This is a genomic window from Brevibacillus sp. NPDC003359 (genome assembly GCF_042878995.1).
Taxonomy (GTDB): Bacteria; Bacillota; Bacilli; order Brevibacillales; family Brevibacillaceae; genus Brevibacillus.
In genome coordinates this window covers 1-50523 of record NZ_JBIAOR010000025.1, presented here as the reverse complement: position 1 = coordinate 50523, position 50523 = coordinate 1, and the positions used below count along the sequence as shown (strand labels likewise).

General features: G+C 45.3%; 78 protein-coding genes and 1 pseudogene. 12 read left to right on the top strand and 67 right to left on the bottom strand.

From position 1 onward, the window contains the following. Positions 1–100: 100 nt before the first annotated feature. Together ACFYU8_RS29980 and ACFYU8_RS29975 are read right to left on the bottom strand one after the other, a co-directional pair. Entirely contained in the window at positions 101–739 is a 639-nt protein-coding gene (locus ACFYU8_RS29980; protein WP_390306717.1) for a DUF5662 family protein, read from the bottom strand. Between the two features lie 30 nt (positions 740–769). After that, on the bottom strand, positions 770–952 hold the full coding sequence (locus ACFYU8_RS29975; RefSeq protein WP_390306714.1) for a hypothetical protein: 183 nt from the start codon (positions 950–952) through the stop codon (positions 770–772). Positions 953–1072: 120 nt separating this feature from the next. Between ACFYU8_RS29975 and ACFYU8_RS29970 the strand changes: the two genes are divergently transcribed. Beyond that, positions 1073–1276: a hypothetical protein gene (locus ACFYU8_RS29970; protein WP_390306712.1), complete on the top strand. Its 204-nt coding sequence runs from the start codon at positions 1073–1075 to the stop codon at positions 1274–1276. Between the two features lie 43 nt (positions 1277–1319). Here ACFYU8_RS29970 and ACFYU8_RS29965 read toward each other — a convergent pair whose 3' ends face one another. The 10 genes and pseudogenes from ACFYU8_RS29965 to ACFYU8_RS29920 form a co-directional block, all read right to left on the bottom strand. Continuing rightward, entirely contained in the window at positions 1320–1685 is a 366-nt protein-coding gene (locus ACFYU8_RS29965; protein WP_390306710.1) for a BC1872 family protein, read from the bottom strand. A gap of 5 nt (positions 1686–1690) precedes the next feature. Next, on the bottom strand, positions 1691–1936 hold the full coding sequence (locus ACFYU8_RS29960) for a hypothetical protein (RefSeq protein ID WP_390306707.1): 246 nt from the start codon (positions 1934–1936) through the stop codon (positions 1691–1693). Positions 1937–1948: 12 nt separating this feature from the next. Further along, entirely contained in the window at positions 1949–2167 is a 219-nt protein-coding gene (locus tag ACFYU8_RS29955; protein ID WP_390306705.1) for a hypothetical protein, read from the bottom strand. A 17-nt stretch (positions 2168–2184) separates the two neighbouring features. Further along, on the bottom strand, positions 2185–2916 hold the full coding sequence (locus ACFYU8_RS29950; protein ID WP_390306703.1) for a hypothetical protein: 732 nt from the start codon (positions 2914–2916) through the stop codon (positions 2185–2187). Positions 2917–3487: 571 nt separating this feature from the next. Then, complete coding sequence (locus ACFYU8_RS29945; protein ID WP_390306701.1) at positions 3488–3871, bottom strand: hypothetical protein; 384 nt, start codon at positions 3869–3871, stop codon at positions 3488–3490. A 127-nt stretch (positions 3872–3998) separates the two neighbouring features. Then, positions 3999–4511 (bottom strand): annotated as a pseudogene (locus ACFYU8_RS29940) (DNA cytosine methyltransferase); the annotation flags it as partial. Positions 4512–4552: 41 nt separating this feature from the next. Further along, complete coding sequence (locus ACFYU8_RS29935; protein ID WP_390306699.1) at positions 4553–5095, bottom strand: site-specific integrase; 543 nt, start codon at positions 5093–5095, stop codon at positions 4553–4555. An 81-nt stretch (positions 5096–5176) separates the two neighbouring features. Beyond that, positions 5177–5536, bottom strand: a complete 360-nt coding sequence (locus ACFYU8_RS29930; protein WP_390306697.1) for a hypothetical protein — start codon at positions 5534–5536, stop codon at positions 5177–5179. After that, the gene (locus ACFYU8_RS29925; RefSeq protein WP_390306695.1) at positions 5533–6009 is read right to left on the bottom strand and encodes a Holliday junction resolvase RecU; all 477 of its coding nucleotides are present in this window, start codon (positions 6007–6009) and stop codon (positions 5533–5535) included. Before ACFYU8_RS29925 ends, ACFYU8_RS29930 begins: the two co-directional genes overlap by 4 nt. Beyond that, complete coding sequence (locus ACFYU8_RS29920; protein ID WP_390306693.1) at positions 5984–6964, bottom strand: DnaD domain-containing protein; 981 nt, start codon at positions 6962–6964, stop codon at positions 5984–5986. The genes ACFYU8_RS29925 and ACFYU8_RS29920 overlap by 26 nt, the downstream gene beginning before the upstream one ends. 163 nt (positions 6965–7127) lie before the next feature. Between ACFYU8_RS29920 and ACFYU8_RS29915 the strand changes: the two genes are divergently transcribed. After that, positions 7128–7325 (top strand): hypothetical protein, encoded by a 198-nt coding sequence (locus ACFYU8_RS29915; protein ID WP_390306691.1) that lies wholly within the window; start codon positions 7128–7130, stop codon positions 7323–7325. A gap of 147 nt (positions 7326–7472) precedes the next feature. On the opposite strand, the gene ACFYU8_RS29910 is transcribed toward ACFYU8_RS29915, so the two are convergent. The 4 genes from ACFYU8_RS29910 to ACFYU8_RS29895 form a co-directional block, all read right to left on the bottom strand. After that, positions 7473–7718, bottom strand: a complete 246-nt coding sequence (locus ACFYU8_RS29910; protein ID WP_390306689.1) for a hypothetical protein — start codon at positions 7716–7718, stop codon at positions 7473–7475. Between the two features lie 93 nt (positions 7719–7811). Next, complete coding sequence (locus ACFYU8_RS29905) at positions 7812–8096, bottom strand: hypothetical protein (protein WP_390306687.1); 285 nt, start codon at positions 8094–8096, stop codon at positions 7812–7814. Positions 8097–8160: 64 nt separating this feature from the next. After that, positions 8161–8337, bottom strand: coding sequence for a hypothetical protein (locus ACFYU8_RS29900; RefSeq protein WP_390306685.1), 177 nt, complete (start codon positions 8335–8337; stop codon positions 8161–8163). A 157-nt stretch (positions 8338–8494) separates the two neighbouring features. Then, a complete protein-coding gene (locus ACFYU8_RS29895; protein WP_390306683.1) occupies positions 8495–8785 on the bottom strand; it encodes a helix-turn-helix transcriptional regulator in 291 nt (96 codons plus the stop codon). 161 nt (positions 8786–8946) lie between these two features. Here ACFYU8_RS29895 and ACFYU8_RS29890 point away from each other — a divergent pair, with 161 nt between their 5' ends. Continuing rightward, positions 8947–9348 (top strand): helix-turn-helix domain-containing protein, encoded by a 402-nt coding sequence (locus ACFYU8_RS29890; RefSeq protein WP_390306681.1) that lies wholly within the window; start codon positions 8947–8949, stop codon positions 9346–9348. 529 nt (positions 9349–9877) lie between these two features. On the opposite strand, the gene ACFYU8_RS29885 is transcribed toward ACFYU8_RS29890, so the two are convergent. Further along, entirely contained in the window at positions 9878–11122 is a 1245-nt protein-coding gene (locus ACFYU8_RS29885; RefSeq protein WP_390306679.1) for a hypothetical protein, read from the bottom strand. 92 nt (positions 11123–11214) lie between these two features. Between ACFYU8_RS29885 and ACFYU8_RS29880 the strand changes: the two genes are divergently transcribed. From ACFYU8_RS29880 to ACFYU8_RS29870, 3 genes are all read left to right on the top strand, one after another. Continuing rightward, positions 11215–11469: a helix-turn-helix transcriptional regulator gene (locus tag ACFYU8_RS29880; RefSeq protein WP_390306677.1), complete on the top strand. Its 255-nt coding sequence runs from the start codon at positions 11215–11217 to the stop codon at positions 11467–11469. 94 nt (positions 11470–11563) lie between these two features. Continuing rightward, positions 11564–11839, top strand: coding sequence for a helix-turn-helix domain-containing protein (locus ACFYU8_RS29875; RefSeq protein WP_390306675.1), 276 nt, complete (start codon positions 11564–11566; stop codon positions 11837–11839). A 588-nt stretch (positions 11840–12427) separates the two neighbouring features. Next, a complete protein-coding gene (locus ACFYU8_RS29870) occupies positions 12428–13510 on the top strand; it encodes a helix-turn-helix domain-containing protein (protein WP_390306673.1) in 1083 nt (360 codons plus the stop codon). 188 nt (positions 13511–13698) lie between these two features. On the opposite strand, the gene ACFYU8_RS29865 is transcribed toward ACFYU8_RS29870, so the two are convergent. From ACFYU8_RS29865 to ACFYU8_RS29850, 4 genes are all read right to left on the bottom strand, one after another. Next, positions 13699–14172 carry a hypothetical protein gene (locus ACFYU8_RS29865; protein WP_390306671.1) on the bottom strand — a complete coding sequence of 158 codons (474 nt, stop codon included), beginning with the start codon at positions 14170–14172 and terminating at the stop codon, positions 13699–13701. A gap of 394 nt (positions 14173–14566) precedes the next feature. Beyond that, a complete protein-coding gene (locus ACFYU8_RS29860) occupies positions 14567–14650 on the bottom strand; it encodes a putative holin-like toxin (protein WP_306420579.1) in 84 nt (27 codons plus the stop codon). Between the two features lie 277 nt (positions 14651–14927). Further along, complete coding sequence (locus ACFYU8_RS29855) at positions 14928–15218, bottom strand: hypothetical protein (protein WP_390306669.1); 291 nt, start codon at positions 15216–15218, stop codon at positions 14928–14930. Between the two features lie 143 nt (positions 15219–15361). Continuing rightward, entirely contained in the window at positions 15362–15667 is a 306-nt protein-coding gene (locus ACFYU8_RS29850) for a hypothetical protein (protein WP_390306667.1), read from the bottom strand. Between the two features lie 130 nt (positions 15668–15797). On the opposite strand from ACFYU8_RS29850, the gene ACFYU8_RS29845 reads away from it, so the two are divergent. The 5 genes from ACFYU8_RS29845 to ACFYU8_RS29825 all read left to right on the top strand — a co-directional run bounded on the left by ACFYU8_RS29845 (position 15798) and on the right by ACFYU8_RS29825 (position 18096). After that, positions 15798–16025, top strand: a complete 228-nt coding sequence (locus tag ACFYU8_RS29845; RefSeq protein WP_390306664.1) for a transcriptional regulator — start codon at positions 15798–15800, stop codon at positions 16023–16025. 165 nt (positions 16026–16190) lie between these two features. After that, positions 16191–17183 (top strand): ParM/StbA family protein, encoded by a 993-nt coding sequence (locus tag ACFYU8_RS29840; protein ID WP_390306662.1) that lies wholly within the window; start codon positions 16191–16193, stop codon positions 17181–17183. 12 nt (positions 17184–17195) lie between these two features. Further along, positions 17196–17456 carry a hypothetical protein gene (locus ACFYU8_RS29835; protein WP_390306660.1) on the top strand — a complete coding sequence of 87 codons (261 nt, stop codon included), beginning with the start codon at positions 17196–17198 and terminating at the stop codon, positions 17454–17456. 86 nt (positions 17457–17542) lie between these two features. Beyond that, positions 17543–17842 carry a hypothetical protein gene (locus tag ACFYU8_RS29830; protein WP_390306658.1) on the top strand — a complete coding sequence of 100 codons (300 nt, stop codon included), beginning with the start codon at positions 17543–17545 and terminating at the stop codon, positions 17840–17842. Between the two features lie 38 nt (positions 17843–17880). Then, positions 17881–18096 carry a hypothetical protein gene (locus tag ACFYU8_RS29825; RefSeq protein ID WP_390306656.1) on the top strand — a complete coding sequence of 72 codons (216 nt, stop codon included), beginning with the start codon at positions 17881–17883 and terminating at the stop codon, positions 18094–18096. Positions 18097–18181: 85 nt separating this feature from the next. Here ACFYU8_RS29825 and ACFYU8_RS31540 read toward each other — a convergent pair whose 3' ends face one another. Genes ACFYU8_RS31540 through ACFYU8_RS29815 form a run of 3 tightly spaced genes read right to left on the bottom strand, consistent with a single transcriptional unit; the run spans position 18182 to position 18977 of the window. Beyond that, entirely contained in the window at positions 18182–18526 is a 345-nt protein-coding gene (locus tag ACFYU8_RS31540; protein WP_483862298.1) for a YhjD family protein, read from the bottom strand. Beyond that, positions 18526–18795, bottom strand: a complete 270-nt coding sequence (locus tag ACFYU8_RS29820; protein ID WP_390306654.1) for a hypothetical protein — start codon at positions 18793–18795, stop codon at positions 18526–18528. Before ACFYU8_RS29820 ends, ACFYU8_RS31540 begins: the two co-directional genes overlap by 1 nt. Beyond that, on the bottom strand, positions 18792–18977 hold the full coding sequence (locus tag ACFYU8_RS29815) for a hypothetical protein (protein WP_390306652.1): 186 nt from the start codon (positions 18975–18977) through the stop codon (positions 18792–18794). The genes ACFYU8_RS29820 and ACFYU8_RS29815 overlap by 4 nt, the downstream gene beginning before the upstream one ends. A gap of 105 nt (positions 18978–19082) precedes the next feature. Here ACFYU8_RS29815 and ACFYU8_RS29810 point away from each other — a divergent pair, with 105 nt between their 5' ends. Continuing rightward, positions 19083–19286, top strand: coding sequence for a hypothetical protein (locus tag ACFYU8_RS29810; protein WP_142498893.1), 204 nt, complete (start codon positions 19083–19085; stop codon positions 19284–19286). A gap of 39 nt (positions 19287–19325) precedes the next feature. Here the strand turns inward: ACFYU8_RS29810 and ACFYU8_RS29805 are convergent, their stop codons facing one another. The 43 genes from ACFYU8_RS29805 to ACFYU8_RS29595 all read right to left on the bottom strand — a co-directional run bounded on the left by ACFYU8_RS29805 (position 19326) and on the right by ACFYU8_RS29595 (position 50385). Then, positions 19326–19661, bottom strand: a complete 336-nt coding sequence (locus tag ACFYU8_RS29805; RefSeq protein WP_390306649.1) for a hypothetical protein — start codon at positions 19659–19661, stop codon at positions 19326–19328. Continuing rightward, the gene (locus ACFYU8_RS29800) at positions 19658–20989 is read right to left on the bottom strand and encodes a glucosaminidase domain-containing protein (protein ID WP_390306646.1); all 1332 of its coding nucleotides are present in this window, start codon (positions 20987–20989) and stop codon (positions 19658–19660) included. The genes ACFYU8_RS29805 and ACFYU8_RS29800 overlap by 4 nt, the downstream gene beginning before the upstream one ends. After that, complete coding sequence (locus ACFYU8_RS29795) at positions 20986–21444, bottom strand: phage holin family protein (protein ID WP_390306643.1); 459 nt, start codon at positions 21442–21444, stop codon at positions 20986–20988. The genes ACFYU8_RS29800 and ACFYU8_RS29795 overlap by 4 nt, the downstream gene beginning before the upstream one ends. A gap of 68 nt (positions 21445–21512) precedes the next feature. Continuing rightward, positions 21513–21644 (bottom strand): hypothetical protein, encoded by a 132-nt coding sequence (locus tag ACFYU8_RS29790; RefSeq protein ID WP_390306641.1) that lies wholly within the window; start codon positions 21642–21644, stop codon positions 21513–21515. Positions 21645–21705: 61 nt separating this feature from the next. Further along, complete coding sequence (locus ACFYU8_RS29785; RefSeq protein ID WP_390306638.1) at positions 21706–21828, bottom strand: CD1375 family protein; 123 nt, start codon at positions 21826–21828, stop codon at positions 21706–21708. After that, positions 21828–22043, bottom strand: a complete 216-nt coding sequence (locus ACFYU8_RS29780) for a hypothetical protein (protein ID WP_390306636.1) — start codon at positions 22041–22043, stop codon at positions 21828–21830. The genes ACFYU8_RS29785 and ACFYU8_RS29780 overlap by 1 nt, the downstream gene beginning before the upstream one ends. Further along, on the bottom strand, positions 22043–25207 hold the full coding sequence (locus tag ACFYU8_RS29775; RefSeq protein WP_390306634.1) for a glycine-rich protein: 3165 nt from the start codon (positions 25205–25207) through the stop codon (positions 22043–22045). The genes ACFYU8_RS29780 and ACFYU8_RS29775 overlap by 1 nt, the downstream gene beginning before the upstream one ends. Before the next feature lie 256 nt (positions 25208–25463). Then, the gene (locus tag ACFYU8_RS29770; RefSeq protein ID WP_390306631.1) at positions 25464–25820 is read right to left on the bottom strand and encodes a hypothetical protein; all 357 of its coding nucleotides are present in this window, start codon (positions 25818–25820) and stop codon (positions 25464–25466) included. Beyond that, the gene (locus ACFYU8_RS29765; protein ID WP_390306629.1) at positions 25817–26128 is read right to left on the bottom strand and encodes a hypothetical protein; all 312 of its coding nucleotides are present in this window, start codon (positions 26126–26128) and stop codon (positions 25817–25819) included. Before ACFYU8_RS29765 ends, ACFYU8_RS29770 begins: the two co-directional genes overlap by 4 nt. Then, positions 26125–26721 (bottom strand): hypothetical protein, encoded by a 597-nt coding sequence (locus ACFYU8_RS29760; protein ID WP_390306626.1) that lies wholly within the window; start codon positions 26719–26721, stop codon positions 26125–26127. Before ACFYU8_RS29760 ends, ACFYU8_RS29765 begins: the two co-directional genes overlap by 4 nt. Position 26722: 1 nt before the next feature. Further along, positions 26723–27889: a baseplate J/gp47 family protein gene (locus ACFYU8_RS29755; protein WP_390306623.1), complete on the bottom strand. Its 1167-nt coding sequence runs from the start codon at positions 27887–27889 to the stop codon at positions 26723–26725. After that, complete coding sequence (locus tag ACFYU8_RS29750) at positions 27879–28241, bottom strand: DUF2634 domain-containing protein (RefSeq protein WP_390306620.1); 363 nt, start codon at positions 28239–28241, stop codon at positions 27879–27881. Before ACFYU8_RS29750 ends, ACFYU8_RS29755 begins: the two co-directional genes overlap by 11 nt. Then, complete coding sequence (locus ACFYU8_RS29745) at positions 28229–28618, bottom strand: hypothetical protein (protein WP_390306617.1); 390 nt, start codon at positions 28616–28618, stop codon at positions 28229–28231. The genes ACFYU8_RS29750 and ACFYU8_RS29745 overlap by 13 nt, the downstream gene beginning before the upstream one ends. Continuing rightward, positions 28615–29406: a phage protein gene (locus ACFYU8_RS29740; protein ID WP_390306615.1), complete on the bottom strand. Its 792-nt coding sequence runs from the start codon at positions 29404–29406 to the stop codon at positions 28615–28617. The genes ACFYU8_RS29745 and ACFYU8_RS29740 overlap by 4 nt, the downstream gene beginning before the upstream one ends. Then, entirely contained in the window at positions 29399–29722 is a 324-nt protein-coding gene (locus ACFYU8_RS29735; RefSeq protein WP_390306613.1) for a phage baseplate plug family protein, read from the bottom strand. Before ACFYU8_RS29735 ends, ACFYU8_RS29740 begins: the two co-directional genes overlap by 8 nt. An 8-nt stretch (positions 29723–29730) precedes the next feature. Then, positions 29731–30219, bottom strand: coding sequence for a phage baseplate protein (locus tag ACFYU8_RS29730; protein WP_390306610.1), 489 nt, complete (start codon positions 30217–30219; stop codon positions 29731–29733). Then, positions 30219–31613 carry a phage tail protein gene (locus ACFYU8_RS29725; protein ID WP_390306607.1) on the bottom strand — a complete coding sequence of 465 codons (1395 nt, stop codon included), beginning with the start codon at positions 31611–31613 and terminating at the stop codon, positions 30219–30221. The genes ACFYU8_RS29730 and ACFYU8_RS29725 overlap by 1 nt, the downstream gene beginning before the upstream one ends. A 262-nt stretch (positions 31614–31875) precedes the next feature. Further along, positions 31876–32553 (bottom strand): phage tail tape measure protein, encoded by a 678-nt coding sequence (locus tag ACFYU8_RS29720; protein ID WP_390306605.1) that lies wholly within the window; start codon positions 32551–32553, stop codon positions 31876–31878. 195 nt (positions 32554–32748) lie between these two features. Then, entirely contained in the window at positions 32749–33072 is a 324-nt protein-coding gene (locus tag ACFYU8_RS29715) for a hypothetical protein (RefSeq protein WP_390306603.1), read from the bottom strand. Between the two features lie 30 nt (positions 33073–33102). Beyond that, positions 33103–33501, bottom strand: coding sequence for a phage structural protein (locus ACFYU8_RS29710; protein WP_390306601.1), 399 nt, complete (start codon positions 33499–33501; stop codon positions 33103–33105). A gap of 16 nt (positions 33502–33517) precedes the next feature. Continuing rightward, complete coding sequence (locus tag ACFYU8_RS29705) at positions 33518–34528, bottom strand: DUF3383 family protein (RefSeq protein ID WP_390306599.1); 1011 nt, start codon at positions 34526–34528, stop codon at positions 33518–33520. After that, positions 34512–35006 (bottom strand): phage neck terminator protein, encoded by a 495-nt coding sequence (locus tag ACFYU8_RS29700; protein WP_390306597.1) that lies wholly within the window; start codon positions 35004–35006, stop codon positions 34512–34514. Before ACFYU8_RS29700 ends, ACFYU8_RS29705 begins: the two co-directional genes overlap by 17 nt. Then, a complete protein-coding gene (locus tag ACFYU8_RS29695) occupies positions 34993–35340 on the bottom strand; it encodes a hypothetical protein (protein WP_390306595.1) in 348 nt (115 codons plus the stop codon). Before ACFYU8_RS29695 ends, ACFYU8_RS29700 begins: the two co-directional genes overlap by 14 nt. Further along, on the bottom strand, positions 35337–35816 hold the full coding sequence (locus tag ACFYU8_RS29690) for a phage virion morphogenesis protein (protein ID WP_390306593.1): 480 nt from the start codon (positions 35814–35816) through the stop codon (positions 35337–35339). Before ACFYU8_RS29690 ends, ACFYU8_RS29695 begins: the two co-directional genes overlap by 4 nt. Positions 35817–35820: 4 nt before the next feature. Further along, a complete protein-coding gene (locus ACFYU8_RS29685) occupies positions 35821–36375 on the bottom strand; it encodes a phage head-tail connector protein (RefSeq protein ID WP_390306591.1) in 555 nt (184 codons plus the stop codon). Next, a complete protein-coding gene (locus tag ACFYU8_RS29680) occupies positions 36375–36683 on the bottom strand; it encodes a hypothetical protein (RefSeq protein ID WP_390306589.1) in 309 nt (102 codons plus the stop codon). The genes ACFYU8_RS29685 and ACFYU8_RS29680 overlap by 1 nt, the downstream gene beginning before the upstream one ends. A 46-nt stretch (positions 36684–36729) precedes the next feature. Continuing rightward, on the bottom strand, positions 36730–38175 hold the full coding sequence (locus ACFYU8_RS29675) for a phage major capsid protein (protein WP_390306587.1): 1446 nt from the start codon (positions 38173–38175) through the stop codon (positions 36730–36732). A gap of 4 nt (positions 38176–38179) precedes the next feature. Further along, complete coding sequence (locus ACFYU8_RS29670) at positions 38180–38923, bottom strand: head maturation protease, ClpP-related (protein WP_390306585.1); 744 nt, start codon at positions 38921–38923, stop codon at positions 38180–38182. Continuing rightward, positions 38920–40149 carry a phage portal protein gene (locus ACFYU8_RS29665; RefSeq protein WP_390306583.1) on the bottom strand — a complete coding sequence of 410 codons (1230 nt, stop codon included), beginning with the start codon at positions 40147–40149 and terminating at the stop codon, positions 38920–38922. Before ACFYU8_RS29665 ends, ACFYU8_RS29670 begins: the two co-directional genes overlap by 4 nt. A 163-nt stretch (positions 40150–40312) precedes the next feature. Further along, positions 40313–42106 (bottom strand): terminase large subunit, encoded by a 1794-nt coding sequence (locus ACFYU8_RS29660; protein ID WP_390306581.1) that lies wholly within the window; start codon positions 42104–42106, stop codon positions 40313–40315. Beyond that, complete coding sequence (locus ACFYU8_RS29655; protein ID WP_390306579.1) at positions 42087–42572, bottom strand: phage terminase small subunit P27 family; 486 nt, start codon at positions 42570–42572, stop codon at positions 42087–42089. The genes ACFYU8_RS29660 and ACFYU8_RS29655 overlap by 20 nt, the downstream gene beginning before the upstream one ends. 100 nt (positions 42573–42672) lie before the next feature. Beyond that, the gene (locus ACFYU8_RS29650; protein WP_390306577.1) at positions 42673–42903 is read right to left on the bottom strand and encodes a hypothetical protein; all 231 of its coding nucleotides are present in this window, start codon (positions 42901–42903) and stop codon (positions 42673–42675) included. Continuing rightward, positions 42896–43258 (bottom strand): HNH endonuclease, encoded by a 363-nt coding sequence (locus ACFYU8_RS29645; protein WP_390306575.1) that lies wholly within the window; start codon positions 43256–43258, stop codon positions 42896–42898. Before ACFYU8_RS29645 ends, ACFYU8_RS29650 begins: the two co-directional genes overlap by 8 nt. A gap of 153 nt (positions 43259–43411) precedes the next feature. Continuing rightward, on the bottom strand, positions 43412–43954 hold the full coding sequence (locus ACFYU8_RS29640) for a tyrosine-type recombinase/integrase (protein ID WP_390306573.1): 543 nt from the start codon (positions 43952–43954) through the stop codon (positions 43412–43414). A gap of 23 nt (positions 43955–43977) precedes the next feature. Beyond that, positions 43978–44217: a hypothetical protein gene (locus tag ACFYU8_RS29635; RefSeq protein ID WP_390306571.1), complete on the bottom strand. Its 240-nt coding sequence runs from the start codon at positions 44215–44217 to the stop codon at positions 43978–43980. 135 nt (positions 44218–44352) lie between these two features. Then, on the bottom strand, positions 44353–45564 hold the full coding sequence (locus ACFYU8_RS29630; RefSeq protein ID WP_390306569.1) for a site-specific DNA-methyltransferase: 1212 nt from the start codon (positions 45562–45564) through the stop codon (positions 44353–44355). Between the two features lie 356 nt (positions 45565–45920). After that, on the bottom strand, positions 45921–46094 hold the full coding sequence (locus tag ACFYU8_RS29625) for a hypothetical protein (RefSeq protein WP_390306567.1): 174 nt from the start codon (positions 46092–46094) through the stop codon (positions 45921–45923). 1172 nt (positions 46095–47266) lie between these two features. Further along, entirely contained in the window at positions 47267–47650 is a 384-nt protein-coding gene (locus ACFYU8_RS29620; RefSeq protein ID WP_390306565.1) for an ArpU family phage packaging/lysis transcriptional regulator, read from the bottom strand. A 74-nt stretch (positions 47651–47724) separates the two neighbouring features. Continuing rightward, positions 47725–48258, bottom strand: coding sequence for a dUTP diphosphatase (locus tag ACFYU8_RS29615; RefSeq protein WP_390306563.1), 534 nt, complete (start codon positions 48256–48258; stop codon positions 47725–47727). A 38-nt stretch (positions 48259–48296) separates the two neighbouring features. Then, positions 48297–48518 carry a hypothetical protein gene (locus ACFYU8_RS29610; RefSeq protein WP_390306561.1) on the bottom strand — a complete coding sequence of 74 codons (222 nt, stop codon included), beginning with the start codon at positions 48516–48518 and terminating at the stop codon, positions 48297–48299. Between the two features lie 364 nt (positions 48519–48882). Next, entirely contained in the window at positions 48883–49290 is a 408-nt protein-coding gene (locus ACFYU8_RS29605; protein ID WP_390306560.1) for a YopX family protein, read from the bottom strand. After that, positions 49290–49745, bottom strand: coding sequence for a YopX family protein (locus tag ACFYU8_RS29600; protein WP_390306558.1), 456 nt, complete (start codon positions 49743–49745; stop codon positions 49290–49292). Before ACFYU8_RS29600 ends, ACFYU8_RS29605 begins: the two co-directional genes overlap by 1 nt. A 13-nt stretch (positions 49746–49758) precedes the next feature. Next, positions 49759–50385 (bottom strand): dUTP diphosphatase, encoded by a 627-nt coding sequence (locus tag ACFYU8_RS29595; RefSeq protein WP_390306556.1) that lies wholly within the window; start codon positions 50383–50385, stop codon positions 49759–49761. Positions 50386–50523: the final 138 nt, after the last annotated feature.

Genomic DNA, 50523 nt, shown 5'->3' with positions numbered 1-50523 from the left:
GACGAAAGAGTCGGAATTCAGATTTAACCGTTACAATTAATCGATCTGCTGCCACCTCTTCCCCTCCCTGGGTACAAACGTAATGTTTTGTAAAGTTGCGCTAACTAGCGAATCGATCCACTGTATTTTTAAGGATTCGGAATAGTTGGTCGCTGATCTGGAACCGCGCTCGGTTTATTTCCAAGCTCTTCTGTATGTCCCCGTCAGCATGTCGCATGACGGCTGCTTTCCAGTCACAAATCATTTCAAGAAGGTCAAACAGATCCATTCCATCAATGCCATTAACATAGTGTTCTGGGTGGTGACTGTTCTTCGCGTAATGATGCTTCAAAGCATCATGCATTTTCATGAGAAAATCTCGGTACTCAATGGAGCCATATGTGCTGTTTTTCAGCTTCGGTGTAAACTCTGTGAAGATTTCTAATTCCGGAGACTCTAATTTGGATTGATCGTGAACAGTTGCCCTTTGCAAAAGTTCGCTAGCTGCTACCATCATAATTTCGCGAACTTGGTTAATATGTTCGATCGTGTCTTTTTTGCACTGCTCCTGGGTGTATCGTCGTGCGTCCTTCAGACAAAAATCGATGTTCTCCCGTAAATACTCCACTTCCGATCCCTTTAATTCCACGCACGTTCCTTCGCTTCCACATTGATGACAGAAGTTCGATTTTTCATCTGCCACAGCTCCTACTCCAAAGCACCGCATGCAGAACGGCAGTAACTCGCTACGGTCCACCATCCATTCCTCCTTTACAAATCGATTGGTTTGTCAAACCGCTTTGACTTCTTTAATTCCAAAATTAGGCCAACTAGACGAAATGTCATAACCATTGGATTTTGCCCAATCTATCAACTTATTCTTATCTGTAGATGCCGCAATAGGTTCGCCATAGATCGCATAAACTCCAACTTCTCCGCCATAGGAAACCTTGCATAGCGTGTAAATAGGCATCGCTACATCTCTCCATTTACAAATCGTGTGTTTTGTTTAACCTTAAATCGAGACCTTTTTGCTTTTAAATCGTCATACTATTATGTTGTATGCTGTACCTCAAAAAGTAATGGAGGACTTATGGAAAAGAAGATAAGCATTGTTCTAGGTTTTCTTATAGGTGTTTTTCTGGTTAGCTGGAATTTTGATATTAGATTCATGTATGATTTGGGAATCAACGCTTACTACATAATTTTTGCTATTAGATGGATTGGCTTTTTAGGAGCTATGCTCTGTGCATTAACATTACTTTTTGATGCGTGGAAGGCCATTCGCTCTAGTTAGCCATAAGGGTGCTGCTGCACTCTTTTTTATTTTCTAATCACGATTACCGATTTGTTAAATAACCCCGTTCAATCAATTTCATGGCCGAGTTGCAAATTGCTTCTTGGGGCGTCTCTCCCTCACCCCAAATTTCAAGTGTTCTGGCTGTCAGTTTAATGTCGGTTTTGAAGGAAGCTAAGCAGCGTCCGTCTATCGCCCTTTTCGTTAATCTTGTGGTGATTTTTTTCTCTCCTACCTTGTCCACCAACTGCCACGCATGCGTTAAGTTTTGGGTAGGGTCCCATGATACGCGCCATGCCACGAATTTCCCTTCGGCATCAGCCCAAAATTCATCGTCGATGGGAGAAGTAGTGAGCTTCCACCCCATCACCTCGGTTGCCAGCGTTTTGGTGATTTGAAGATCGGTCATTTCCGCTACCCCCCTAGCCCTATTTTCATCGGTTCCAACGCTTCCCCTGTATCCACATTCACGATCTGCCACTTGCAAAAGCTGTCGGCGTGCCACCTAGCTACGTATGAAACGTGCCTGAAGTCGCTCCAATGCGTAGCATCCTCGATCTTCTCTACGTCGTCATATGGATAAGCGCATGGGTTGTAATTCCCGTTATGCTTTAAGAACGTCTTAGTTTCCTTGTTTTGTACTGCATATTTTTTCGACATAACCTTCCCTCCTTATTTCTTGTGATGAAGTCTGCCGCTCTCGATGTACTCCACAAGCTTCTTTGACTCTGGATCATCTGAAGCTTTCAGCAGCCCGAGCATTTCAGGTGCCTTTAGGATGGTGCGAAATGTTTGGTCCGGTGTATCCGTGTATACCGTTGCGATCCACCTGCCATCTTCACCAAACACGTTTAGTGCTGTTCCACCGCTTCTGCCAGCCGTCCATATCATTCCGCTTTCCTCCCTAACTATTGTGTTAAAACCACAAGCTCTTGTTCCAAATGCTTGATGCAATCTTTCATCGTGTGGCTGACATAAAACCCTTGTTGGTAGTGCTCCAGATAGCTTGCTACCACCCGATCAACCGTGTATGTGTATGCGCGCTTCGCAATAAAACTCTCTACGTTCTTACGAGCCTGTTCTTTCGCCATCCGAACCTTATCGACTTGCTGCTCCCGATAATCCTTAATCACGTTGCCAGCTTCATCGAAATACCTTGTTTCCCACCAAGGATGGCAGTTTTCTGCGTACCATCGACCATCGAAGACAACGTCCAGGTTGCAGCTATTGTTACTCCCGACAATCGTTCCCATCTTTCCAGCAACTTCAATACGCATCCCTTGATTTGCAAACGGAATGTTTCGATAAATGCAGTTCCGCTCAAATTGTTCCTTGTTACCAAAGAAACTTTTCGCCGATGCAGGTCCTACTTTGCAGCAAGTCACATACTTCAAAAATTCCTGAAAATCTACGTCCCAAAATTCGCGCATGTCCTGGAAGTGCTTGTACTTGGCTTTGCCTGCTGTCTCAGCTACAACCGTCCCCCGCCCCCAAGCTCCTTCTCCTTTGATCGCCAATTGCCACTCAAACATCGCGACCACCTCTTGTGGCATCAACGCAAGCCTTTGCCCATGATGCAAATGATTGCTTCTTGCAGTCCGCCAGCTCACCGAAATATCGCCAGTTCCCTTCCCTATCAAAGTAGCCCTTCTTGTAAAGGACACTCCCTTCCAGGTCTCCGTCGAGAAAATCGATGATCCTGCGAAATCTTCCACAATTATCGGTGTATACCGTATCTTTGCTAACCTCCGCGAGTTTCAGTGCTTTCCCCTCCATTTCTTCAATACACATTTTGTTTAATCGAAACCCATTTTTTGGTAAAATAGTGAGAATCATATTGATCTTTGATCTGAGGTGAAAATATGCTTCCCCCTATAAAAATGCTTGTTGTCTTTCTCTGCTTTTTCCTAATCTACCGACTGATGAGCTTTTTGAGGAACAAAAGGAGTCCTTTTTCAAATACAAGCTGGAAACAAGACATCAATACAGCTCTGATACAAACGATAGTCTTCACTTTGGTGATTTACTTTTTTACATAATGAGCATTTTGTTAAATCTCGCACTTAATGCACACAACATCTTTGTTCGGATCGGTTTGGTAATATTCTTCAAGTCCCATGCAAACAATGACTTCTCTGCAGCACTGACAAATCAGTGTAACTGTCTCACTATCAATTTTTGCTTTTGCCAGAGTAGACACCTCATTACGATTCATAAATCACCATTTCCGTAGGTCACTTTTGAATCGTGTACCGCTTTAATTGCTGCCAGTATCGGGAATACTTGCGCCGGCACCACTGCATTGCCGCATGCCTTTAATCTTGGTACACGATTCTTTACCCCTGCCTCGACTCGCGGTGGCTCCCATTCATACTGTTCCTGGCCTATTCCTACAGGCCAGCGCGGGTGATCAATCCAGTGTACTTCGGGTTCTTCACGATCAATATCCGTCCACCCGATCGGAAACCCCATCAAGCTTTCTACCCAATCAGGATTTAACTGACCGTTGTTCCTGTCTATTCTTTGCATACATTCACTTAGATTCACTCCACGAGATGACTCTTGCTGCCTACGATCTACCGTTTCCAAGCTCATGTTACTTCGATAATCCCTTGATGTTGGAGTTGGCCACATCGCCACAGCGTGATGTAAGCTGACTCCATGCTTACCTCCGCGTTGGATGTTCGTGTCCTTCCTGAGTTTCGTTCCATCCCGATGATTGTTTGTATCCGGCGTGGGCCACAATAAAGACCCTGTCTCGTCGGTGCGGTGCACCAACGGCTGCAGCTGGAAGTACGAACGCTCTTGATTTGTAATTTTCGTTTTCCAGGTCAGCAAGCACATCGTCGAGGCCCAGAGTGACGTGTCCAGCAACATTTTCTCCAAGGAACCAAGTGGGCCTGAGCTCTTGAATAAGTCTAAGCACTTCCGGCCAGAGGTGGCGGTCATCTTCTGCGCCTTTTCGCTTCCCGGCGTAGCTGAAAGGTTGGCAAGGGTATCCGGCGCAAATAAGGTCAATTGTTCGGCTGCCATCACTTGTAATCACCCCTGCATCTATTAGCATTTGTTTGTTCAATTTTCTTAGGTCATCGAATACCGGTATTCCTGGGAATCTCTTGTTGAGTACCTTTACTGGATATGGCTCGATTTCACAAAAGGCCACCGTCTCTATCCCTGCCCATTTAGCAGCCAAACCGATTCCGTCGATACCCGAGCAGAGAGATAGCATCCGCATGTGTACTGCCTCCTTGCTATACATAATTGAGATTGTGTGCCCTACAGGCTGAAATCCTCAACCGCCTTGTCTATTAGGTCCTGTGTAATCCCGATGTATTTCAGTGTGATAGCCGGGTGTGAGTGATTAAAAATCATCTGTAGCGTAGCAATGTCCCGCGTGCGCTGGTAAAAGTGATACCCAAAGCTTTTTCTAAGCGAATGTGTCCCGATCTCGCTAAGTCCGATCTTTCGAGCAGCTCCGTTGAGTATTTGATAGGCTCGTACCCTCGTAATCGGCTTTGGTCTTTTTACTGACTGGAACAGGTAATCGTCATCATCCAGATCAACTATGTACCTCTCGATGTAAGTCCTTAGATTCTTGTTGATCTTGAATCGCTTCGGTTTCCCCGTCTTCTTTTCTGTTATGACAAGATGTGTTTTGCCTCTGACATCAGATACTTTCAAAGGCAAGATATCGGAGATTCGTAAGCCTGTGTTAACGCCAAACGTTAGGAGAAATCCGTCCCTCGCTGAATTCTTTTTCAACATATTTTTTAGTTCTTCGAGTTTTTCTTTATCACGTATTGGCTCTACAAAGTTCACACTGGATCCCCCTTTTCCTGTTACGATGGCATGTAGTAGTGCAACATTGAGCGCGATCACATGGATAGTCAGGAAAAGCTTTTAAGCGATTACTTGGTGTTCATTTCCTCCCGAATGACTTTCTTCTGCCAATCCATCCACTCTTCTGGAGTCATCATCTTCATCTGCCCTTTCGATTGGATTTCCGAACACTCCGCCGATCCTCGGATGGATTCGGGTCTGTTCTCCCTGATCAAGTGCCAATATCGCCACTTCAATTTGGAGCCTTCCCAGCTCTTTTGCAATTTCGATGATTGAATGGCCTTCGCGCCACAGATCGCGGAACCGTTTGACCTCTGATAAATCCCAAGTGAAGTCGTAGTCCTCGCAAGCGATGTATGTATTTAACCGCTCTCGTGACATGTATTGCTTTTTAATCCAGCCCGCTACCCCCTCGCTCATATGGCTACCGGCTTCGCGTTAATCATCATGTCTACCAGAACCAGGTAGTCAAGTCGCGCTCTCTTGGTCTTTTGGACAACGTATCCGTAATGGTCAAAATCATCTTTGGGGATGCTGCCCTGTCCACCCGTGCTTGCATGAAGCTTGTTAATCTGAAACGTCGAGAACGGTACAAACATCACTTCGTGGAAGACGGCGAAATCAATTAGTACAAAGCAGATAGCGCCATGCGCTTGCGCTTCTTCCATGCGTTCGTACTGTGTCTTATCTATGTTCGATAGATCGAATCGCGTTCGTTCTCTTGTGCTTATCGCTTCGAAGTAAAGGGCTCTTCCCTTATACGTTCCGACATGACTGGTTCCAGAGATTTTATCAATAAGCGCGATCCGCTTTTCTTTGTACTGGCTGTGCGTGATTTTCATGGCCTTTTCGAATGCTTGTCCACGATTAGTATGGATCGTTGGGTGATTCATCACCGGATCCCCTCTTTCGTCGCATTTCAGTTAACCGCTTCTGAAGATCAGGAAAGTCCGCGATGCTTTTTACATCTGCAGATTGACTGTTCGCCTGCTTCTTTTCTTGTTCCAGCTGCCACTGCACACCCTCTGGCAAACTGTCTTTGAGGATTGTTCTCCCCCCACGGTTCCCGGAAACGTTACTGCTTTGCGAGCGTTTATTGTCAAACTCAACCTGATATGCTTTTACTTCTTGAAGAGTACGAAGTCCGCGTCTTGCCCAATCCTCTAAAATTTTGGTGGCGTATTTCCACTTAGGAACACCGCTTATTACTGCGATCTTTATAGCCTCAATGATGATCGGTTTTGGTTCGTCGAATGTGTTCTCATCGATCCATTTCGAAATGTCTTCTGCTATTAAGGGAGATACAATCCCGATTTCCTTCTGGTAAACGAGAAATGGATTATCATCATTCGCAAGCGCATGCTTTTCTTCTTGTTCTTGTTCTTTTTTTTCTTCTACTTCTTGTTCTTCTTCTTTTTCTTTTTCTTCTTCTTCCCCCAAGTCTATGGATAGGGTATCGATATGGTATCCGTACCTATCGCACTGAGTGAGGAAATCCTCTACAAACTCACGGTTTTTCACCTTTTTCAGTTCCTTTTTAATGCACGCTTTAACTTTCGGACTGTTGATCCAGTTGTACTTGACCCAGTTGAGAATCATAATTTCTTTTGTGACTTCGGAGTAACGTATTTTCCCGTACTCTTCAAAACGCTTGAGGAGTTTTTCTACCGTTTCTCGGTTGTAACCAGTCTCTGTCTCCGCGATCCGCTTCGGTAGTTCGTAAATACCGCACTGTGCTGTTTTCGAGTTGGTCATGAGGTAGATGAAAAAGTACTTCTCTTCTGGAGTAAGATCGAGAACGAATGTGTCCTGCCAGAAGGATGTCTGTAGTTGCCGATATGAGGCCATCCGTTTTTCTCCTTTCCCATTCTGTGGTATAATGGGAGTAATCAATTTTTGTAAATGCTCTGCGTTAACGGCGCAGGGCTTTTTTTGTAGGATTTTCCATCCTTCTGTCGAATTGGTTCGTTGTCCAGACTTACCAAAATCTCACAGGAAGGAGGTGAGAACAGTGGACATCGATTTTGCAGAGTTTGAAAAGAAGCTATTGCAGCAATTCAGAAGTACCATGGACGACTCGGAAAAAAATGCAGATGCTAATGCGTTAGCCGATCTGATTAGTTCAGTCGCAGTCAAAGTGGCAACTATGGCAATTAAGGAGTATCACGAGAACATTTCCCTACACCAAGTATCACAGCAGAAGAATTAAGCATTTCAAAGATTATCTGTTTTGCGGCCGGCTCTCTGTCGGCCATAAATTTCTCAAGTTCCTCTTGTATGATCTCGCGAACACGTTGCTCATCCATCCCCACTCACCTCCACTCACTCGATCTAATGCTCCATAGCTGTCGGTTCTTTACTTCCTGGCATCCAACAGCAAAGATAGCTTTTTATTCAATTGGTTGATTGATGTACTCAGGGAAAAAATGTCTTCTCTGAGGTCAATCAACCTCTTCGTTTGTAGCAACAACTCTTTCCCCACCCAACTATTGGGTTCCACAATTACTGTGTCCATGCTTTCGTGTTCTTCAAAAATCCGCTGCATTTCCTTAACAGCTCCCATAGAATCATCGAAAATGCTTTTTAGCTCTTGCTCATTCATCCCATATCACCTCCCCTCACCGATCTATGAGTCCAGGACCGCCCCTACCTCTACGGCCCCCATGCAGCTCCGGCGACTGCGCCTGTTGGATCTCTAGGAGACTTTCTGCTTCTTGATCATTTGCAGGAAATCAACTGTGGTGGACCTGTGGGTGTTTTTCTGATCTAGGCAACGAAGTCTTGCGAAGATGCACTTCCTCCTGTATTGCAACTTGATCACCTTCCAGCGACACCCGCCGATCATGTAGATATCGCCCATCAAATGTTCAAATCCGGTCAATCGTTTGTCTTGTCCATTTGCTTGATTTCCCCGCATATGCAAGTCCTCTCCAATCGATGATTTTGAATGGTCAGACGAAATGGTCCAGCGTGACCGCATTGACAAACTCCAGCTCTCTGACCAACTGGTGCAGGCTCTACTGCCGCTTTCGCTTTTCTCTTTCTCATTTGATACTTGGTGAGTAATGCTCATTGTGAAAAGCTGTTACCCGCTTCTTGAAGTCATCACAGACAGCTTGTCCACTGTGTGGAAGCATGAGAGCAGCTTCCTTTTCAAAATCTTTCACCATCAATTCAGCCATCCTGCTATTGAAAGTTGCCAAGCTTGATGTCTGTTGCATGCTATCTCATCTCCTCTGTTCAGAAATCTTTGTAGCACAGGATAGACCTTGAAAGTGGTTCGTCTACCCGAGCAAGGCCCATGGAAAGATTCGATTTTGGTATTCCGCTTTCGCGGTTACATGGTCCCTGCTCGGGGAGACGAAGAAACAACCCACTTCACTCGTCGTCTATCCGAATGAACTTTTTACTTATGTTCTTTTCTTTTGTATCTTTTGGGGATTTCAATTCTTGTATGCTCGATACGACAAGATTTGAACACCAAATTTCACGTGGATCTTTATCGAAAAAATGAGCTATTTTCAGCATTAATAGGGCAGAAGGTGCGTCGCCACTCTCTATTTGAATAACCCGCTGTCGAGTGATTCCCAATGCTTTAGCAAGTAACTCTTGAGATATGTCAAATTCTTTACTTCTTCGAAGAAACTTGATGTTATTCTCCAGTTTCATCAGTTTTGTCACCACCATTCTTGTCGAGTCGACCTTACAAGACAAATTGTAATATCAACCTTACATTTTGTCAATACTAGAAACGTATGTTCCTCTTCCAAAATTGTCGTACATATATTACATTTTGTAGAGTAAACCTTACACGGGAGTAGGTACTTTAAATGACCAGTAACCCTAGGACTGAGTTAAATCTCAAGATAGAAGAGTTGAGATTAAATAAAAAATATACTTTACGCCAGGCCGCTCATAAGTCCGGATTGAGTCATGCGTACATTAGAGATTTAGAACTAAACAAGAATAGAAAAACAGGACTTCCGATAATCCCTACCCCTCAAGCACTACAGAAACTAGCATCTGCATATGACGGCTCGTATGACGAGTTAATGAAGCTTGCGGGCTTTGTATCTACCGAGACCGATCCTTTCGACGCCATCTTGGAAGATCCAGAGTTAACAGAAGAAAAGAAAGAGATAGCACGTAAACTTCGTGATTCTGATCTAAACCATGAACAAATGGTGTTGATCAAAGGGATTTTAGAGAACTTCAAAGCATCAAAGAAATGAAAAAGCTATTCTCCTATTTCTGGAGAATAGCTTTTTCTATTTTTTCAATCTCAACTAATGACTCAGGGTTATTGTCTTTTAATAATTCGTGCAGCGTTCGGATTTCCTCTGTCGTTAATTTTTCAAGCACCAATCATACCCCTCCACGTCAGGAACGAACGTTCTGTATTTTTTATTGTCACACATTAAGTTGATGTCGACAATAATTTTCCCTGACTCTATCATAAACTAAATTTCCATTATCTATAATTTTACAATAATGGAAATATTCTTTTGTGTAGATTTATTTTTGTTTTTCTTGTAATATCTATACTACAAAAGGGGGTGATCTCACTGAAGAAATCTATTACGTCTATAATCTGTATCATTTCGATTTTTTCCGCTGCTGTAATTGCTTCAGCCGATAACGGACCGAAATGGTCCACTCAAATAGATGGACCAAAAAACTCAAGTGGCGTTGTTACTCCGCTTGATAATGGCCCTAGATGGTGAATGAAAAAGGAGCATCGTTCTTCGATGCTCCTTTTTGTTAGATCAATGAGTAAATTTTGTCTTTATCTTCTGTTGTGATTTGGTCGAATAGTTTCATTGACAGCCGTAAACATTCGTTGGTTTGGTTGCCTAATTTAAGCCGTTTTGATTGTTCCAGTGATTCAACAATTAGAGTAATTGCGTCATGTACTTTACCTTGGTTAATTAACCATTCTGCGATCAAACACCGAACCATAATTGATCGCTTGCAACTAAGTGGGTCAGTCCTAGAAAAAAGTACTGTAATTGAGTCCGAGAAGGTGTCTAGTGCAGCTCCGAAATCTTTGTATTTCTTATCGTTTATAAAAAATCTCAATAAATGCTCAATATTATTAGGGGCGTCCTCTTTGTGAATCTCCATTAATGCCCATAATGTTTTTGCAGCTGAGTTGTCTCCGGCTTCCATAAAGATAATACACGCATTTAGTTCAGACCATTTCTTAAACTCATCACCTAAAATTGAATACGTCTTATTAACTTTCAGCGCTTTATCGAACTCTCGCTTATGTCGATGAGATATTTCTTGATAGGAAAGGCACTCGGCATATAAAGAAACGTCGTATTCTTTTGCCCCCTCCAGTACTTCTTGAACCTCTCCGCTGTATTTCAGTAGATGATCCCATTTGTCAAGCACATAAAAAACCGTCAACATCCTAAGATATGCTTCATACATATGCTTTCCTGGTAACAAAGTAACATGTTCGCCTAGTTTGGTTGCTGCTTCAAACGCATGTTCCAGATCCCAATTTCTGACGATCATAAATCGACGATAATAACTTAATGCAAGACAATCCACCAATCTGTTTCGTTCATTTTTAATGACTATGTCATAAAGCTTAAGAGCTTCTTCGTCTTTGCCTTGTTTCTCCAGATCACGTGCTGCCTTATAAAGATCACATAATTCTTTGCCGCTCTCCAAAAGAAGACTGATCATTTGGTTTGCATACTCCGGAATCCCTGTTAGAAATGAGTGCTGAATAAGTTCTTTAATCCTATTTCCTCGATTCCGGGGGGCATTCCAACAATCCCATAAATATGCATCATAGAAAAAACCTTTTTTCAACTGTAATAATGCAGTCAATGAATCAAGAACCTTTAAATCGAATGGACGAATCCCACTTAGATTCCTACTAAGTTGTGCTAAAGAAATCCCCAAAACATTGGAAATAAATGTTTTTTGCATCCCAGATCTGTCTACCGCCTCGCTTACCTGGCATGCAATATCCCGTTGAATTATAGACATTATGTATCCTCCCTATTGATCGGTACAAACCTGCCATCTGTTAATCGATTGTGCTATAATCAGGACTTACTTACTATTTTCAGGAGGCAGCAATGGCTTTTAAAGTCGTCCGCTGCTTGCTGCTTCAGCACTTGGCCAATTCTGATCTGACTCAACAAGAGTTAGCTGATCGTGTCGGAATGACTAAACAGCAGATAAACAATTACGCTCGAAATCGCGGAGTCATGACGCTTGAGAATGCGATCAACATTGCTGCTGTATTAGGTTGCTCAGTAGAAAGCCTATATGAACTAGAAGTCGTCTCAGTAGATAACTTGAGAAAAGAGCGAAGCAGTAGGCGTAAGTAGATTCCGATCTACTTGCTCTTGCTGGTACATTGTTTCATGTACTATAATCATAGTAGTTGAGGGTAACTCAACTGTCAAGAGGTGATAGAAATTGTTGGAACGAAAAAAGATTTTCTCTGAGCGATTAGGTCTGTTGCTGGATAGAAACGGTACATATGCAAAAGACCTTGCCCAACATCTTAAATTACATAAATCATCAGTCAGTCTTTACCTAGCCGGAAAATCATTCCCAACTGTTGACAATCTTCTTGAAATCGCCGATTTCTTCAATGTCTCTGTGGATTATCTTGTTGGTCGAACGACAGACCAAAAATCTCATTTACAATTTAGATATCCACAGCTTGATGAGGGAAAAGAGAGAACTGAATGAATATCGTAACTGATTTTTCCTCCCCCCCCCTTCAATTACAAAAAAAGACCCGTCCATAGGACCGGTCTTTGGGTTACATCTATTGTTTATTCGCTTGGTTAGTGAGATTTTTGTGATATCCACATGTGGACAACTCTACTGGCTTCATGCTAAACTATCCACAGAAAGATTTGGAAAACAAAAAATGATCGGGAATCTAAGAGAGTTGGCGCTCCCTTCAGATTCATCCAGATACCGAACCATCTCGGTAAACTGAACGCTCCGATCTTTCGTTATTAGTATACCCTACTTCGGGCTATTCTATCAAGGCGAAAGTGTCGGTAATGTTTGTCATACATCGACATTCATAGCGCTCTGTTGCCATCCAGTTGGATCGGTGCAGAGCGCTTTTTGGTTTCCTATCATAAAAAATGCCGCAGAAAAGGAAAAAGCCCGGTGTTGGAAGCACCGGACCCGAACTAAACTCATACTCAAATTGTTGCCTTCATTATATCGCGAAAAAAGCGAGCATGCAAGGTCTAGTTTCCTATTGCAAAAAATCGAGTTTAGGGTTTGCTCTTTCCTTCCCCTGCATGGAGGAGAATACATATGCAAATCAGCCAATCCTTAGCCACGTTCACCAGCAAGCATGAGCTGAACGAAGCTGTCCGCAAACACCTCTATTTCCAAGGACACAAACTAAACAAAATCGAAAAAGCCCTTCTTAAAAAGATATCCCAATACAGTTGCAAGTTCTTCGGTGTTGCATGGCCATCCTTGAGGGTGCTTTCCCAAGCTTTGAAAGTATCCGAATCGACTGTTAAGCGTGCACGAAAGCATTTGCTTACCCTTGGTATTATTTTGCGCGCTGACTCTTCCCAACGTCGAAAAGGTGATGGCGAATTTAGCAGTGCAGTGTACATTATTCAGCCAGCTGCATATGAGAAGGAACTCCCTTCTTCTACCCAAGATGACCTGCCGAATGACCTGCCGATAAAAACAGAAATGACCTCCCGTGAGGTTACAGAAACACCAGACGTACCAACGGTTCGACCAAACAAAAACGTGTCCGAAACTAAGTCTTTTTCTTTATCTTTAATTTCTTCCGATAATGTTTTGAATAACGTAAATAACGTTCAGGCTCCTACTCTGGAAATTGATTCTGAAATTCAACCTTGGTTTTCTCGCTTAATCAAGCCGTTTGCAAATGATCCTCTTCTCATAGCTGACCTTTGGGAAAGTCTTATCTATGCGATGAGGAAAGTCAAAAGAACAACGATCGGTGTTATGCAGCTACGCAATGCTGTGAAGTCTCTACAGAAAAAAATGAAAAAGAACGATACTGATGAACCAGCTCGTTACTTCTATGGCGCGATTTACAATCAACTGACAGGATCAACTAAGACAATGTTGTCTGCTCAGATTGAATACGAAAATGTGCTTGTAGACGATCTCCCTGCTGGAGTCAAATGGCAAATGGAGCAAGCTAGTCTACTTCAGGAATCAGAAGAAAAATTGATCAAGGATGTTCCAGCTTTACAGGTTTTAATAGATACATCGAGAAAAACGCTCCTCAAACAGGACAAGCTTCCGCTCTCATTCGGCAAACCTATTGTCGCAGGAGAAGGTCAAGGAATTGACGCCTTCCCGGAATTTGTTGACCGTTTACAGAGACTACGCTCTCGCCGATGATCGTATGATGCCCTCGTGCGGTAATACTCATAGCAACGTAACTATTCGGAAGGTTGGCATGCATGGAAAAGAACGCGCCACCTACTCAAAGAACGCGACTTTGATAAATTTTGTGGTTTATTTTATGGCGCGCTTAAAAGGGTTACTGTAGAGAAATTTCCCAGTCTAATAAGCGTTCTATATCGAGATTAGAAGACAATCCCTTTTGCTTCCATTTCAAACAACGCTTCGGCATTTGTGCGTAAATCAAGACACAAATAGATTCTTTCGTACTTTTCGCAAATGTGTATCAAACCTTCAACCGTATCTGTATCTATGTCATCATTTTCTCCGCTGATGATATCTTCCCTTGGATACATTACAGCCATTCCATCTGGTCTAGCTAAGATGTTCAAGTTGCCTTTGGGGAAATGTTTGACCAACGTTACCTTGTTTAGAATTTCTGGAGTGTCACGGATGGTTAGGACTAATTCACAGACTTTTGGGGTAAAGTTTATGATTGCGGGTAGGCTTTCGAAAAATTCTTTGATATGTGCAGGGATTTCTCGTTTAGAATGATCCTCAGACGGAAATGGACTAGGATTTAGATAACTATCGATTTTTTTCTTTAATTCGACTGGATCGCTAGTGATAATCTCATTAGTTTCTGCAGAATCTCTCATAGAACTACTCCACCCTCTTTATAGATGTATTTTCCGAAATGATACCACATCTAGGCCTTTACCGATCATCCTTTATACAAATTGTGGTAATATGTAAGAGGTCGTGAATCTGGTGTTCGCGCACCTACGGCCTTGCACAAATATACGTTCCCACAAAGGGACGGCTCAAAAGCGTAGGATCGAAATAGATCACCTAGCCGTCAAGCTCAAGGGTGATCATTTCTTTTTTGGGACAATCCGTGTTAAACTATGAATAGTAGCATAAGATAAAAAAGGACCGCAGGTGTTCCACCACCTACGGCCTTGCACAATAGACGTCCCCTAAAGGGGCGGCTCAGTTAAATAGGTTCGCGATCAGAAATAGATCACCCAGCCTCGTAAGCTCAAGGGTGATCTATTTCTTTTTGAGGTACGTTAGCAAAGCCAGAATGAACATGCCGAACATGAACATTAGCGTCAGTGCTTGAAAGACCTCCATCAGCGCCACCCCCTTTCTATCGGGGATGAGCCGACCACCCTTGAGGAGCCGATTCAGTTATTGTGCGAACAAATTTTATATCAGAAAGGTATAAACTGTCAAAAGCTTGCCAATCCTTCTAATAGATCGTTACTGGAAAGGGATGGCGCGAAATGGCAAAGTGTGTGTTGTGCGGAGACAAGACCTCCAATAAAGGGTATGAGGATCGGAATGGTCAATGTCCTCCTTGTCAGAAGACTATGAAGAAGTTCGTTGCCTGGTTGAAGAAACAGGATGGTTAATCCAGGAACATGTATTGAACTTTTTTGTTGTCTACAATGACCGGTGATACCCGGTACTTAGGGTTCTTGTTGTGTTTATCCTGGATGTATTTCACGTAGTCTTGAGAATTTACGCATGCGTTGATCATGATTTCGGCAAGAGTTGTTTTCGTCATGCCGCAGCTCGTCGCCAGCATAACGAGTTTGTCATGGGTGTCTTTGGACAGCGATGAATTGACTCGGACTTTTTTGTCTGACCGTACTTTCCTTACGGGTATCGGTTGGCCCTGCCCTACTCTAATTTGCATCAAATTTGCCCCTCTCTTTGGCGGTTATCTCAGGAACACTGTCCCGTAGTTACGCTGTTCATCGATTACGGTGTAACACCTTTACGATGACACTATGCAAAAACTGATTCGATTAGAACAAGAAAAACCGCCTCTGCAGGCGGTCATCGATAAATGATATCTCCACGTTTGATTTTGCCAGCAAGTGCCTGCTTCACCAGATCAGGCGCTCTTAGCTCCGTGTGCGCTCCTGTAGCGCGTTCTATGACATGCACTGCACCTTTCGATACCCCGCGCACCTCATAAGCGCCTGGGGCTGTTTCCGTTTGTCCTAGCGTGCCTACGAAGATGATCGCGCTCAGTAGGATCAACGCCAGGCTAAATTTCCATACAGAGTTGAGCTGCCGCTCTTCCTCGCTCGCGTTCTCGTACCATTCCACAAATTCCTCGTCGCCCTCGATCTTGAACATGGTTACCGCCTCCTTTGCTACAAGAAGATGCGGCACGGTTTGTCCATTATTCAAATAGATTTTTGGGTAGAATCAAAATTCTGTTTGAATTGTGCCCATATTGGCGAGACTGGCTGTTGAGGTGATCGATATGTTTGGGATCGGCAAGACAAGAACGCCGTTTGGGAACTTTATTGATAGTAAACGAATCATGCAAAAAGAGGTTGAGGAAGAGACTCGATTGAGTAACCCCATAATCAAGAAAGCCTGTAACGAGGACAGTTATTTGCCATCACCAGGGACGCAAAAACGGCTATTGGAGTTCGTGCGGCGGCGTGGTTGGAAGAGCGCGAAGGCACATGATTTGTGGCCGTTGTAATTGCTTCTCGCCTAAGATGTTGCTAGATATATCTTAATCAACACTAAGAAACATATAGGACAACTAAAGAACATCGTAAATAATATTTTGGTGTTGCTTGATGTTGCCTAGTGGTTTATTATGTTCCTAGGAAAACATTTACCAACATTTACGGAGGCGTTGCAGATGGCAATTAAAAATATTGGTTATGAAACGGCAAATTCATATGTAAAGGTCAAAGCTGCAAGTGGAGAGTCTACATACCTGAACACACTGAAAGAAGTCCATCATTCGCGCCAAGAGAACGTCCTTGGTAATGGTGGCGCAGGATCTACAAAATCTATTTACTCTATCAATGGTCGTAAATATCAGGTAAGCGAGCCTGACGGCCTGGGAAACACAGATCGGAATGAGAGTCGCTACCAAAACGTGATGTACCTTGATGCATCTAAAATTGCAATTAGAAGATTCGCAGAGAATGGCGATGAGATTGTAGCAGTAACTGCTTTGCCAAGCGCACATTACGATCTTCCAGGCGTTGAGGAGACACTAAAAAACGACATTATGGGGGAGCACGTTGTTTATAAGGATGGCGTTCCTCTAACCTTTAACGTCACCAAATTCGGGACAATCTTGCAGCCTGTCGCAACTATCATCCCATGCATATTTGATCAGAATGCAAACGTAATAAACCGTGGGCTTTTGAAAGCGAAAAAAATTGTGGTGGACATTGGGTGGGGATCGACTGACGTTGCCATCTTGAATGGTCTTGATCTCGAACGAAACATTGCGATAGACGGTTCGATGTTAGATGCTTACGATTATGTCTTGAACATGTTGGAGGATAAGTACGAAGCACTCAGAAACAGAAAAATTCCTTTATTCTCCCTAGAATCGCAATTGAAAAAAGGCGACATTTTTGAGTACGGCGATGTTGAATACGATTGCAAACAGATTAAAAAAGATGCTCTTGCATACGCTGCTTCAAAAATAATGGCGAAGCTCGGCGGAAATGGTATCGAATTGAAAGAATATGAGTTCTCTGTCTTCGGTGGTGGAGGAACAACAGCATTGGCTGAAAATCTCAAACCACAGTTGGAAGGCGTGAATGCATTTAAGGTGGAACGTCCTCAGATTCAGAACGCTATTGGCTGCTACATAAAATCATTAACGCTGTAGGGAGGGATAACTTTGGCAGGAGCAAAAAAAACTGAAGCAAAAAAACCTGACGACATTCTCCATATCAAACTCTTTGGTGGAGAAAGTGAAAAGGTAGATAAGGTTATCAAGTTTTTCAAAGACGGACGACCAAAAAAGTTTACAGTCATTGAAGCACTCGTAGATTACATCCACAAGCAAGAAGCCATGACCGCTGGAACATATACACCAGCTCCAGCTGTAAACCAGCAACCACCGAGCGATGAAGGAAAATCTCTTCTTTCGAAGTTATAGACCAACATGACAAACACCAAGGGCAAATGGAAGGCTCTTGGTGTTTTTTTACAAAATCCTCATTTTGAAAAGTTGGAGGAGAAGTTATGAAAGAGATCATCCAAATCAATGGAAATCAAGCGTTTGTTGATTGGGATTACATTAAGTCGCTTACCAGCGCAGAATTTGTAAGTGACTTTGAAATTCGTTTTAGTCCTGAATATGCTTCGTCATTTTTGGTAGATGATGGCGGAAAATTCGTGAAGTTTTATATCGTTGAGAGTAAGTTAGGTAGTGTTTATTATGCTATGTATAACAAGCAGGAGGGCTTTACAGTAGAAATGCATTCAATTACCTCAAGTAAAGTGAGATTTTTTCTTAGTCATTTCCCAAATTCTATAAAGTAACACAATGTTGATTGTGAAAAGAAAAGGAGTGAGTATTCATGGCAGAATTTCATAGGTACGAATGCCATCTACAAACGGGTGATCGACTAATCACTTTGACGGTCTATGCTAAGAATAAGTTGACCGATGAAGAAGTGAAAGACCAGGCAATGGATGAGGCTAAGACGGCATTGAAGGACTACGCAACAGCGGATTTGTCGAAAGACCTGGTGTTTATCAGTTTCAAATATCTTGGTGACTATGCCGAATTTTAACGACCCGCACATGAACAACCCGCCTCATCTTTCTGGGCGGGTTGTCTACTGCTATAATCCCTCGGTATATCTTATGTTCTTGTGTTCATGTGCGCTTATAGTAATTGTCGAGCCGCACCTGGCACTCTGCCCGAAGGATCTCTACGTTATACACGCTTTCCTCCTGCCGCCCGCGGACGGTGATGGTCACAACGTACTGGAATCCGTCTGGCGATCTCTGGGAGTGAATTTTACCCCCCAGTCGCCCGAATTGACTCCGGTACTTATGGTGCTCCCGCTCGGCCCACATCGATATTGCATCAAACATCGGGCGGTATGACATCTTGAATTGGTCTTGAATAGGATTGCTTGCGTCAAGTGCCACGGCCTTAAACAGTAAGCCATATAGGATCGCTTCGTGCAGGATCTCCCGCCATTGGTCAGGTTGCATCATATTCGTTCAACCTGCAGCAAGCTTCCGATTGGCACCCACCATATCCCATCAACACGAACCAGTTTAAACTTGTGATCACTGTGGTCAATGTCTTTCACAATTCCCCATTCTGCCCGGATACCTTCCGCTTGCCACATGACGTTGATCGCATAGTCTTTATGAATTGAGTCATAAATGATGGCAAGTATCGTAGCTCGGGCATCTGGATTGACAGGATGCAACGGGGTCACTACTTGTTCATAATGATGTTCATACAACAAGCTCATTTGCCGTCCTCCACCAGTCCAGCCTCTATCAAATCTCGAAGGATGTCAGGAGCACAACCAGGGCTTACACCAGTATGAATTTTGCTTATCGCTTTAAGATGCTTTGGAGTTAAAACAGGAACAGCTAACAGTTGGCCATCAACTACAGCGTTTATTTTCTCCATTTTATCACCTATTTTCACGAACGTTTGTTCCTGTATTATATGCGAACAACATACGAACGCGCAAGTTGTAATTCAGTTTATTTCTATGCCGATGGTACAATATGGGAAAGGACGGTGATTACTATGAAGTTTGGGATGCGGAAGCCTAGCTTGAAGAAAAGGATCGCAGCTAGAACCAGTCTGAAACGTCAGCTTGTTCATCGTGCAGGTCTAAAGATGCCTCGCGGCTGGGGATGGTTGAGGAATCCGAAGAAATACGCCTATAACAAAGTGTATCAGCAGACCACCTTTGATATTTTTTCTGTGATCAAGAAACTGTTTAAATAAAAATAACCCTCCTGGGATGATCCCAAGAGGGTTTGTTGCTTATACATCCAGTTCTTTTTCTTTTTGTGGTGGTTTCGTTTGCTCTCGCAAGAATCGATACATTCGCGTAACCAGCCACGCCCATGCCTGTTTGCCACCAATAAGGGCGAAGCCGTTGCGGATCCGCGCGGGCAAAAACTCGTAACGATCAATCAAGTCCTTTTCTTTTGTATAAAGAAGCTCTTTGAATGCAGGGTGCTCACTCTCGATGTAAGCAATGAATGAGTATATCCGAGGAAAAAGGTCGGCAGCCATAACGAGGCCAACAGAAAGGAGTAGAGCCATCAGCCAGCCCCACTCCATAAAAAAGCTTATCAGTTGCTCAAAGATCATCATTTACAGACACATCCTTTCAATTTCACGGTTTTGGTTTCTTGGATCCACTCCACCTGCAGGTCGAGCGCCGCAGCGATCTCTCTAGCTGGTGCATAGGATGTTCCTGCCTCGATGGTAACGGTCAGCTGCTTGTCGTTGACTGTCACGGCCTTGTTGTCTGGGCACCATCCTGGCGTGACACCTGTAGCCTCTGCTACCGCACGTACTGGTAGGGTTGAGACGCCATCTTTGAGGTATCCTTGCACCGGAAGCACATTGCCGTTGATCTCGATGGATACTTTATCCACAGGTTTATCAACAGATTTTTCCGCTGGTTGTGGATTACCTTTGAGTACCCGCTGTACATCATCCTTGAACTTCGCCCATGCTTGTTGAGCTGTCAGGCCCGTGAATCGCCTTGCAAAATCATCAGAGACAAAGTAGGCAGGGCAATTCTTGCCTGTAACGTCAAAGTGACGCCACAGGCGATCCACGCCCCATCCGTAACGCTTGAGGATGTCGGCTGTCAGCTCCAGTGTGTTTTGATACATCGCATCGAAGTCGCCGTCACTGTTCACGCACATTTCAGTCCCAATCGTGCAATCATTTGGATATGAGCTGAGCCTTTGTAAAGCTGCAGGCGCGTACGACTTAGCGCCAACGTGATAGCCCATTTCATTCTCCGGCAGGCACCTGACGATCTCCTTATCATCTACGCAATAGTGGGCACTGGCGACTGTCGTTGGTTTGTTGAAGTAATGCCGGTTAGCTTCAGCGTCCGCACCCTCTTTCTCGTTTGCCGTCCAATGAATGACAACGCCCTGGGGTGTAATTTTCCTCCCAGGGCGTGCGTTTTTGTTAGTCAGGTACATATCTATGATTTTCAATTTTTGTTCATCCTCTCCACACAGGTCATATTCGTAGAGCTTGTGCTGCTCGATCAATCGCAACAGCTTTTGTGGGTATTCTGGATCCGTGGCATAGCCAGCCTCGTACACTTCCAGGCATGCTGTCCTCCAGTCCGCGCCTATAACCTTGGCGTATATCGGTTTGAGCAGAAACTGTGTGCGATCTCGGATGCCCTCATCCCAGCTATGGTACTTTTTGAAAAAGGAGCCCTTTTCGACCTTTTGATTGGCCTCGAATTCACGAGACACTCTGTAATAGCTCCCAGCAGGGCCTGTCCCTTTGATGCCAAACAGGTTATTTGCTTTGATAGCAAGCTCGGATTTCCCCCAACTTGACTCCAGGATGGCTTGTGCGATTGTCAGAGAAGCCGGTATTCGTGATTTCCGCATTTGCTCCATGGCTAATGGTGCAACGAGAGATATGAAAGCCTTTTGATTCATTTGTACTCCTTTCTCGCCGCTCTCTCGGCCTTGGCTTTGATCTCGGATCCGACCAGGTTAACGATGGACTTCGGCATAGGCCAGCCGGCTCGATGGGCGTTGGCGGTTAGGCTGTTCCATGTGTGGTAGATTAGACCGAATGTGACTCCATAAAACAGGAATCCTGGCGTGCCCATGACCTTATCCAGTAGGTTTGCTAGTGCTGGTAATGCAAAGAGAAATAATGTACGTGGAATTCGACTCAAGCCATACTCAGAGGAGTACGTTTCGTCCTTCTTGGAAGCTCTTACGCCTGTTACCCAATCTAGGCAAATCATAAGGAACAAAACCACCAAGATATCCAAACGATCACTGCCATAAAAATACTGAAACATCGATAAGAAAATGGCTCCTGCTGTTGCTGCCACTCCGTTCCCTGGGGTAAATAGATTTTCTAAACTCTGTACAAACTTCATCTGTTCATCCTCCTCACCCCCTGGGGGCAAAAGTAAAGGGACTGCATCAGCAGTCCCCCGTCATCCTATTACTGAGCCAATTCCGGAAAGCCCAGGATCTCCAGTTGGTTCTTTACTTCTGGTTTGATTCTGGAAGGGACTTGAGGATAAGTCTTGTCTCCTTCAATGATCAGCGTTACATAAATAACAGCGATTGCCATGTTGCCTTCACCTCCTCTCAATGTGAGGAGTAGCCATAATAAAAACGCTTCTACAGCTCTCTTAAGTAGCTGCATTGGCGTTTAGTAGCTTCTGTACATCGGCGCGGTCCTTTTGTGGTACTTGCTCAATGGTTTTTACGCCATCTTTGATCAAGTCTGCGTAAACCTGCAAGATAGACTGCATCAGGATGTTCCCCCTTCAGGCGGCAGAAACGGTAAAAACATTTCATACAATTCCGTTACTGCTAGCATGACGTTTTTATTTTTTTCTTCTAAAACTGCTTTCTCATCAGTGAGCTGCTTGACTTGATTCTTTAATGCTTTATTTTCATTTTCAAGGTCGGCCTTCTCCTTCTGGATTTCGCTGCATGGACGTTCATTTGAAAACTCTACATTCATTAGTCGAAAGCACCTCCCCCGCCTTTTGCATAAATAGAACTGTTAGCATTGGCTTTATCAATTCTAAACCGGAAATTTATGCCCCACTTGTCTGCTGTTTTCGATACGTTATTGAACAAATGTGCACGACCCAACTTGACTACTATCGTGGCGTCCTCCCAAGTTGGTAAAGCATCGTAGGCATTGTTGCAGACCTCTACTAGTATTGTTGCTCCAGGTGGAATAATCCAAGTTGGTGTGAACAAGATGCGTTTCGCTGCCACATCTGTTGTAAATCTTAGTTTTACAGCCTCAGGTAAGGTGTTGAAGTCCATGCCATTGAAAACGATCTTATTTACGAATCGGGTCAGTGTGAATGTCCGCGTTGAACTCATGCCCTGATTGTCAGTAGCTTCGATCGTCAACGTATGCGGGACGCCCGGCTCCAAACGTAACCATAAGTCCTTTGGAATCGTGATTGACTCCTGACGATCAGCGACGCCTGGGAATGTGCGGATCACTACACCGTTGATTTTCTCGGTGACAGTGAAAGGGTTGCTCTCGGGCTCTGTAACCGTGTAAGTCTCGACTGGCGGTGCTTCCATGATTCCGAGGTCTTTGTTTTGACCATCGATCACCGGAGGACGGTTCCAGACAACACGGAGTTTACGTGTGACCTCCAGGCTCTTACCCTGCTTGTTGTCCTCTGCCGAGACAGTGAGGATGTGGTCGGTATTTTCGGCAAGGTCAATGCCTGTGATGTCCGTATCTCCGAGATAAATCCGCTTGTTTCGATAGGTCAGCGTCTTGTCAAACAAAATAGGCGTGCTACCATCCGATATGCTGGATGCAGCCGCCTGAGTAGGTCCGCTATTGATCTTGTAAAAGACAGAGACTACGTCCCCCACGTCCTCGTCTACAGCCTGACCAGATACCTTGAGCGTTGAATTTTCGGTCAACGTCTGGTTATCAGGCGTGTCCAAGGTGACGACAGGCTTCTTGTTGAGGTTAAGCACGCCGCGATACTTTACTGCACCCGTTGTCTGGTAGATTGTTGGCGGAATCGAGAAATCTGTTGCAAACGTCTGGTCATAGAACGTTGCTGGCATGGTGCCAACGCCGTCTATAAACGGTCCGCTGAATGAGACGAACTCGTTGCTGGACTCAATGCGCTTGATGTAGCCGCCGTCTTCATATGTGATGATCAGCTTGCCGTTTTTGTCGCTGGTGATGCTGGCGTTTGTGCCTTTGACGAGCTTCTTCGGCGCCGGGAGCCAGCTTGAACCGTCTGCTGAGTTACTGTACCTGATCCACGGGTTAACGGTGTCGCTCGCGTCTGTGCCGTGCCATGCAACGTGTAATTTGCCGTTTGGTGTCCGGATTGCCATGGGTGAGGATTGTGTATAAGTCGTGGTGATGATGGAGTTAGCTGTTCCTGTACTCGACCAACTTGCACCGTCATACAAGATTGCTAAAATGAACCGATTCGATCCATTGTACGCTTCTGCGATTAATGCAGGATTACCGTCTTGTTTAATAATCAAACTAGGATTTTGAACATACCATCCAGACGTGTTGTAGTTGGAAATTTGCGCAACAGCACTCGGAGTACCTAACGTCCCGTCCCCGTTGATCGGAATGGAACCAGCGCGGATGTTAAAGCTGTTCGGGTAATTGCTGTTTTTCGTGCTAGCTGCCCACCAAATTTTTGTGCCGTCAGGAGTGATGGCGAGTGAGACACCCTGAAAGGCAGATTGAGACACGTCCAAATCATAAGCGCTCGCAATCGTGGCTCCTACATTGGTGGCATCAAACCTTGCAACAAATACCTTAGCCGAACCATTTGCGACACAGTAAACATTCGTACCTTTACACAGTATTGAATACGATCCATTCACACCGATATTAAATGACGTCAATAATGAGTAAATTTTTCCGTTATCACTGGATTTATAAAATTTGACGGACGTCTTAAATGCGTCTACCACCGCACCAACCAACCACCCATTGCTCAACCTCACTGGTGGAGCCATACGGGAAACAAGGTAAGCAGACGATACCACGTTGACAGGTACGAAAACCTTGCCATCCTCTTGCACAACCGTAATGTTCCTTGTCACCTTGGTTGAGTCATCGCTGCCATCATTCGCCCAAACTTGGATTGACGATGCCTCTGCTGGTAAAAGTCCTGAAACGTCTGTGGAGCCATCCCAGAAACGGCCTTGCGAGTAGGTCAGTATCTTACTGAATGACTTCGGATTTGCCCCATCAGATGTGCCAAGAGCGATGGTCTGAGTTGGTCCGCCAGCTATGGAGTATTTGACAGATAGCGCTTGTCCCGCGTCTACATCGGATATGGTTCCCTCCAGATTGTACGTGCTGCCTTCCGATAATGTTTGATTGTTGGTAGGCGAGGTGAGTGCGAGTGTTGGTGGTGTATTATAGACAGTAATTACAACCAGACCATTTCCTGTACGTTGATCTGCTGTAGTGCCATTATTGGCAAGTGCCCCAACATAAGAAGAGCCACCACCGCCTGCACCGCCTCCGATTGCATCTCCGCCGCCACCACCATAGTATCCGCCACCACCACCGCCACCGCCGTATGCGCTGGAAGTATTAGTTCGTCCGTTACCACCTACGCCGAGCGCACCGGCACTCGCTCCTGCTCCACCTGCTCCACCTGCAGTTTGAGAACCACCCGCGCCGCTGTATGGTTGCCCTGCCGATCCTGTACCTCCAGTTGTGCCTCCTCCATAACCTCCGATGTGACCACCATGTCCTGCACCACCACCACTGGCAACCAAAATCCTATTTGCCAATGCAGTGCCGCCAGAACGAACATCAGATGAACCACCACCACCTGAACCACCGCTACCTGAACCACCGCTACCGTTACTTCCACCACCTGAACCGCCGCCATTCCATCCTCCCGCTACTCCGCTTGAACCTGTGGCAGCTTGCCCTTGTCCTCCTACATAAATATCAAGTGATTGACTCGGAGTAATATTCAAATCACCATATGCATATCCACCTTTACCACCGTCAGATCTACCGCCTTGAGCTCCCCACGCTTCAATTTTAATTTTCGTTACCCCTGCGGGTATTACCCAGTTTTGTACTGCTCCGGTATAGCTGAAGGTGTATGTTGTTCTTCCTTGTCCGTCTTTACCAACCGTTGGCATGTTCCTCCCCCTTCCTTCCGTAAATGGCCGTTATCGGCAGGTTTCCTCATATTGGAATCGCACATCCACGCTGTTTTTCTCCTCTTCATTAGCAGTCCCCGATTTTCTTTCTTCAAACTTCTTCACAACCCTATCTATATCTCGGACCAAAGCAAATGCCATCAATCCAAAAAATAAATTCAATGAGAGATATAAAAACAAGGTCCTCGCCTCCGGATGGATTGGCCGCTACTGCGACCCATTCCTGTTTCTACCATCACTTAATCACCAACTGTGCGTTTGTCTGATCAACCCAGCCTTCTTCGATCTTCAATCCTGTCAGCGATGAGAAGTCGAAAACAAACTGATTGTCGCGCATGTCATTTGCCATTTGGCTTTCGAGCGTTTTTACCCGGGTTTCTAATGCGACGATCTCCGTGCGTGGCACATGCAGGTTCGCGTCATTCACATGGTTCACAATCTGATTAAGTGCGGCTGCATTAATTCGGCTACCCAGCTCTACGATGCCCTGTTTCTCGAGCTCGACAATCTCTGTCGTACCATCTTGTTTCCTGAGTAGATACTTCTTCTCGTCTCCGAAGTTGTACACTCTGTCCGTAAAATGTTCCATCATGTGGCAGCTCCCTCCCTCCAAATAGCTTCAATCGGTATCTCAAGCCGCAAGTCAGTGTCCGGCTTATCGATGTTGATTTTCCCGGGCGGATCAGACCAGACTACCTGACCGCCTGCATTCTTGATGGTTCGCTTGGTGATTATGCCGACCACATTAGCTGGCACGTCAATAAAAAACCTCACCTTGCTACCTTCGCGGCTGCTGGTGAGGCTGACTATTTGTATGGCTCCGTTTATTTCGATCTCTGCGTTGTTAAACAGCGTTTGTAGGTGCTTCGCCTGTTCCTCTAAAGCTAATTGCGTCATCATAGCTCGAATTCACCTCCAGCCGAAAATGTCCCGCATGCTTGATAGGTGCTGATAAGAACGATAGGCGCAGCCTGACCGGAAGTGAACTCAAGAATACTTGGTCTTTCCATGGTATGAAAATAGACGCTGATGCCTCCAGCAGCAACGCGTTTGATAGTTTCGTAGGGTAGGGTGGTCATGCTGCTTTGATTGACGAACAGGAGGATAGCAGCAGGCTCTCCAGCCCTTGGGTGTTCCTTCACACTCCACATTTCTTGTACACCTGTGAATCCTTCGCCTATCAATACGCTAGCCATTTCGATGATCGTCTCTATATCACCAGGAGAAAGGTTTGCTCGTATCTTTGTTTTGATCATTTTGCGAAATTCTTCGTCGTTCATGACACCACGAGCCTGTAGGACATTCCTTCCGATCTTATCCAGGGTGTATCCTCTTGCTTGATCAATGTCTCGATACAACTCTATCGTTTCTATCGTTTCTTTGACTTCTTGTAATTGGTCTGTAAAAACACGAAATAGCTTGCCGATACTCCCCGTCAATCTTTTGTTGTAGTTATCTGTCAAACGTTTTAACAAGAGGTCCATGAACTTCAATTTAGTTCACCACAACTTTCAGTGAATCAGTTTCAGCTACTTGTCTTGGTCCGATCTCTACGTTATTGGCAGATAGGGCGCTTGGATCAACTCCAAGGCGCAATTGAGCATCTGCGATTCCCTCGACTTTATACAATGCACTGATTGCTTTGGTATAAATGACATCTTGGCCCAAGCCAACCCCGCTATAAATCGTACCATCCTCATCTTGCCCGCCAATGTACTGAATCAATGCCGCTCGTATCAAATCTTTACCATTTATCGGGAAGTTCTGATTGGTTTCCAATGTCACAGAAACAAAGACAGAGACCTGTTTAGGCCTTGTAAATCCGATGATGTGACTCTTTCTCTTGGAATCTGTGACTTGAACCTCTGTTTCGCCCCATGAGCGTATCCCAGCAGCTTTTGTCGAGTGAATAGCTTTAGCGATTTGCTCATCTTCTCCCCCAAAAACAAATGGGGCAATCGATTTAGGTGGGATATCATCCACTGTGAGCATTGAGTCGTTTTCTTCTACCAGGCAATCTCTCATGCCGGGTAATGCCAAAAGAGTCGCCACAATACTTTCAACCGTGCTGCTCCCACCTGATGATACAGATCTGTCATACCTTTGACGAAATTCAGTATCCGTTTCTTTCGCACGCCCTCCTGTAATTGTTACCGTATTGATTACGGATGAAATGCCTATCGTCGGATTGACGACAACCTCAATAGCTGAGATTGGTACATTCCCAATCGGTCCTGACAACAGTGCTTGAATCGGCACTGAAACCTCGCCAGCAGCTTGGATTGTGGCTTCCTCTGTCGTTTCGAAGACAATGTTTGTTCTGGTAGAAAAACGACTACCTCGTGCAATCGGGATACCTGGATCGCCACGGACAATCACATGACCTTTTGCTTTTTCAGCTCCACGGATTTTTATTCCGACATATTTCCCAACATACTCCAAGTTTCTTCCGATGGCTTTGTCAACATATGCGCTGTTGTATACATTTTCCAACTGTTGCCATAGTAAATTGAGGCCCCAAGCGAACAGGCGGAGGATGATTCCAAGAGGAGATCTCTCAGAGGTGTTAATCTTTTCGCCAAAGACTTCTTTGGTTTTCGCCTCCATCTCTGCAAAAAGGTCGGCAAAACGTTTTCGTTTAAAGCCTTTTTCATCCAACATTTACATTCACCGCCTCTGCGATTGTCTCGCCTGTTACAGCAGTTGCTATAAATCGCACCTCGATTGTTCTTGCTTTCTGATCCGTGATAAATTCAATGGACTCGACTGTTTTGATTCGCGGCTCCTGAAAGAGTCCCTGGCGTATTTCCTCTCTCATTTCTTCTTCCGACAGTTTCTTACCCAGGAATGCTCGGAACTTGATTCCCAAGTCTGGATTGAGGAACCATTCGCCCTTGTTGGTCCCAAGAACACAAGCGACACATTGCGCGACTTCCTCGTCCCCGTCGATCAAGACCAGCTCCCCGTTGTCATCGATTACCAGGTCTCCGTTTACCAATTTTAAAGACTGCATGGGAACACCCCCACAATAACAGCATCGTTTTTGTCATGGATACGTAGGCTGCTAGGCTTTCCAGATTGACCTTTCATTGCGTCTTTGATTTGCCTATCCGCACAGACGATATAGACCGTATCCCCCGGCTCTAGGATGTGCCTCTCGCGTTTAATGACTCCGCTATCTGTTCGATATTTATGACCCAATACTGGAACTGTCTGAATGGGGGATGGAGGCTTGTCAGTCAGTTGAATGAGAGGCAGCACAACCGCAATTCCGGTTAGTTCGTCGAACGATATTACCTTACACGGTTGAGCTACCGCCATGCTTGAAAGCCGCTCTGTTATGACAGCATTAATCAACTTGGCAAGGTCGCCTGACGGGTCTGCGTTCATGGTAAGATCGCCTCCGCTTCCGTGATGAAGTCACCCGTTCTACTAAATTGATGACTACCGCTTCGCACATGCATTCGTCCTGTAAAATCTTTGCTTTGTAAGTCAATCACAGAAGCAGTCGTAATTCGGTATTGTAGTTGTGACTTCACCATGTATCCTTTGAATTTGTCGTCCTCAAATGGTTCTGGCGTACCAATCAGGCCTGTATCGACAGACAAAGAAAAAACATCATCGGCACCTTTTCGCAAATTCCTGACATAGAGCTTCCCTTTGTTGATGAATGCGCTGGTGCCGCAATCGGCTGCCACTTTGCTGATGATCTCTGTCACTTCACCACTGGCTGTATACCCTTCGTCATACCGATAATCTTGATTGAGCTGAAATTGCGCGATAGGTAGCCCCAATTGCTTCGCCATTTCTTTTAGAATGTAGCTTCCAAGCGTACCAGATGCATACGCGACATCCTCCACCTTTCTTCTGGAAAGGTCTTGGGAGTCCAAGACGTTTATCGTTGTGATCTTATCTACTCCATCGCGCTGAGTAATCACCCTTGAAATAAAGCCGTGTAGGATAACCCCCACATCGCCGCGATACCCGGCGTTAATCATCAGCACATCATTTCTCTTGATCCGGTTGAGTGTATCCTTTGAGAGATTCCAGAGCTTCACTTCTGATTCGTTAGGCAGCAGGTCGTTGTCAAACGGAATCGTGCCCTCTATTGCGTAGTGATCCATTGAGAAAGACATATTATTGACCATAACCTCAACAACCCTGCCGAAATTAGCCATTGTCCTCCTCCTCTTCAAACACATACAAAAAGACTGTCTCGCCAAGGGTGGCCCAAGTAACCTCTTGGGTGATCCCCGCCTCGTCAAACGGGATAATCTCGACTTGTGGGAACCTTTCGTCCGCACTATACGAAAAAAGAGGCTCGCCATACACCAGTTTGTTTCCGGTTGCGAGTACCTCTCCATCTCGTTCTAAGTCGACTGTAAAAAAGTCGTATTCGCTATTGTAATTCACTTCAAAGGTAAAAACCGTACCGGATAGAGCTATTTCAAACCGATACGGCACTTGTTCTTTTTCAATGTCAAGATATTCCATCGTGTCACCTACTCGGCCCAGGGAGTGCCCGCCTTAAATTTCACTTTTTCAACCTTTTTTTCTGCTGTTCCCTTCTTCTTCTTCGTTTGTTTCCTACCCGCACTGACTACAGGTGCGACTTGCGCTTTAATCGGCATGGGTAATGTCTCTACATAGGAGGATTTTGCGGTTCGGATCTCTTTCATCGAAAGCGAAAATGCAAATCCATTGGCTACTCGGTTGGTGTGGCTCGTTACAAACGAAACAATCAGGCCAGAAAATAAATTCCGGCCCTGAAACTCTACTAGCTCGCCATTCGCTGCGATCGCCTTTATTTTCTCGCGTATCTGTGCCGCATCGTCCCCAACAATAAAGCCGCTAATGTCCATTGTGTACGGCTTTCGTTGAACATGATCACTCACATTAATGCCATCTTCGACAGGCTGATCGGTAACATCGACCTCAAATTTTGGATCTTCACTCTCAACAAGGACATACATTCCGTTAATCATCGCCATTATGCTTGTTCCACCACCAAAGAGACGCCTAATATGCGTGCGGCGCTCTGAATGATCTCCTGCAAAGCAGGTTTTAGCTCTGTAGCAATCGCTGTACCTGCCTGTTTCGCATCGGCGCCACCGGTTACATCGAGTTTGATGACAACCTCCATTTTCATGGTTCCGCCACCCGCTCCTGGCTGTGCGCCAGTTGCCTTTGCTGGCGGTAATTTCGCTACTGGCATGTCGTACTCGTATGGTGCAGTCACATCATCAGCAAGCCCTGTGGAGGCTGCCGCCACCATCGGTTGCGTGTTCTCAATCCCTTTCGCTAATCCTTCCCCGGTGAAGTATCCGACTTCCATCATGACGCGAGACGGTGAATGAATGCCCAGGATCGACTTGATTTTATCGGTGATTCCGTCCCCAATAGCTTTCATCTTGTCCATAAGCGCGGTTGCCATCGAACCGATTCCGTCGATCATGCCTTGAATGATGTTTTTTCCTATATCAAATAGGTTGATTCCTGTAAGATATCCGGTAATTTGGCTCCATATGGACTGGATTTTCGACCAAATGGTGGTCCCGGCATTGGCAACCGTGTTGATGATGTTGTTCCAAGTGCTGGTGAGATAATTCCAGATTCCTAAGAATACAGAAAACGTGAAAGCCTTAATCTGATCCCAATATTTATAGATCAGAGCAGCTACCCAAGCAACTGGACCACCAAGGATGACCAGGATTGTTGATCCCCATGTTTTGAAGAACTGCACAACACTATTGAAAATGTTGACCGTCCATGTCTTGAAAGCTTGCCATTTTTGTGCGAGCCACGGGCCGATTGTTCCCCAATTCTTGAAAATCAGGATGACGCCAGCAATTGCAGCTCCTACGAGTAAGGCAATTGCAATAAGGGGCAAGAATGGTGCCATCATGGCCCACCCAGCGACAGCTGCTGCCCACATTGCCGGGACCATCGCGCCTATGAGGACGGCAGCAATCCCGCCAATTGCTGGACCAAATACATCTATATGCTGAATAAAGAAGCCAATCCCTTTCGACACATCCATGAGGATCGGAAGCAGAAACTGCCCAATCGGAATGAGCAAACCCGTTTCGATTTGCCGTCCAATCAATGCCAGTGCTTGAGCAGGAGAATCGATTTTGGCTTGATTCAGTTTGTCCATGGTGTCTTTTGTCATGTCAAACTGACTCTGTGCTGTCCCCATTGCGGCAATAATAGGGGCTTCCAAGTCCTCGAATTGGCTACCCATAAGGGCTACCCCAACCGTATTTCTTTGCACTGGATCTTCAATCGCGGAAATCATCTGCATGATTTGACCGAAGGACTCTTTTGCTTCTGGCCCGCCTCGTGCAAATGTCTGTGCCATCTTATCTGCATCTAATCCGAGCATTTGAAATGCTTCTGTCGTGGTTTTAGATCCATCTTTTGCCCGGATATTAAACTCTTTGACAGCATCCTTGTGTTATCCCGATGGCTTTTTATCCGTCGGTTCTTACGGTTCCTTTTTCCCGTAAGGTCGGCATATGTTTTCACTGATTTAGTTCAGTGTCGCGGTCTCGTGGAGGGATTATATCTTTTCACCCTCTATGCTCTGCCCCTGACCATTCTTCGAATAGCCTTCGGTTCAAGTTAGGATTCTCACCCTTCTTGCTTTATCCCGCGATTTTAAGTCGGCAATGCTGTTGTTTACCGACCTTATCCAAATTAAATGCACCATTTTGGGAGCCGGCTGCCAATGTGTCGAACATCTCCTCAGCTGTAAACCCAAGGGCTTTAAACTGGTTGGCATACTCATTCGCTGTATCGAGTAGATCGCCGGATTTATCCATACCTTTTTGCTGGGCTTGGGCAAGAAGGGTGAACGAATCAGTGCTCGTAATACCGAACTGTCGCATCATTGTGTCGGCGGCTTTCACCGATTCGTTGACTTCTTGACCGAACGCATCCCGCATAAGTAACGCATTTTTCGTCGTTTCTTTTAGTGCATCCCCAGCTTGCCCCGTGATCGAGTGAACAGAAGTAATAGCGCTGCCTAGATCGTTCCAGTCCTGCCCAAAGTTTTGCGAGTACAGCTCTTTTGCAATTTCTCTGGTTTCACCCATCTGATCATTGGTAGCCCCCGTAGCCATTTGTACTTGTGACATGGCTTGTTCAAACTGGGATGCTGCATTGACTGCCGCAATTCCAAATCCCGCCAATGCAACTCCGGCTGCAATACCAAGACCTATGACTGCTGTTTTCGTATTCTCTACTTGGTTTTCGGCGTCCTGTAGTCCGCTATCTGAGACCTTAAAGCCAACCGCAAACATTAAATTGCTGATTACACCCACTTATTCCACCTGCCTTTCGGCAACAAAAAGAGCGCCCATATGGACGCTCACTTCTTATTCAATTCTTCCTGTTGCTCAATGTGAATGTCCAGCGCCGCATTTGCTTCGGCAATATCGTCATCATCCATCTTATTCAAATCGCCATAGGTGATGTTCATATCAGACAAAAGCAGCCTCCAGTATGACCAGCGCTCCCTAGCTCTCCGCTTCGCTTCCTGCTTGTCGATCATTCGGATCACCCGCTTTCTGATCATCGTCATGATCCTGCCCTGCAATAAAGGCGTAGGCGGCGTTAATCGTCTCTTGATACTCTTGATAGTCGCCAAAATCGTCAATTTTCATTTTCGGGTGGACAATGACATGTTTTAAAATTTCTTCAGACAGCCGTTCTTCCATCATTACCCCGTGCTTATTCTTGCAGGCATCATTGATTTTGGACACCATACGTACACCAGGATGCTGGAAAATGTACTCATTTCCTTGTTTCGAAGCAAATTTCTTTTGTTTGAATGCTGGCATTGGCGATCTTCTCCTCTTTTGTCTATTTGATTACTGCATATCAATATCAAGGCACTGAATTTCATACTCGCGGTCTGCTGCTTCGCTTCCGTATGATCGGGTGGCAGGCTTGGTGACATAGGCTTCCGTTGTGGTTGTCGTTTCCTTGGGTGTCCCGGAATGAATTACGCTCACAGGAACTAACTTGCCTGAATTGGCGAGTTTATCCAGATATGCAACTTGTGGGCTGCTAGGGAGCAACGTAACCTTAATCGTTCCTAACGGGTTGTTGATTTTGGTACGAACGGCATCCCCTTGTGCACCTACCTTTGTTTCATAGTTGTTTTCTGCCTTTTCAACCTCGACCATGTCTTCTGAAAAGCCTGTTAGAAAGACGCTATCTACCGTAACAGTAACGTCTTTCGGATCATAAGTTGCTGCCTTACTCATTCATCCTCATCCCCTTTTACAGAATGATGGTCCCAATCACCGTTGCACTGTGAATAGCGCCAGCCAGTTCAAATTGGAACGTCCCATCGTTATATTCACGTTTCTCCCGGTCTGCTGGGTCTACTTCTGCTCGACTTTTGAATCTGGTACTAAAAAGAGCCTGTCCATCGTCATCATGAGCAATCATCCCGTTCAAATCAGCACGTTTCAGGACGGTTCGAACTTCACCTTCGATTTGTGAAATGCCCGTGTTGTCATACCGAATCTTAGGCGATCGATTCAGCAACTTTTGAATCGCGTATTGGATGCTGAATACCAGGTAGTCACGGGCATGAATGATGTCGATGTATTCACCAGATACCGTTTTCCCTTCGCTGGTAACATCATCCCCGGCTTTCTTGACATAGGTATTTGCCCCTGCGTCATGAATAGCCATAAATTCTGTAGTGCTAATATCGAGAACATTAATACCTTTGAGTGTTTTTGACTTCCATGTGATACTCCCTACATCTGCGGCAGCGCAAGATCCTAACCATGCAGCTTCTGGATAGTTATCTGTCGTCGTATGGTAAAACATCGTTGTGCGTGTGTACTTCTTTGCTTTGATTGTAGCCAAGTCTTCCAGACTCGATGAGCTGGCAAAGAATTGGCGAGAATTATTTTGCTCTACAGCATCTGCAATCGTCAGGATATTCGTTTTCTGGCTGCTTGTGGATACAAGAAAATACCAATCCTTTTCGAAAATCTTCGGCAAGAAGTCCGCCAAGGGTTCGCCTTCCGTCTTATGTAACATGACGGCGATCTCAGACGGTGAATTGTCCCCCTGATTCAACAAGGCAAAAGCTGCTTTATAAACCTCGGAAGTCTGCGCAAAATCCTTCTGGATGGCTTCTAGGTCGTAATAAGTCTTATAGTCCATCCCTGTCACACTGGATCCAATGATCAGTGTTTTACCAAAGCCCAACTTTGGAGTTGGCCTTTGAATTTCAATCCTTACGATAACATCACTTTTAACCGCCAAATCCATCCACTCCTCTCACATTTGCTTTGTCGATTGTAACGAGATCGCGTTCTGTCTCAGCAATCGTTCGAAATTCTACTTCAAATCCGTGGCGCCGTTCCCACTCGGAACCGATTTTAATATCCAGGTTTTCAATCGATCCGTAGTTGGCCACAATGACATTGACTGTGTCTTTCAACACCTCATAGCCTGCCGTTTTGAACCAGTCACGAGCTTTCATGGCATTCTCAACGCTTGTCGCCTTGTCGTCGGCATACGACAAAAAAGAGACAGTAAACGGAACTGTCTCCACTTGCCTGATTTTATCGCCAACTTCGTATTCAACAGGTAATCCCGTCGACTCGCCAATTGCTTCTTCAAAATCGTAGGTCAGAAAGGCAGTTTTCGGGATGTCTCCCCCGCCGTTTAGTTCAATCACTGGCAAACTCAGATATTTGGACAACCCCTGGACAATGGTCGAACGTATGGCCCTAAACGGGATCATTGGCAACCACCTTCTTTGCCAGATACTTATTAACATCACAGTAATCCCGGTCATCCAAGGCATCCACGATGTACTGAACACCTTTGTATTCGATCAAATCCCCGGAAGCATGACTGTTTGTGGTGTAAAGTGCTCGGTCATCTTCGGTGTATTCACCACCTTCAGCCTGCTGCAGCTTCGTATTTACAGGCTGGAAGTGTCCTCTCAGGGTAATGCGTGTTGGTTCCACTGCCTGCCACACACCGTCCTGATCATATTCTCCGGTTCCGGGACGTATCAAAAGATAAGGCTTGTTGTACTTTTTTAACATAGGTGCGAATCTAAAGAGTGTCATGTTCCTCCGTCCTTTTGGACGATCTTAAATGTTAGTGAATCCCGCAAGTCCTTGTCTCTCAGGAGAATTTTTCTGCCATTTTTGATAGCTTTATAGGTTGGAGAAAGGGGAGGTTGACGAATTGAATCGAACCGTTTGAGTGTTCGTTCCAATCCGATCTGGCCAATATCGCGCAATAGCTCCTCTGGTGACACGTTACCATCAGCAACACCCTGTATCTTGTCCTTTACATGCTTCTTGATTGGGGCAGCAGATCGCTTCTTACCCACCCCAATGAAACTACGCGCCGGAATCTTCATCTTCGCGCTGCCATACTCATGAACACCTGCGATCATAGCAAGCTCCGCGTCACCTTCCATGCCAATATGTGTCTCTTTTGCAGCCAATCTTTCTAATGCCCTTCTTATTTCTGGAATGTTTGAGTTTTCATCTATGGTCACGTTAGCTCTCGTTGATCTTTGTCTTCTTCTTGCCATTCAATCATCCCCAACGTTTATAAGGATTTACCAAGCTTTTCACTGCTGCCGGCAAACCTTCACCATCATTAGCATAGGAAACAGCCAGATCGCCAACGCGTTCCGAAGTAACGCCAGGAGTACGCATAAGAGTTTGGCAGAACAAAACGCATGCCAATTCCAAGGATTCCGGCAAAGTCTGACGCTTTTCTGGAGTAGCATCATCAGGCAGCACATATCCAGCAGTGTAAGTCAGGGTGATCTGCCGATCTGAAGCTTTCCAACCGTCTTCTCGGAAAAGAATCCCTTTTTCTGCGACCGTTTCGTAGTCAGATACATCAACGCCATCAATTTGCACCTTGGATACCTGGACAATCGGGTATCCTTCCAAGAGCAATTCCTTCCCTCTGACTCCATCGTGCTTCCTATCCTTGTAGTCCTGCAGACGGAAAGACCTGCGGCAGTAAGTTTCAATAGCCGAGGTGGCTGCTGCAAGGTAGAGAGCCACCTGACCGTTGTCTGTTTCATCATCTGCTGAGATCCCAAGCAGTGACTTGGCTTTATCGACGGTGGTCAACATTATTGTTCACCGTCAGTTTTTGGATCCGTTCCCGTGGTAGCTGCATTCAGGGCTTTCAACGACTCAATTGCGTTATCTTTTCCCCTCACCTTGTCACCATTTGGCAGCTCATAGTATCCGCCCGCCAGTTTTTTTAGACCATCTAGATCAGCATCGTCGTCTTGTTGCTCTTGGACTTCCTTACCAATGACCTGTTTTTCTCTCAGTTGTTCGGCTCGATCGTCATCCGCTTCAATAATTTCACCAGCTTTGACCAACTCGTCAGTATCTATATCAATAAAATCAGATGTAACACGGAATTTTTTCATGTTCATGCCCTCCTGTTAGAGAAAAAGGAGCCTGGATAGGCTCCTTCTACACTTTTGGAATATCGAGTACGACATACGGACTTACCTTTGTCACTTTATCTTCAAGGGTAAGTGGAGCAATAACCCATGGTTTACCGTCCACGTTCCAGAAGGCTTTGATGACGGTCTTGTTCTGCTTAAAGTAGACATGCTCAGATGCAGCGATGTATGGTCCGGATCCGTCTTTGATCAGGTAGTAAGACAGATCAACAAGCACCAGGTCGCCTTTCTGACCTTTTGCTGGCGTTTTGCCCGTGAATCGGATCGGAATGCCCAGCAATGTAGCCGGGATGCCTTTTGTCGCGTTACCTTGGATGAAGATGTAGTTACCTGCAGGATCCCTCAATTTCACCAAGTCAGGCATGATGGATTGGTTCGCAACCCAAATGGAGCTACTTGCTGAATCCGGCAGCAAGTAAGCCAGCAGCAGGACGATATCATCATAGGTAACGGTGTTTGCTGTAGCTCGATTCACTGCGAGGGATCCTGATGCACCAACCACGCCAGTTGGTTTGTTTGTTCCGTTTCCAGTCAGGAACGCAATGTCTTCTGCCGCCATCATGGCTTTGGTGAGCAAAGAACTAATAAACGAGTTAGCTGAAGACCAGTTACGAAGCAATTTGTCCGTTACCACAGTAGTAGCCGCTACTTCATGCGGTTGCAAAGCGACCTCTTTCAAGGCACCGCCAGTATCTGGCTTCTCTTGTCCTTCTCCGATCCATGATACTTCTACTCCACCGAAAACACCTTTAGTCCCTTGATCCAGGGCAGGCATCGTGATCTTCGTATCTGGTGCTTCTTCCCCTGCCGGGATTACTGTTGCGCGAGAACGAACAATAGCAGCTTCTGGACTAATCATCAAAACATCAGGACGGAATTCGATTGGAACGGCATAGCCTCCTTCGCCTCCTGTCCCCATAGACCATTGGTTCAATACTTGACTTGGCAAGATCTGAGCCTGGAACGCGTCTGGTACCTTGTAGCCACCGCCTTCACCTTGTCCTACAGGCACTTCTGCCAGCCGGCCTTTTGTATCTCCAAAGCGAACGGCATTTATGAATTCACCCAAAGATGCGAAGCCATTATCGTTTTTTGGCTCGTGCTGTGTTGGATTTCCGCCAAATACTGCACTTGGACGATATGGCGTTGCGGTTTGATTTTGAATCGAGGCATAACGAGCAGCTACAGTGTTTTCCCGCTGTGTTTGCTTCTCTTTTGAAGCGATTTTATTGTCTAAATCAACAATTTCGGTATCGAGTGCATCGAATTCTTGGTCTTCTTCGTTAGTCAGATCGCGGTTGTTATCCGCTTTTGCTGCTTCCAGGATTGCACCTTGACGTTCGATCTTTGTAGCGCGTGCTTGCAACAAGTCTTGCGTGGTAGCTTCTGCAAAATGCTGCAGATTCACTACTGGGAAAGCAAACGACAGTGCATTCTGTTTGGTCATTTTCATACTCTTAAAACCTCCTGTGTTTGTTGTGGGCAAGCCTTTTTTCATACAAAGAAAGCGACCCACTTGGTCGCTCTGTTGCTGGTGTATGTTCAGTTTGATTCATTGGTTGTGGCGGCTGTGGCTTTAGACCGTTCGCCAATTCGTTCCTCATTTTCTCGATGACTTCTGGCGGCAATAGCTTTGCCATTCCTGTGCTCGCGATAAGGTTTGGCTGGGAGCCTAACTCAAACATAATCTCGTCGACCAGTTTTTTCTCCAGTGCTTGTTGGGCATTGAAGTATGTTTCTTGATTCATTAGTTCAAGCAACTCTTCTTGTGTCATCCCACTTTTCAACATGTAAGCATTTGCGATGGAAGTATTGTAGTTTTTGAGGAAATCGGCTCCATGTTGAAGGTCTCTATAGTCTCCACGTGCGACAGAGGAAACGTTGTGAATCATAATTTGTGCGGTTGGAGAAATCATCACTCGATCTCCAGCCATTGCAATTAGCGAAGCCGCACTTGCTGCAAAGCTAGGGATTTTAACAATAACCTCCCCTTGATGTTCCTTTAAAGCTGTGTAAATCTCTGAACCAGCAAAGACACTGCCACCACCTGAATTGATGATCACTTCCAGACTGTCTCCATTGGCTGTGTTAATTTGATCAATGACTGACTTGGGACTTGTAGCATCCATTTCAAACCATTCGTAGATCCACATATCGTCGTTCGAGACAATGACCCCTTTGATATCAATCTTTACGCTCATTTATTCTCACCTCCTTTGCCAACAGCTACTGTAGTTGGAATCATAGTCCCATTCACAAGGTAAGCCGTGCCTTCTGGTCCATCGATTGGGTTGTAATCCTCTTTATCACGCCATTCATCCGCGTTGATGATGCCATTTTGACGTTGGATAGCCAGCCCTTCTTGACGGCTCTTATAATCGCCACGGAGTAAGCCATCGACGTTTGCTTTTGCGAAATATCCCTGTTCTCGTTCTTTCTTTGTGAACAGCTTCCAATTGATTGTTTGTTCCCAACGGGTTACGTATGGGAGCAGCGAGTGCTGCACGAAGTCGATGCTCAAGTGTTCGATATTGGAGAAGGTCGCTCTCTCCAGGTTGGCGATCATGTGCGGCGGAACACGGAACAACCCGCATATCTCGTCCCTCGTAAACTTCCTCGTTTCGATAAATTGGGCATCGGTCAACGGCATCGGTATACGGTTGAATTTCATACCCTCTTCGAGAATAAGTGGCTTCCATGAATGCGCCAGACCTGAACCCTTTTCTTCCAGCCAATTCTGCAATCGAGTGTAAGCTTGATCGCTCAAAGCATGTGGATGTTCAAGGACACCGCCTATATTCATGCCTTGTCCATAGAAACGAGCAGAAAACTCAGTGGCAGCCATTCCTAAACCGATTGCTTCGGAAGCCATTCGGATCGGGCTGTACCCTTTGATACCATCAAAGCCGAATGCTGGTATGTGGAACACCTTTTCTGCTGGAAAAACATCGATCTTACCTCGGTCATTGATCTGGTATTCGATCTTTCCAGTTGATCGATTCCTACGTGGCTCCACTGTGTTCCAGGGAACCGGATATAGATCAGTCACTTGGCCTTTCCTATCCATGGTGATGATGGAGTAGGTGTTTCCTGACAAGACTAGGTGACCCATACTTGTTTCTCGCCATGTCTGAGAGGTCATTTCGTCATTAGGTGCATCATGCAGCAGTCCATAGACTGGATGATCTACTGCTTTATCGTTGCCTTTTCCACTCTCTCTTGGTCGGTACACGAAAAATGGGAGAGATCCCAATGTTTCGGCAAGCACCCGGGCACAGGAAAAGACCGTAATATAGCGCAACGCCGTCTCCTCATTGACTTTTTGCCCTGATTTCGTGGAATGACCACCCAACAAACTACGAATATCTCGGTTAAAATCCTCCATCGAATAGGCTGATTTATTGACCAAATCGCTTAAAAACCCCATCAATCACCCCTCCTTTTTGGGGGAAATCCGACCCAAATTAGGATCGAACCGCACACCAGCCACATAGCTGGAGGGTAAATGAGCCATAAACCATACCCAAAACTAGAAAAACCCACCAAAAGGCAGGTTTCTCGGACTGTTTCCAGTATGTTTTTTGATTTTTTCACAGCGTCCTTGGCCCCCTCTTCTCAAAAATTGAGCGCTGATAGTCGGCAATCATGGCCCTAGATAACGCGTTGATCACAGCAGCAATTAAGTCAATCCGCTGACTGTCATCTTTGTGCTTTTTTGATAGCTTAATGTTGCCATTTGTATCCGAAATTTCTACTGCATTCGATATACACCAGGTGAGAAGTGGGCTTCCGTCATGAACAAGTCTTCCCTGAAGCACTAGTTCACGTAAAAACTTTGTTGGAGCAGATAAATGCTTCATCACTTGCGGAATATTCACCATCTCATAACCATCGTTTTCTAATTCCTGAACGAAGTGTGTCGCATTGTAGTTATCAAAGCAAATTTCTTCCACTTTCCACTCTTGTTCAACTTCCATCTTTTTAATGTGAACTTTAATATACTTGTAATCAGTGACGGCTCCTTCGGTTAACGTACACCATCCATCTTTTGCCCAGTCCCGATAAGGAACGCGGTCTGTATGTTCGTGTTTTGTCGCTGTTTCCTCTGGCATAAAGCCATGGGCAGTAATCGCAATCCGTCCATCATCCAGTAAAAATACATTTCCGTCTGCGGTTAGATCCGTCGTTTTCGCTAAATCAAGACCAGCCCATGTATTTTTCCCTTTAACCAGCTCAAGGAATTCATTTCGTGGAATACCTAACGCCTTCCATTTATCCATAATTCCAGACATGTATTTATTTTCGCTGTCCGCTTGCCACCTGTCGCAGCGCTTAATCAGAAACTCACGAATTTTATCTGGATCACCGGAATCAAATGCTTCGTCATGCTCCGCACGAATTTGATTTTTTAGAATACGTGAATATTCGTTGTCTTCTTGCAAGATTGGGTTTGCTTTTACCCATGTTGTCTCATCATGAGGATCATCTTCTTTATCAAGTTCCCTTATCATAGCGAAGTAACTTTCATTCATCGGCTTGTCGCCATCTAACATCTTGCAAAGGTGATCATACTCTTTTTTGCAAGGACCGTTCTGTGAATCCTTACCAGCTGTAGTAATAATCATCATCAGAGATTGCTCTCTTTTTCCAAATCCTGAGTACAGGACATCATGAATTTCGCTAGAAGGATGTGCATGATACTCATCAATGATAACCATACAAGGTGCACCCGAGTCTTTGTTTTTTGTATCTTTAGATAAAGGTCGCAACCATCCGCCGCGTTTTGCATGCTCGATGAATGTTTTCTTGATGATCAGCCTTTTCAAGATATCAGGGCTCTTTTTTCCCATCTCTTGTGCGTCGCCCCAAACCCGCTTAGCCTGTCCTTTATCTACCGCAGCACATTCCACTTCTGGGCTATCTTCATACCGCCTGAGTTCTGGCTGTCCAGGAGGATACACACAGTCGCTACACATACCATAGAGTGCAAGACCTGACATCTCCGTTGACTTTACGTTACCCCGAGCGCGCATATTAAAGCATTTTTTAAACCTTCGTCGACCAGTAGTAAGATCTACCCACCCAAAGATACAGCCCAAATCGAACATTTGGAATGGCTGTAACTCTATTAAATGTCCAGAAAATGGGCCTCGAACATGACGACAACAGTGTTCGAACCAATCAAAAATCCGGTCAGCCCTGCTTTCATCAAAAACAAAAGGAAAGTCATCCGTTCCTTGCCGTTCTAAATCTCTTAGATGCCGCTCACAGGCTTGACGTTCTCTTTTACAACTCGGCCTTATTCCTCCTACAATTTCAACGGCATACCTAGTGGTCGGATGGAGATCCTCCAGTTCGTTCAAATCAATCGAAGAGATCTGCATTTGGATCTTGCTCCCCTCCATCTGCAATGTTCTTCGCTAATCTGGCTCTTGCGTTCGCGTTAAGCCCTAGTTTATCTGCGTACTGCATCATGAGCTTCGCATAGCCTTGCTGCATCTTGACGTAGGGGCTAACTGTCAATGAACCAGCTGCATTGATCTCTGTATACCCATTCTTTTTTATAAGCTCTGTGGTTTCCTTGTACCGGGCGACTGTATCACAATAAGTAGCAAGCACGTCCTCGTCCACTTTATCAAGGATCTCGAAAGCATCCATGTCCTTGGTTGTTTTCTTCCATACCTTCTCAGCTTCTCTATCCAGCCAATCAGGCATTCGTAACTTCTTTTTCTTTTTGCGCTCTAGTTTCTTTGCGGCAGCTTCCCTGCGCTCGACTTCTTCTTTCGTCCAGTGTTTGCCGCCGCCCCTACGCCCAACGCGCATTTTGTTGAAACGAGTGACTTGGGCCACAATCAGCACCTCACCTTTTTTAAAATCTCCATGGGGACATTTTTTTGCATTAGAGTCCCACGCGGTCTATAGCCGAACTACTGGAGAGATTTGACCCCCCCTACCCCAAGGGGAGAGAAGCATATTCAGATACGCCATTTTCCTCTGCCCATGCATTATATTCTTCTATGGCAAGTGCCATCCGAAGGTTGTGCGCCGCCAACTGACCCTTGTTTAATTCAGCCAGCCTTTTGTGAAGATCAACTGCCCTTTCGATTTGTTCACCAAGCGCCTTGTGTTCCTCAAACCAAAGTTTCATCTGCTCCACATACAGTTTCGCTTGCTCATCCATTCCCAAACCCTCCGTCTTCTTTCGCTGTTTTCTTGCTATGGCATGTTGCACATAACGCTTGCCAGTTTGCTCGATCCCAAAACAGAAGCTTGTCCCCTTTGTGAGGCTTGATATGGTCCACCACAGTAGCAGCCATAGCCTTTCCATCATTCCAACAATGAACGCAGAGAGGATTTAGTGAAAGGTAGTTTGTCCTAGCTTTTCTCCATCGAGCGTCATAGCCCCGCTCCGACGAGGACCCTCGATGCCTGTTGTAAATTTTCGCTTGCTCTTCCGTGTGTTTTTGGCAATATCGCTCTCGTGTGAGATCCGGACACCCTGGTTTCGAGCACGGTTTATTCGGTCTCTGTGCCATGTTCATAACTCCCTGTATTATGTCAACTTCACTTATTCATATCTATGGTACAGTATATGTCGATGAAATCCCGAATCCCTTGATAAATCTGGCTTTATACCTTGTCTATTAAATGAGTTATACAAAGCTGGATAGAAAAGAATTCAACCATTTTTATAGACTAAAATCTGCCATGTATTTATCGTGGGTATCTTGGTTGATTCCGATATAGGTCAGCGTTTCCTCTTGAGAATAGTGACCAAATAGATCCTGCAAGACTGCAGCATCTTTGTACTTTTTATAAAACCAGTACCCGTAGGTCTTCCTCATGGAATGTGTACCTACACGCTCCATGTCAAACTCTTCTGCAACTGTTCTCAATATCTTATAGGCCATGTCTCGTGTGATTGGCTGATTATGACCTTGCCGGCTTTTTACCAGGTACTCATGATCTTTCTTACCATCGATGTACTCCTGGAGTTCTTTCTTTAGAGATTTCGTAACAAGGATCTTCCTCCACTTGTCTGTCTTCTCTTCCTGAATGACAATGTGACTCCCCTTTACATCCCCGACTTTTAATCGCAGAATATCAGTTATCCGCAATCCGGTATTGATACCGATCATGAACATGATGTAGTTGCGTCCATTCCATTCTTTCAGATATTCTTTGAATTCCTCTAACAAGACCCGGTCTCTAATTGGTTCAACAACCCTCAAAGGCCATCCCCATCCTTTGCTTGTTATTTATGCATAGTCCTGTTTGATTTCATTTTTCTAGTGAGAAGCAAACCTTTTTGAAGGTCTGTGTCCAACTGCACTAACGTTCGCAAATCGTTAACTGTATTGATTTGAATCTTTCCATTCTGATAGTCCTTCACCCATTGAGCTATGGCCGCCTGAACAATCTTTCGATATTTCCCATTTGATTCGATAATGGCATCTATGGTGTCTAGCTCATCATCGCGTTGATCCTTATTCAATGTGACAACTCCTCGGCTTTCCGGTAGAATGGAAAACGAGATAGTGGCTTAATGCATTCCGTGGCCACGGGTTCCACTATCTCTGCCAGGGTTGCCTGGTAGGAGCAAGGGGAGTGTTAGCGCACTCTCCTTTTCTTATGCCTTTACAGCTATTTCACCAGTGAGTTGTTCCCAACGTTTGGCAATCACATCACAATACTTTGGATCAATTTCCATGAGGTAGGCGGTTCGATCGGTCTGCTCAGCTGCAGCCATCGTGGATCCAGAGCCGCCAAACAGATCGAGCGCAATATCACCGCGCTTGCTGCTGTTCTGTAAAGCTCTGGATACCAGGGCAATCGGCTTCATCGTGGGATGCTCGCCATTACGAATTGGCTTGTCAATCTCCCAAACGGTGTCTTGTTTTCTGTCGGAATACCAATTGTGTGCAGCTCCTGGCTTCCAGCCATAAAGGATAGGTTCGTGTCGCCAGTGGTAATCCTGACGACCAAGAACAAATACGTTTTTCACCCAGATCAAGCACTGCTTCAGCAACCAGCCAGCCTCCACCATGGATGAGCGAAAATTGACGCCTTCCGAATCGGCGTGACAAACATAGATCGCAGCGCCTTCCTTCGAAACGTGAAAGAGGTTTTGGTAGACAGTAACCAGGAAGTCACGAAACTGTCCGTCCGCCATCTTGTCGTTTTGAATCTTGAGAGCATCTTCTGTCTTCCCGGTGTAATCCACGTTGTACGGCGGATCGGTAAATACCATGTCAGCACGCTGTCCGTTCATGAGTTGTTCCACATCCGACAAATTGGTAGAGTCACCACAAAGCAAGCGATGCCGACCGAGGATCCAGAGGTCGCCGGGCTGAGTCATTGGCTCTTCGATTTTGGAGAGCTCGCCTTCCACATCGAAGTCATCCTCTTCCACTTCGACAATCTCTGGCTCAAAAGAAAACTGCTCGATCAGTTCGTCCAAGTCAGCCGTATCAAAGCCGGTTAGCGAAAGGTCGAGATCACTCACCTGCAGGTCAGTCATTAAATCGCGCAATTTGGGCAGGTCCCAATCGCCACCGACTTTATTCAGCGCGATATTGAGCGCCTTTTCCTTATCTGGATCCATTTTGACGACAACCACTTCGATCTCGGTTCGCCCCAGCTCGTTAGCCAGGACTTTGTACCGTTGATGCCCGCCGACGATGTTACTGGTTGTCTCGTTCCAGATCACTGGCTCCACATACCCAAATTCCTCGATCGATCGCTTCAGCTTTTCATATTCTGGATCGCCGGGCTGGAGGTCGAGACGCGGATTGTATTCAGCAGCATTGATCATGGAAACGGGAATGGTTCGGATATTCACGGCGTTCTCCTCCTTCAAAATTCGTGATACGAAAAACGAAGCAAACGCGAGCAAACGCGAGATTGTACTTTGAGCCTCATTCAACCCGGTTTGTCCACGGCAGGTGGACAATTTGCCTCGCTTTTCTTCATGTCAAAAAGCCATAATCGCGAGTAATCGCTCAAAACGGCTGAAAATCGGGTTTTGACCCCTTTGTTTACATAATACTTCCTATCGGACTCAACTTTTTATCCGCTGCCTAGTAACCTGATCCATCATGATTGTATAGCGTCCAAGACTCCTTCCAAATTCTCCGCCTCTCCGCTCGACTCAATTTCGGTTCTGGATTTATGTAGATGTCGGCCCCACTATTTGGTTCAAGCTTCTTCTTTGTTGCACTCTTCCGAAACAAGTTCATAATGGCTTTTACCATGTGGATCATCCTCTCCAGTTAAAATTGTTTTGGCGTCGTCTTGGTTGCACTCATCAAGGTGTTTGAACAGCTCCTCACGACTTTCAATTGTCACCAAGCAACCAGGACAACAGTACATCAGCTTTGCTCCTCCTTATTGAGTAGCTTCCGACCTTCTCCGCCTACAAGCCTGCTTATCACTCTATCGTTCTCTAGTTGTATTACAAAGCGCGCTGCGTCGGGCATGCTGATTTTGAAATGCTGTCTAATTGCCATCACACTAATAGCTGAGTCGTGTTTTCCCAAGTGGAGCACATAGTTTTTTACCCGCTCATAGCTTGGCAGCTCTGGAGTATTCAATCGAATCTCTCCCTTCATAACAACTTACTGCCCTTAACTGCATAATCAATTTTCACGCAAGGCATCCGAAGGCAATGGATGGCTGTCCCAACTTTCTTTCCCCAGACGCAATTCATGCACTCGTTCTTCACAAAGCTTTGAGAGACAAGCGTTTTCGCCTTTTCCATTCCTATCTTCACCTCCCGTTTATCTAACGTTACAAATTAATGAGAAGTACTGGACAAGGGGCGAGGGGCCGGAGCCGTAGGTCTCGCATTTAATCCCCTGTCCGGTATATCCCATGTAAAAACAAAAAGCACCTCTGCTAAGGCGCTTTTCGAAAGACGATCTATTTTGGCGAGACACTACCGCCTCTGAAAACCGTTATCTGCTGGGCGGAAAAAGCATCGCACACTTCATTTGCTTTAGTTACCAAAAGGTGAACGGAACATAAATTGTGATTGTAATTGAAACAGGTCCCACACTTCTTTTTATCTCTCTCGTAATCTCTAATTCCAAGCTGTCTTTTATATGCTTCTCTTTCGTGAGATTTTAATTTTTTTGTTCCCACTGAATCGCCCCCTTCTTATACCTTTTTCGACAATAGGACGATCCTACCTTTTTAATAAGCGATTTTCCAAAGATCCGAGAGGGGTTCCCAAACTTGAAAACCGCTAGTACTACATAGCAATAAAAAGAAAATAATTGCATGTTCCCTGCTACGATCATCGCAAGACTAGCGCGTTCAGACTCAGAATGCCCCCTCTCGTAAGGCCACATTCGTCAACATCCATAGATTCGCTCAGGTACGCCGTTGATAAGGGATAGGCGGTGTCTCCCAAGGGTTTCCCCTTACTTCAAGAGTACCGATTTCCCACTTTTAAAACGTCCAGCATTTTGTCCGTCTTTTATCCTTGATTTTGTCCGGTTTTTGTCGGGTTTTTCTCGCAGTTTTTAACAAAAAAACAGCACTCAGATAATCCTAAGTGCTGTTGCAATTTGAAAGATCGCATCCCGTTTCTTTATGTAATACTGGTCCTTTGTCAGGCCTAGATCCAGGTATATGTTAATGTCATTGTTTCTGCATGGACTTAGGTACTTTTCTTCGATGATCTTTCGTTCCATCTCATCAAGTGTGAATTGCAGAGCGCGCTCGATTTGTCTTACTTTGACCTCATTCTTGGTTTCGGACTTTTGTAGCGAAGGAAAAAGGTTGGTTACTCCTTCCTGTTCTTGTTCCTGCTTGTTCTGGACGGCCACCCGAAGTGCTTTGTACGCCTTCAGTTCTTTGACTACAGCTTTCCTCACTGCTTTTTCATTTACCGGGTCCAAGAACGACAATTGTTCAGCTCCCATGTCCATCCTCCCTCTGCTGGGTATTGTTTGATTTTGGGCTTGGCAGTAGCTCCCAGCATGGGGGCTTTCTGTTTTTAAGCCGTTACTCCTGTATGACCAAATCCGCCTGTGCCGCGCGCAGATTCTGATAGCTCGTCCACTACTTCAAACTTTGCTTTTGGGACTTTGGCCAATACACCTTGGGCGATCCGATCACCCTTCTTTATGACATACGCACCCTCGATGCAGCTTGTTTTTGTCCGGACGACTTCATTATCGAGAGATTTTCCCATGAATGATCCTATATTGTCTTTTGTCAATTTCTCAGGTCGCTTGTTGATGTTATCAAAAAGGACTCCGATCTCCCCGCGAAAACCGCTGTCGATCGTTCCTGGTGCGTTGCTAATGCGAAGTTTTGTTTTGGCTCCGATTCCTGACCTTGGACGGACCTGAATCTCATACCCTTCTGGCACTTCCATCGCCAGCCCTATACGTATTTTTGCACTTTCTCCTGGTTGTATGATTGTTTCCTCTACCGCAACGAAATCGAATCCTGCATCTCCATTCTTTGCGTAAGCAGGAATTACAGCATCTGGGTGAATTCGTTTTACCTTGATATTGACCATCATCGACCCTCCTTATATGTACTCCTGCTGAAGTATCTTGTTTATTGCCACGTTAGACCTCTAGCCTTCAAAATTTCTAATGCTTGATTTTCTGTAAATCCAGATGAAACCAACGCATCAAACCTCGCCTTGTACAGCTTTGATACTTCAACGTGTATTTTGATTTGATAGGGCATTTCCTCGATGATATTATCGATGAGCATTTGCCATTCGATTGCCGTCAACTTGCCGTTTGTCTTATCCAGCCTTAATTCCTCCTTCACTCCTGAAATATTGTGTTAAATACTTTGGCTCCGCTGCCTGCCCACACTTAACTCAAAACAGCTTTTCTTCTCCGTCGATCCACCACATGTGCTCGAACACAATTTCACTTCCCTGCACTAATATACTTTTTACATATTTTGTAAGTAATGGTATATTATATTCAGAACACTTCGACTGGAGGTGATACATATGAAAAAGTTGCTTGCTGTTGTTTTCACTGTGATGATTGTAGCTTCTATTCCAAGTGCTGCTTCCGCTTGGTGGTGGCCGGGGGGCGGGTGCCCTCCCTTTATTGCTCTTTGCTAATTGCTATTTTCAGTGAACGAGAGCGATCATGCTCTCGTTTTCTTACTTTCTCTTATGTTAAGCAGCCGGCACCAGTTCAGGGTTCTCGTATATGTTGCCGATGACCTCCCATTCGCTAATTTCGTTATGCTTAGTAGCAATCACATGTAGGTATGGCGCCCACTTTTGACCAGTTTCGAGGAAGAAAGCGCCTTTTTGCCTGACTACATAGCCACGAATCGTAGACCCCTCAACACAATCTGCCAGGATGTCTCCTTCATAGATACCTTTACCCTTCTTGTCGTGGAGTCCGGTAAATTGTATAACCGTCAGTTCCCGCCAGTCTGGGTCCTCTAGTGCTACGAACAGCCTGCCATATGATAATCCCGTAACGAGGTAATCGTATGTCTCGATTGCGTCGCCATCATACATCCGTTTCTTTTCATCGTCCCAAGCTCTGAACTCAATCTCGAGTCCTACTTGCATCACTTCCCCACCTCCAGCAGCTCAGGATTCTCGTAGATGTTGCCGATGACCTCGCCTGTGCAATAATCGATGTCGTTTCGGTGAACCGTTTGTCGCAACTCCCATGATCCTTGCTTATCAGATACCAGCCAGCATAGACCAACGTCAGCCTGAGAGCCCCACTCAACAGCACCAAAATAGTCAAATTGTTTTCCATTCTTTAATTCATGCGCGTATAAATAAGTTGTTCCTTTGATAATGTCCCCTTCGTAAATCTCCTTGCCGTTCCTGTCACGCAGGCCAGTGAACTGACGAAGCCTGACAGACTTTAAGATTATGCACCCTCCTACTGGGGTATCAGGAGTAGTGATCCCGTACAATTTTCCGTTCTCGTCGAATCGCAACGATGTGACAACTTTCATTTCTCGGGTTGGTATGATCCATGCCTGGTACTTCACTTCACGTCCTGCTTGCATCCCGTTCCCCTCCTCAGTAGCCAGCGTCCTGCCGGCGAATGTTCTCTTCCCACTTCTCGTTATATGCTTGTTCGATCTCATCAAAGGTGAACTCTAGCATTTCGCCAAGGCCGAGCAGCAGCTTTAGTGATTGGTCATATCTGTCATAAAAATTTGTTGTAGTGAAATCGCCAGCCTCGTCTACTGACCATGCAAAGGACATACTGCCAACATGTTGATTGAGAGATAGGAACTGCTGGAGCACACCTGTATTAGCTTTTAGTGGTTCAACTAATCCTGGTTCATGCCAAGTCTCAATTCCAATTGAAAGGATGAAGTGAAGGCAGTCAACAAGCTCTTCCAGAAGGGGATTTGTTACCTTTCCAGTCTGTTTGCACTTCTGGCAATGAATGCGCTCGCCAGAGAACCAGAAGCCTTTCCCGCCACACTTATCGCATTCAATAAGGGGCTCATATCCGTGCTTCGGCTCCTGGTTATCAGACCAATGCTTAAACCCGCGCCATTCGTTTGCCAACTCCCCGAGCTCCACCTGCAATGCCAAAATCTTGTTTGGCAACAAGTCTTGCCCTTCAAGTCCTTTTTTCTTGATGATGTATTGATCAAGCTGCCGTTGCTTTTCAAAGAGTGGTTGTAAATTCATCCCGTTCCCCTCCTACATAATTTCTAATTTCAGCTTCTTCCGCCGCTCTGAGAACAGCTTCGCCTTGGCCTCTTTCCGATCTACCGGGTGAATTGGACGGCCTATGCAGCAAATCCTAATGTCCGTTCCTACTAGAGA

What these genes read in the sequence shown, in the direction of transcription:
- ACFYU8_RS29980 (WP_390306717.1), bottom strand. Translation starts at nt 739, where the DNA reads ATGGTGGACCGTAGCGAGTTACTGCCGTTCTGCATGCGGTGCTTTGGA.
- ACFYU8_RS29975 (WP_390306714.1), bottom strand. Translation starts at nt 952, where the DNA reads ATGCCTATTTACACGCTATGCAAGGTTTCCTATGGCGGAGAAGTTGGA.
- ACFYU8_RS29970 (WP_390306712.1), top strand. Translation starts at nt 1,073, where the DNA reads ATGGAAAAGAAGATAAGCATTGTTCTAGGTTTTCTTATAGGTGTTTTT.
- ACFYU8_RS29965 (WP_390306710.1), bottom strand. Translation starts at nt 1,685, where the DNA reads ATGACCGATCTTCAAATCACCAAAACGCTGGCAACCGAGGTGATGGGG.
- ACFYU8_RS29960 (WP_390306707.1), bottom strand. Translation starts at nt 1,936, where the DNA reads ATGTCGAAAAAATATGCAGTACAAAACAAGGAAACTAAGACGTTCTTA.
- ACFYU8_RS29955 (WP_390306705.1), bottom strand. Translation starts at nt 2,167, where the DNA reads ATGATATGGACGGCTGGCAGAAGCGGTGGAACAGCACTAAACGTGTTT.
- ACFYU8_RS29945 (WP_390306701.1), bottom strand. Translation starts at nt 3,871, where the DNA reads ATGAGCTTGGAAACGGTAGATCGTAGGCAGCAAGAGTCATCTCGTGGA.
- ACFYU8_RS29930 (WP_390306697.1), bottom strand. Translation starts at nt 5,536, where the DNA reads ATGAGCGAGGGGGTAGCGGGCTGGATTAAAAAGCAATACATGTCACGA.
- ACFYU8_RS29925 (WP_390306695.1), bottom strand. Translation starts at nt 6,009, where the DNA reads ATGAATCACCCAACGATCCATACTAATCGTGGACAAGCATTCGAAAAG.
- ACFYU8_RS29920 (WP_390306693.1), bottom strand. Translation starts at nt 6,964, where the DNA reads ATGGCCTCATATCGGCAACTACAGACATCCTTCTGGCAGGACACATTC.
- ACFYU8_RS29910 (WP_390306689.1), bottom strand. Translation starts at nt 7,718, where the DNA reads ATGAATGAGCAAGAGCTAAAAAGCATTTTCGATGATTCTATGGGAGCT.
- ACFYU8_RS29905 (WP_390306687.1), bottom strand. Translation starts at nt 8,096, where the DNA reads ATGCGGTCACGCTGGACCATTTCGTCTGACCATTCAAAATCATCGATT.
- ACFYU8_RS29900 (WP_390306685.1), bottom strand. Translation starts at nt 8,337, where the DNA reads ATGCAACAGACATCAAGCTTGGCAACTTTCAATAGCAGGATGGCTGAA.
- ACFYU8_RS29895 (WP_390306683.1), bottom strand. Translation starts at nt 8,785, where the DNA reads ATGAAACTGGAGAATAACATCAAGTTTCTTCGAAGAAGTAAAGAATTT.
- ACFYU8_RS29890 (WP_390306681.1), top strand. Translation starts at nt 8,947, where the DNA reads ATGACCAGTAACCCTAGGACTGAGTTAAATCTCAAGATAGAAGAGTTG.
- ACFYU8_RS29885 (WP_390306679.1), bottom strand. Translation starts at nt 11,122, where the DNA reads ATGTCTATAATTCAACGGGATATTGCATGCCAGGTAAGCGAGGCGGTA.
- ACFYU8_RS29880 (WP_390306677.1), top strand. Translation starts at nt 11,215, where the DNA reads ATGGCTTTTAAAGTCGTCCGCTGCTTGCTGCTTCAGCACTTGGCCAAT.
- ACFYU8_RS29870 (WP_390306673.1), top strand. Translation starts at nt 12,428, where the DNA reads ATGCAAATCAGCCAATCCTTAGCCACGTTCACCAGCAAGCATGAGCTG.
- ACFYU8_RS29865 (WP_390306671.1), bottom strand. Translation starts at nt 14,172, where the DNA reads ATGAGAGATTCTGCAGAAACTAATGAGATTATCACTAGCGATCCAGTC.
- ACFYU8_RS29860 (WP_306420579.1), bottom strand. Translation starts at nt 14,650, where the DNA reads ATGGAGGTCTTTCAAGCACTGACGCTAATGTTCATGTTCGGCATGTTC.
- ACFYU8_RS29855 (WP_390306669.1), bottom strand. Translation starts at nt 15,218, where the DNA reads ATGCAAATTAGAGTAGGGCAGGGCCAACCGATACCCGTAAGGAAAGTA.
- ACFYU8_RS29850 (WP_390306667.1), bottom strand. Translation starts at nt 15,667, where the DNA reads ATGTTCAAGATCGAGGGCGACGAGGAATTTGTGGAATGGTACGAGAAC.
- ACFYU8_RS29845 (WP_390306664.1), top strand. Translation starts at nt 15,798, where the DNA reads ATGTTTGGGATCGGCAAGACAAGAACGCCGTTTGGGAACTTTATTGAT.
- ACFYU8_RS29840 (WP_390306662.1), top strand. Translation starts at nt 16,191, where the DNA reads ATGGCAATTAAAAATATTGGTTATGAAACGGCAAATTCATATGTAAAG.
- ACFYU8_RS29830 (WP_390306658.1), top strand. Translation starts at nt 17,543, where the DNA reads ATGAAAGAGATCATCCAAATCAATGGAAATCAAGCGTTTGTTGATTGG.
- ACFYU8_RS29825 (WP_390306656.1), top strand. Translation starts at nt 17,881, where the DNA reads ATGGCAGAATTTCATAGGTACGAATGCCATCTACAAACGGGTGATCGA.
- ACFYU8_RS31540 (WP_483862298.1), bottom strand. Translation starts at nt 18,526, where the DNA reads ATGCAACCTGACCAATGGCGGGAGATCCTGCACGAAGCGATCCTATAT.
- ACFYU8_RS29820 (WP_390306654.1), bottom strand. Translation starts at nt 18,795, where the DNA reads ATGAGCTTGTTGTATGAACATCATTATGAACAAGTAGTGACCCCGTTG.
- ACFYU8_RS29810 (WP_142498893.1), top strand. Translation starts at nt 19,083, where the DNA reads ATGAAGTTTGGGATGCGGAAGCCTAGCTTGAAGAAAAGGATCGCAGCT.
- ACFYU8_RS29805 (WP_390306649.1), bottom strand. Translation starts at nt 19,661, where the DNA reads ATGATGATCTTTGAGCAACTGATAAGCTTTTTTATGGAGTGGGGCTGG.
- ACFYU8_RS29800 (WP_390306646.1), bottom strand. Translation starts at nt 20,989, where the DNA reads ATGAATCAAAAGGCTTTCATATCTCTCGTTGCACCATTAGCCATGGAG.
- ACFYU8_RS29795 (WP_390306643.1), bottom strand. Translation starts at nt 21,444, where the DNA reads ATGAAGTTTGTACAGAGTTTAGAAAATCTATTTACCCCAGGGAACGGA.
- ACFYU8_RS29790 (WP_390306641.1), bottom strand. Translation starts at nt 21,644, where the DNA reads ATGGCAATCGCTGTTATTTATGTAACGCTGATCATTGAAGGAGACAAG.
- ACFYU8_RS29785 (WP_390306638.1), bottom strand. Translation starts at nt 21,828, where the DNA reads ATGCAGTCTATCTTGCAGGTTTACGCAGACTTGATCAAAGATGGCGTA.
- ACFYU8_RS29780 (WP_390306636.1), bottom strand. Translation starts at nt 22,043, where the DNA reads ATGAATGTAGAGTTTTCAAATGAACGTCCATGCAGCGAAATCCAGAAG.
- ACFYU8_RS29775 (WP_390306634.1), bottom strand. Translation starts at nt 25,207, where the DNA reads ATGCCAACGGTTGGTAAAGACGGACAAGGAAGAACAACATACACCTTC.
- ACFYU8_RS29770 (WP_390306631.1), bottom strand. Translation starts at nt 25,820, where the DNA reads ATGATGGAACATTTTACGGACAGAGTGTACAACTTCGGAGACGAGAAG.
- ACFYU8_RS29765 (WP_390306629.1), bottom strand. Translation starts at nt 26,128, where the DNA reads ATGATGACGCAATTAGCTTTAGAGGAACAGGCGAAGCACCTACAAACG.
- ACFYU8_RS29755 (WP_390306623.1), bottom strand. Translation starts at nt 27,889, where the DNA reads ATGTTGGATGAAAAAGGCTTTAAACGAAAACGTTTTGCCGACCTTTTT.
- ACFYU8_RS29750 (WP_390306620.1), bottom strand. Translation starts at nt 28,241, where the DNA reads ATGCAGTCTTTAAAATTGGTAAACGGAGACCTGGTAATCGATGACAAC.
- ACFYU8_RS29745 (WP_390306617.1), bottom strand. Translation starts at nt 28,618, where the DNA reads ATGAACGCAGACCCGTCAGGCGACCTTGCCAAGTTGATTAATGCTGTC.
- ACFYU8_RS29740 (WP_390306615.1), bottom strand. Translation starts at nt 29,406, where the DNA reads ATGGCTAATTTCGGCAGGGTTGTTGAGGTTATGGTCAATAATATGTCT.
- ACFYU8_RS29735 (WP_390306613.1), bottom strand. Translation starts at nt 29,722, where the DNA reads ATGGAATATCTTGACATTGAAAAAGAACAAGTGCCGTATCGGTTTGAA.
- ACFYU8_RS29730 (WP_390306610.1), bottom strand. Translation starts at nt 30,219, where the DNA reads ATGGCGATGATTAACGGAATGTATGTCCTTGTTGAGAGTGAAGATCCA.
- ACFYU8_RS29725 (WP_390306607.1), bottom strand. Translation starts at nt 31,613, where the DNA reads ATGCTCGGATTAGATGCAGATAAGATGGCACAGACATTTGCACGAGGC.
- ACFYU8_RS29715 (WP_390306603.1), bottom strand. Translation starts at nt 33,072, where the DNA reads ATGCCAGCATTCAAACAAAAGAAATTTGCTTCGAAACAAGGAAATGAG.
- ACFYU8_RS29710 (WP_390306601.1), bottom strand. Translation starts at nt 33,501, where the DNA reads ATGAGTAAGGCAGCAACTTATGATCCGAAAGACGTTACTGTTACGGTA.
- ACFYU8_RS29705 (WP_390306599.1), bottom strand. Translation starts at nt 34,528, where the DNA reads ATGGATTTGGCGGTTAAAAGTGATGTTATCGTAAGGATTGAAATTCAA.
- ACFYU8_RS29700 (WP_390306597.1), bottom strand. Translation starts at nt 35,006, where the DNA reads ATGATCCCGTTTAGGGCCATACGTTCGACCATTGTCCAGGGGTTGTCC.
- ACFYU8_RS29695 (WP_390306595.1), bottom strand. Translation starts at nt 35,340, where the DNA reads ATGACACTCTTTAGATTCGCACCTATGTTAAAAAAGTACAACAAGCCT.
- ACFYU8_RS29690 (WP_390306593.1), bottom strand. Translation starts at nt 35,816, where the DNA reads ATGGCAAGAAGAAGACAAAGATCAACGAGAGCTAACGTGACCATAGAT.
- ACFYU8_RS29685 (WP_390306591.1), bottom strand. Translation starts at nt 36,375, where the DNA reads ATGTTGACCACCGTCGATAAAGCCAAGTCACTGCTTGGGATCTCAGCA.
- ACFYU8_RS29680 (WP_390306589.1), bottom strand. Translation starts at nt 36,683, where the DNA reads ATGAAAAAATTCCGTGTTACATCTGATTTTATTGATATAGATACTGAC.
- ACFYU8_RS29675 (WP_390306587.1), bottom strand. Translation starts at nt 38,175, where the DNA reads ATGAAAATGACCAAACAGAATGCACTGTCGTTTGCTTTCCCAGTAGTG.
- ACFYU8_RS29670 (WP_390306585.1), bottom strand. Translation starts at nt 38,923, where the DNA reads ATGAGCGTAAAGATTGATATCAAAGGGGTCATTGTCTCGAACGACGAT.
- ACFYU8_RS29665 (WP_390306583.1), bottom strand. Translation starts at nt 40,149, where the DNA reads ATGGGGTTTTTAAGCGATTTGGTCAATAAATCAGCCTATTCGATGGAG.
- ACFYU8_RS29660 (WP_390306581.1), bottom strand. Translation starts at nt 42,106, where the DNA reads ATGCAGATCTCTTCGATTGATTTGAACGAACTGGAGGATCTCCATCCG.
- ACFYU8_RS29650 (WP_390306577.1), bottom strand. Translation starts at nt 42,903, where the DNA reads ATGGATGAGCAAGCGAAACTGTATGTGGAGCAGATGAAACTTTGGTTT.
- ACFYU8_RS29645 (WP_390306575.1), bottom strand. Translation starts at nt 43,258, where the DNA reads ATGGCACAGAGACCGAATAAACCGTGCTCGAAACCAGGGTGTCCGGAT.
- ACFYU8_RS29625 (WP_390306567.1), bottom strand. Translation starts at nt 46,094, where the DNA reads ATGTACTGTTGTCCTGGTTGCTTGGTGACAATTGAAAGTCGTGAGGAG.
- ACFYU8_RS29620 (WP_390306565.1), bottom strand. Translation starts at nt 47,650, where the DNA reads ATGGGAGCTGAACAATTGTCGTTCTTGGACCCGGTAAATGAAAAAGCA.
- ACFYU8_RS29615 (WP_390306563.1), bottom strand. Translation starts at nt 48,258, where the DNA reads ATGATGGTCAATATCAAGGTAAAACGAATTCACCCAGATGCTGTAATT.
- ACFYU8_RS29605 (WP_390306560.1), bottom strand. Translation starts at nt 49,290, where the DNA reads ATGCAAGTAGGACTCGAGATTGAGTTCAGAGCTTGGGACGATGAAAAG.
- ACFYU8_RS29600 (WP_390306558.1), bottom strand. Translation starts at nt 49,745, where the DNA reads ATGCAAGCAGGACGTGAAGTGAAGTACCAGGCATGGATCATACCAACC.
- ACFYU8_RS29595 (WP_390306556.1), bottom strand. Translation starts at nt 50,385, where the DNA reads ATGAATTTACAACCACTCTTTGAAAAGCAACGGCAGCTTGATCAATAC.